This window comes from Arthrobacter sp. SDTb3-6 (genome assembly GCF_013376095.1).
Taxonomy (GTDB): domain Bacteria; phylum Actinomycetota; class Actinomycetes; order Actinomycetales; family Micrococcaceae; genus Specibacter.
This window is the reverse complement of record NZ_JAAMFN010000022.1, coordinates 1-55,985: the sequence shown is the minus strand read 5'-3', so window position 1 is coordinate 55,985 and position 55,985 is coordinate 1. Positions and strand designations below refer to the sequence as shown.

58 protein-coding genes (1 of these 58 running past the window's edge) are annotated in these 55,985 nt (G+C 68.9%); 12 read left to right on the top strand and 46 right to left on the bottom strand.

What is annotated here, in order from left to right:
• The 4 genes in view from G6035_RS12060 to argC are tightly spaced (at most 60 nt apart) and all read right to left on the bottom strand, a layout consistent with a single transcriptional unit that may run on beyond the window.
• On the bottom strand, window positions 1-432 hold the beginning of the coding sequence (locus tag G6035_RS12060; RefSeq protein WP_176617338.1) for an acetylornithine transaminase. It extends 915 nt beyond the left edge of the window; only the first 432 of its 1,347 coding nucleotides appear in the window; it begins with the start codon at window positions 430-432; the stop codon falls past the left edge of the window.
• A complete protein-coding gene (gene argB, locus G6035_RS12055) occupies window positions 429-1,328 on the bottom strand; it encodes an acetylglutamate kinase (RefSeq protein ID WP_176617359.1) in 900 nt (299 codons plus the stop codon). Before argB ends, G6035_RS12060 begins: the two co-directional genes overlap by 4 nt.
• 60 nt (window positions 1,329-1,388) lie before the next feature.
• Window positions 1,389-2,558 carry a bifunctional glutamate N-acetyltransferase/amino-acid acetyltransferase ArgJ gene (gene argJ / locus G6035_RS12050; RefSeq protein ID WP_176617337.1) on the bottom strand — a complete coding sequence of 390 codons (1,170 nt, stop codon included), beginning with the start codon at window positions 2,556-2,558 and terminating at the stop codon, window positions 1,389-1,391.
• Entirely contained in the window at window positions 2,555-3,610 is a 1,056-nt protein-coding gene (gene argC / locus G6035_RS12045; protein WP_176617336.1) for an N-acetyl-gamma-glutamyl-phosphate reductase, read from the bottom strand. Before argC ends, argJ begins: the two co-directional genes overlap by 4 nt.
• A 170-nt stretch (window positions 3,611-3,780) precedes the next feature.
• On the opposite strand from argC, the gene G6035_RS12040 reads away from it, so the two are divergent.
• Window positions 3,781-4,755, top strand: a complete 975-nt coding sequence (locus G6035_RS12040) for a quinone oxidoreductase (protein ID WP_176617335.1) — start codon at window positions 3,781-3,783, stop codon at window positions 4,753-4,755.
• 49 nt (window positions 4,756-4,804) lie between these two features.
• Here G6035_RS12040 and pheT read toward each other — a convergent pair whose 3' ends face one another.
• Together pheT and pheS are read right to left on the bottom strand one after the other, a co-directional pair.
• Window positions 4,805-7,348, bottom strand: a complete 2,544-nt coding sequence (pheT, locus tag G6035_RS12035; RefSeq protein WP_176617334.1) for a phenylalanine--tRNA ligase subunit beta — start codon at window positions 7,346-7,348, stop codon at window positions 4,805-4,807.
• 4 nt (window positions 7,349-7,352) lie between these two features.
• Window positions 7,353-8,444 (bottom strand): phenylalanine--tRNA ligase subunit alpha, encoded by a 1,092-nt coding sequence (gene pheS / locus G6035_RS12030; protein ID WP_176617333.1) that lies wholly within the window; start codon window positions 8,442-8,444, stop codon window positions 7,353-7,355.
• Between the two features lie 181 nt (window positions 8,445-8,625).
• Here pheS and G6035_RS12025 point away from each other — a divergent pair, with 181 nt between their 5' ends.
• The 3 genes from G6035_RS12025 to G6035_RS12015 all read left to right on the top strand — a co-directional run bounded on the left by G6035_RS12025 (window position 8,626) and on the right by G6035_RS12015 (window position 10,901).
• Window positions 8,626-9,732: a hypothetical protein gene (locus G6035_RS12025; RefSeq protein WP_176617332.1), complete on the top strand. Its 1,107-nt coding sequence runs from the start codon at window positions 8,626-8,628 to the stop codon at window positions 9,730-9,732.
• Complete coding sequence (locus G6035_RS12020) at window positions 9,729-10,178, top strand: hypothetical protein (protein WP_176617331.1); 450 nt, start codon at window positions 9,729-9,731, stop codon at window positions 10,176-10,178. Before G6035_RS12025 ends, G6035_RS12020 begins: the two co-directional genes overlap by 4 nt.
• Before the next feature lie 75 nt (window positions 10,179-10,253).
• The gene (locus G6035_RS12015) at window positions 10,254-10,901 is read left to right on the top strand and encodes an SIMPL domain-containing protein (RefSeq protein ID WP_176617330.1); all 648 of its coding nucleotides are present in this window, start codon (window positions 10,254-10,256) and stop codon (window positions 10,899-10,901) included.
• 37 nt (window positions 10,902-10,938) lie between these two features.
• On the opposite strand, the gene G6035_RS12010 is transcribed toward G6035_RS12015, so the two are convergent.
• Window positions 10,939-12,444, bottom strand: a complete 1,506-nt coding sequence (locus tag G6035_RS12010; RefSeq protein WP_176617329.1) for a long-chain fatty acid--CoA ligase — start codon at window positions 12,442-12,444, stop codon at window positions 10,939-10,941.
• A gap of 161 nt (window positions 12,445-12,605) precedes the next feature.
• Between G6035_RS12010 and G6035_RS12005 the strand changes: the two genes are divergently transcribed.
• On the top strand, window positions 12,606-13,790 hold the full coding sequence (locus G6035_RS12005) for an Rv2578c family radical SAM protein (RefSeq protein WP_176617328.1): 1,185 nt from the start codon (window positions 12,606-12,608) through the stop codon (window positions 13,788-13,790).
• Window positions 13,791-13,821: 31 nt separating this feature from the next.
• Here the strand turns inward: G6035_RS12005 and G6035_RS12000 are convergent, their stop codons facing one another.
• Together G6035_RS12000 and G6035_RS11995 are read right to left on the bottom strand one after the other, a co-directional pair.
• Complete coding sequence (locus tag G6035_RS12000; protein ID WP_256884200.1) at window positions 13,822-14,025, bottom strand: DUF5302 domain-containing protein; 204 nt, start codon at window positions 14,023-14,025, stop codon at window positions 13,822-13,824.
• A gap of 67 nt (window positions 14,026-14,092) precedes the next feature.
• Complete coding sequence (locus G6035_RS11995; protein ID WP_371130997.1) at window positions 14,093-14,536, bottom strand: (deoxy)nucleoside triphosphate pyrophosphohydrolase; 444 nt, start codon at window positions 14,534-14,536, stop codon at window positions 14,093-14,095.
• A 129-nt stretch (window positions 14,537-14,665) separates the two neighbouring features.
• Between G6035_RS11995 and G6035_RS11990 the strand changes: the two genes are divergently transcribed.
• On the top strand, window positions 14,666-15,913 hold the full coding sequence (locus tag G6035_RS11990; RefSeq protein ID WP_176617356.1) for an MFS transporter: 1,248 nt from the start codon (window positions 14,666-14,668) through the stop codon (window positions 15,911-15,913).
• Here the strand turns inward: G6035_RS11990 and G6035_RS11985 are convergent.
• From G6035_RS11985 to infC, 5 genes are all read right to left on the bottom strand, one after another.
• Entirely contained in the window at window positions 15,910-16,842 is a 933-nt protein-coding gene (locus G6035_RS11985; RefSeq protein ID WP_176617327.1) for a cation diffusion facilitator family transporter, read from the bottom strand. The two genes, G6035_RS11990 and G6035_RS11985, sit on opposite strands and share 4 nt — an antisense overlap.
• A gap of 77 nt (window positions 16,843-16,919) precedes the next feature.
• Entirely contained in the window at window positions 16,920-17,831 is a 912-nt protein-coding gene (locus G6035_RS11980; RefSeq protein WP_176617326.1) for an RNA methyltransferase, read from the bottom strand.
• A gap of 64 nt (window positions 17,832-17,895) precedes the next feature.
• Window positions 17,896-18,279, bottom strand: a complete 384-nt coding sequence (gene rplT, locus G6035_RS11975; protein WP_176617325.1) for a 50S ribosomal protein L20 — start codon at window positions 18,277-18,279, stop codon at window positions 17,896-17,898.
• A gap of 106 nt (window positions 18,280-18,385) precedes the next feature.
• The gene (gene rpmI / locus G6035_RS11970; protein ID WP_038467906.1) at window positions 18,386-18,580 is read right to left on the bottom strand and encodes a 50S ribosomal protein L35; all 195 of its coding nucleotides are present in this window, start codon (window positions 18,578-18,580) and stop codon (window positions 18,386-18,388) included.
• A gap of 106 nt (window positions 18,581-18,686) precedes the next feature.
• Window positions 18,687-19,748, bottom strand: coding sequence for a translation initiation factor IF-3 (gene infC / locus G6035_RS11965; RefSeq protein WP_371130996.1), 1,062 nt, complete (start codon window positions 19,746-19,748; stop codon window positions 18,687-18,689).
• Window positions 19,749-20,071: 323 nt separating this feature from the next.
• Between infC and G6035_RS11960 the strand changes: the two genes are divergently transcribed.
• Window positions 20,072-20,479 carry a DUF1844 domain-containing protein gene (locus G6035_RS11960; protein WP_176617324.1) on the top strand — a complete coding sequence of 136 codons (408 nt, stop codon included), beginning with the start codon at window positions 20,072-20,074 and terminating at the stop codon, window positions 20,477-20,479.
• Between the two features lie 79 nt (window positions 20,480-20,558).
• Here the strand turns inward: G6035_RS11960 and G6035_RS11955 are convergent, their stop codons facing one another.
• The 8 genes from G6035_RS11955 to G6035_RS11920 form a co-directional block, all read right to left on the bottom strand.
• Window positions 20,559-21,905: an MFS transporter gene (locus G6035_RS11955; RefSeq protein ID WP_176617323.1), complete on the bottom strand. Its 1,347-nt coding sequence runs from the start codon at window positions 21,903-21,905 to the stop codon at window positions 20,559-20,561.
• Window positions 21,906-21,967: 62 nt separating this feature from the next.
• Window positions 21,968-22,852, bottom strand: coding sequence for an SseB family protein (locus G6035_RS11950; RefSeq protein WP_371130995.1), 885 nt, complete (start codon window positions 22,850-22,852; stop codon window positions 21,968-21,970).
• Window positions 22,853-22,863: 11 nt separating this feature from the next.
• A complete protein-coding gene (gene priA / locus G6035_RS11945; RefSeq protein ID WP_176617321.1) occupies window positions 22,864-23,601 on the bottom strand; it encodes a bifunctional 1-(5-phosphoribosyl)-5-((5-phosphoribosylamino)methylideneamino)imidazole-4-carboxamide isomerase/phosphoribosylanthranilate isomerase PriA in 738 nt (245 codons plus the stop codon).
• Window positions 23,602-23,644: 43 nt separating this feature from the next.
• A complete protein-coding gene (locus tag G6035_RS11940) occupies window positions 23,645-23,800 on the bottom strand; it encodes a hypothetical protein (RefSeq protein WP_176617320.1) in 156 nt (51 codons plus the stop codon).
• Window positions 23,801-24,460, bottom strand: a complete 660-nt coding sequence (gene hisH / locus G6035_RS11935) for an imidazole glycerol phosphate synthase subunit HisH (RefSeq protein WP_176617319.1) — start codon at window positions 24,458-24,460, stop codon at window positions 23,801-23,803.
• Window positions 24,457-25,083, bottom strand: coding sequence for an imidazoleglycerol-phosphate dehydratase HisB (gene hisB, locus G6035_RS11930; protein WP_176617318.1), 627 nt, complete (start codon window positions 25,081-25,083; stop codon window positions 24,457-24,459). Before hisB ends, hisH begins: the two co-directional genes overlap by 4 nt.
• 145 nt (window positions 25,084-25,228) lie before the next feature.
• Window positions 25,229-26,326, bottom strand: a complete 1,098-nt coding sequence (locus tag G6035_RS11925; RefSeq protein ID WP_176617317.1) for a histidinol-phosphate transaminase — start codon at window positions 26,324-26,326, stop codon at window positions 25,229-25,231.
• Window positions 26,327-26,388: 62 nt separating this feature from the next.
• Window positions 26,389-26,805 (bottom strand): LysM peptidoglycan-binding domain-containing protein, encoded by a 417-nt coding sequence (locus G6035_RS11920; protein WP_176617316.1) that lies wholly within the window; start codon window positions 26,803-26,805, stop codon window positions 26,389-26,391.
• 294 nt (window positions 26,806-27,099) lie between these two features.
• On the opposite strand from G6035_RS11920, the gene lexA reads away from it, so the two are divergent.
• The gene (gene lexA / locus G6035_RS11915; RefSeq protein ID WP_218063152.1) at window positions 27,100-27,843 is read left to right on the top strand and encodes a transcriptional repressor LexA; all 744 of its coding nucleotides are present in this window, start codon (window positions 27,100-27,102) and stop codon (window positions 27,841-27,843) included.
• Between the two features lie 113 nt (window positions 27,844-27,956).
• Here lexA and G6035_RS11910 read toward each other — a convergent pair whose 3' ends face one another.
• Entirely contained in the window at window positions 27,957-29,999 is a 2,043-nt protein-coding gene (locus tag G6035_RS11910; RefSeq protein WP_176617314.1) for an ATP-dependent DNA helicase, read from the bottom strand.
• Complete coding sequence (gene hflX / locus G6035_RS11905; protein ID WP_256127937.1) at window positions 29,992-31,635, bottom strand: GTPase HflX; 1,644 nt, start codon at window positions 31,633-31,635, stop codon at window positions 29,992-29,994. The genes G6035_RS11910 and hflX overlap by 8 nt, the downstream gene beginning before the upstream one ends.
• A 163-nt stretch (window positions 31,636-31,798) precedes the next feature.
• Here hflX and G6035_RS11900 point away from each other — a divergent pair, with 163 nt between their 5' ends.
• Complete coding sequence (locus G6035_RS11900; protein ID WP_176617313.1) at window positions 31,799-32,440, top strand: class I SAM-dependent methyltransferase; 642 nt, start codon at window positions 31,799-31,801, stop codon at window positions 32,438-32,440.
• Here the strand turns inward: G6035_RS11900 and dapF are convergent.
• From dapF to G6035_RS11865, 7 genes are all read right to left on the bottom strand, one after another.
• Complete coding sequence (gene dapF, locus G6035_RS11895) at window positions 32,437-33,357, bottom strand: diaminopimelate epimerase (RefSeq protein ID WP_176617312.1); 921 nt, start codon at window positions 33,355-33,357, stop codon at window positions 32,437-32,439. The two genes, G6035_RS11900 and dapF, sit on opposite strands and share 4 nt — an antisense overlap.
• A gap of 9 nt (window positions 33,358-33,366) precedes the next feature.
• Complete coding sequence (miaA, locus tag G6035_RS11890) at window positions 33,367-34,317, bottom strand: tRNA (adenosine(37)-N6)-dimethylallyltransferase MiaA (protein ID WP_371130994.1); 951 nt, start codon at window positions 34,315-34,317, stop codon at window positions 33,367-33,369.
• A gap of 38 nt (window positions 34,318-34,355) precedes the next feature.
• Entirely contained in the window at window positions 34,356-35,924 is a 1,569-nt protein-coding gene (gene miaB, locus G6035_RS11885; protein WP_176617310.1) for a tRNA (N6-isopentenyl adenosine(37)-C2)-methylthiotransferase MiaB, read from the bottom strand.
• Between the two features lie 54 nt (window positions 35,925-35,978).
• Window positions 35,979-37,235, bottom strand: coding sequence for a hypothetical protein (locus G6035_RS11880; protein WP_371130993.1), 1,257 nt, complete (start codon window positions 37,233-37,235; stop codon window positions 35,979-35,981).
• Window positions 37,236-37,301: 66 nt separating this feature from the next.
• Complete coding sequence (locus G6035_RS11875; protein ID WP_371130992.1) at window positions 37,302-37,844, bottom strand: regulatory protein RecX; 543 nt, start codon at window positions 37,842-37,844, stop codon at window positions 37,302-37,304.
• A gap of 7 nt (window positions 37,845-37,851) precedes the next feature.
• Window positions 37,852-38,904 (bottom strand): recombinase RecA, encoded by a 1,053-nt coding sequence (recA, locus tag G6035_RS11870; protein WP_176617308.1) that lies wholly within the window; start codon window positions 38,902-38,904, stop codon window positions 37,852-37,854.
• Window positions 38,905-39,155: 251 nt separating this feature from the next.
• Window positions 39,156-39,377: a DUF3046 domain-containing protein gene (locus G6035_RS11865; RefSeq protein ID WP_176617307.1), complete on the bottom strand. Its 222-nt coding sequence runs from the start codon at window positions 39,375-39,377 to the stop codon at window positions 39,156-39,158.
• Window positions 39,378-39,435: 58 nt separating this feature from the next.
• On the opposite strand from G6035_RS11865, the gene G6035_RS11860 reads away from it, so the two are divergent.
• Window positions 39,436-39,921, top strand: a complete 486-nt coding sequence (locus G6035_RS11860) for a MarR family winged helix-turn-helix transcriptional regulator (protein ID WP_176617306.1) — start codon at window positions 39,436-39,438, stop codon at window positions 39,919-39,921.
• A gap of 171 nt (window positions 39,922-40,092) precedes the next feature.
• Here G6035_RS11860 and G6035_RS11855 read toward each other — a convergent pair whose 3' ends face one another.
• From G6035_RS11855 to G6035_RS11790, 14 genes are all read right to left on the bottom strand, one after another.
• Window positions 40,093-40,533, bottom strand: a complete 441-nt coding sequence (locus G6035_RS11855; RefSeq protein WP_176617305.1) for a helix-turn-helix domain-containing protein — start codon at window positions 40,531-40,533, stop codon at window positions 40,093-40,095.
• 129 nt (window positions 40,534-40,662) lie between these two features.
• Entirely contained in the window at window positions 40,663-41,160 is a 498-nt protein-coding gene (locus G6035_RS11850) for a CinA family protein (protein WP_309145236.1), read from the bottom strand.
• A gap of 2 nt (window positions 41,161-41,162) precedes the next feature.
• Window positions 41,163-41,762 carry a CDP-diacylglycerol--glycerol-3-phosphate 3-phosphatidyltransferase gene (pgsA, locus tag G6035_RS11845; protein ID WP_176617304.1) on the bottom strand — a complete coding sequence of 200 codons (600 nt, stop codon included), beginning with the start codon at window positions 41,760-41,762 and terminating at the stop codon, window positions 41,163-41,165.
• 43 nt (window positions 41,763-41,805) lie between these two features.
• Entirely contained in the window at window positions 41,806-44,673 is a 2,868-nt protein-coding gene (locus G6035_RS11840; RefSeq protein WP_176617303.1) for a DNA translocase FtsK, read from the bottom strand.
• A gap of 68 nt (window positions 44,674-44,741) precedes the next feature.
• On the bottom strand, window positions 44,742-46,433 hold the full coding sequence (locus tag G6035_RS11835) for a ribonuclease J (RefSeq protein WP_176617302.1): 1,692 nt from the start codon (window positions 46,431-46,433) through the stop codon (window positions 44,742-44,744).
• Window positions 46,434-46,435: 2 nt separating this feature from the next.
• Window positions 46,436-47,341 (bottom strand): 4-hydroxy-tetrahydrodipicolinate synthase, encoded by a 906-nt coding sequence (gene dapA, locus G6035_RS11830; protein WP_176617301.1) that lies wholly within the window; start codon window positions 47,339-47,341, stop codon window positions 46,436-46,438.
• A 49-nt stretch (window positions 47,342-47,390) separates the two neighbouring features.
• On the bottom strand, window positions 47,391-48,197 hold the full coding sequence (locus G6035_RS11825) for an alpha/beta hydrolase family protein (protein ID WP_176617300.1): 807 nt from the start codon (window positions 48,195-48,197) through the stop codon (window positions 47,391-47,393).
• Window positions 48,198-48,290: 93 nt separating this feature from the next.
• On the bottom strand, window positions 48,291-48,767 hold the full coding sequence (locus tag G6035_RS11820; protein ID WP_176617299.1) for a hypothetical protein: 477 nt from the start codon (window positions 48,765-48,767) through the stop codon (window positions 48,291-48,293).
• Between the two features lie 4 nt (window positions 48,768-48,771).
• On the bottom strand, window positions 48,772-49,530 hold the full coding sequence (dapB, locus tag G6035_RS11815; RefSeq protein ID WP_176617298.1) for a 4-hydroxy-tetrahydrodipicolinate reductase: 759 nt from the start codon (window positions 49,528-49,530) through the stop codon (window positions 48,772-48,774).
• Window positions 49,531-49,540: 10 nt separating this feature from the next.
• Window positions 49,541-50,041: a molybdenum cofactor biosynthesis protein MoaE gene (locus G6035_RS11810; protein WP_176617297.1), complete on the bottom strand. Its 501-nt coding sequence runs from the start codon at window positions 50,039-50,041 to the stop codon at window positions 49,541-49,543.
• A complete protein-coding gene (locus G6035_RS11805) occupies window positions 50,031-50,531 on the bottom strand; it encodes a MogA/MoaB family molybdenum cofactor biosynthesis protein (protein WP_176617296.1) in 501 nt (166 codons plus the stop codon). The genes G6035_RS11810 and G6035_RS11805 overlap by 11 nt, the downstream gene beginning before the upstream one ends.
• Entirely contained in the window at window positions 50,528-51,040 is a 513-nt protein-coding gene (gene moaC, locus G6035_RS11800; RefSeq protein WP_176617295.1) for a cyclic pyranopterin monophosphate synthase MoaC, read from the bottom strand. The genes G6035_RS11805 and moaC overlap by 4 nt, the downstream gene beginning before the upstream one ends.
• The gene (gene glp, locus G6035_RS11795) at window positions 51,028-52,305 is read right to left on the bottom strand and encodes a gephyrin-like molybdotransferase Glp (protein WP_176617294.1); all 1,278 of its coding nucleotides are present in this window, start codon (window positions 52,303-52,305) and stop codon (window positions 51,028-51,030) included. The genes moaC and glp overlap by 13 nt, the downstream gene beginning before the upstream one ends.
• Window positions 52,306-52,404: 99 nt before the next feature.
• Window positions 52,405-54,072: a molybdopterin-dependent oxidoreductase gene (locus G6035_RS11790; protein WP_256127936.1), complete on the bottom strand. Its 1,668-nt coding sequence runs from the start codon at window positions 54,070-54,072 to the stop codon at window positions 52,405-52,407.
• Between the two features lie 102 nt (window positions 54,073-54,174).
• Here G6035_RS11790 and moaA point away from each other — a divergent pair, with 102 nt between their 5' ends.
• Both moaA and G6035_RS11780 read left to right on the top strand, forming a co-directional pair.
• A complete protein-coding gene (gene moaA / locus G6035_RS11785; protein WP_256127935.1) occupies window positions 54,175-55,263 on the top strand; it encodes a GTP 3',8-cyclase MoaA in 1,089 nt (362 codons plus the stop codon).
• Window positions 55,264-55,265: 2 nt separating this feature from the next.
• The gene (locus tag G6035_RS11780) at window positions 55,266-55,547 is read left to right on the top strand and encodes a MoaD/ThiS family protein (RefSeq protein WP_176617292.1); all 282 of its coding nucleotides are present in this window, start codon (window positions 55,266-55,268) and stop codon (window positions 55,545-55,547) included.
• Window positions 55,548-55,701: 154 nt separating this feature from the next.
• Here G6035_RS11780 and G6035_RS11775 read toward each other — a convergent pair.
• Window positions 55,702-55,985: transposase (locus G6035_RS11775; protein ID WP_176617291.1), on the bottom strand; the 284-nt coding region annotated here is incomplete at its 5' end.

The window sequence follows — 55,985 nt, the reverse complement described above, 5'->3', positions numbered from 1 at the left end:
ATTGGCGAAGAACACCTTGGAGCCCTGGGGCGCGTTGCTCAGTTCCAGCAGCTTTTCGGCCAGCGCAATCTGGGTGGGGCTGGTGAAAAAGTTCGAAACGTGGCCCAGGGTGGCCAACTGGCTGGCGATCACGGAGGTGACAAAGGGGTGGGCGTGGCCCAGCGCGTTAACGGCGATCCCGCCCAACAGGTCCAGGTACTCCTTGCCGTCGGCGTCCCACACCACGGCACCGGCACCACGCACGAGGACGCGCTGCGGGCTGCCAAAGACACCCATCAGCGCATTGCCGTAGCGCGCCAGCCACTGCTCGCCGGTGCCCGTGCCTGTCACGGCGGCTGCCGTGGCGGGGAGCTGCACGGACTGGCCGTTGGCCGTCCGGAGCCCTTCGGCACTGGTGTTTTCCGGGCTGGCCCCGGCCGTTTCCTCACTCATGATGCGTCCTCTTCGTCGGGAAAAACCTGGGTGCCGTTGCCGGCGGTGGTCATCAGTTCCAGCAGCATTGAATGCGCGCTGCGCCCGTCGACGACGGCGGCGCGGGCCACCCCGCCGTCGACAGCGTTCAGGCAGGCGCCCATCTTGGGGATCATCCCCGATTCCAGCGACGGCAGCATGGCGCGCAGTTCGCCGGCGCCCAGGGAGGACAGCAGGGATGACTTGTCCGGCCAGTTGGCGTAGAGGCCTTCGACGTCGGTCAGGATGACCAGGCGCGAGGCGCCCAGGGCGACGGCCAGGGCCGAGGCCGCGGTGTCCGCGTTGACGTTCAGTACGGTGGAGGCGTCGCCCACCTCGGGCGCCACGGTGGAGATGACGGGGATGCGCCCGGCCTCCAGGAGGTCGATGATGGCGCCGGGGTTCACGCCCACCACCTCGCCGACCAGGCCCAGGTCCACGGGCAGCCCGTCCACGACGGTGCCGGTGCGTTCGGCCTGCAGCAGCGCCCCGTCCTCGCCGGACAGCCCCACGGCGTATGCGCCGTGGGAGTTGATCAGGCCCACCAGTTCGCGGCCCACCTGCCCGGTCAGGACCATGCGGACCACGTCCATGGCCTCGGGCGTGGTGACGCGCAGGCCGCCCTTGAACTCGCTCTTGATGTCCAGGCGCTTGAGCATCGCGTTGATCTGCGGACCGCCGCCGTGCACCACCACGGGCTTGATGCCCACGTGGTGCATGAACACGATGTCCTCGGCAAACGCCCGCCGGAGGTCGTCGTTGATCATGGCGTTGCCGCCGTACTTGACCACCACCACGGTGCCGGCAAATTGCTGGATCCACGGCAGCGCCTCAATCAGCGACGCTGCCTTGTCCTGCGCGGTTTCCACCGAATCCATCATTCTCTTCCTTCAATTCTTCGCCGTTGCCGGCCGCCGGGGCAGGCCCGGCCGCCGGACCTACGACGAGTAGGCGCTGTTTTCTTCGACGTAGTCATGGGTCAGGTCGTTCGTCCAGATGGTCGCGGAGGCCGCGCCGGCGCGCAGGTCGATCTCGACGGTGACTTCGCGCCCGGCCAGGTCCACGAGGTCGCGGGAGTCGCCAATGGCGCCCTTGCGGCAGATCTGGACGCCGTTGATGCTGACGTTGATCTCGTTCGGGTCGAACACGGCGTCGGTGGTTCCGACAGCGGAGAGCACGCGGCCCCAGTTGGGGTCGTTGCCGAAGATGGCGCACTTGAACAGGTTGGAGCGGGCCACGGCCCGGGAGGCGATCTCGGCGTCGCGTTCGCTGTCCGCGTTGACGGTGGTGATGGCGATGTCGTGCTTGGCGCCTTCGGCGTCGGCGATCAGGGCGCGGGCCAGGGTGGCGCAGACCGTGGTCAGGCCGGCGGTGAACTCGTCCATGTCGGGGATCACGGTCGAGGCGCCGGAGCCCAGCAGCAGCACTGTGTCGTTGGTGGACATGCAGCCGTCGGAGTCGGCACGGTTGAAGGTGGGGCGGACGGCGTCGCGCAGGGCCGCGTCAAGCCCTTCGGGGGCCACCTCGGCGTCGGTGGTGATGACCACCAGCATGGTGGCCAGCCCGGGGGCCAGCATGCCGGCGCCCTTGGCCATGCCGCCAATCGTGTAGCTGTTGCCGTTCGCGTCGGGGGCGGATGTCCAGGCCGTTTCCTTCGGGACGGTGTCGGTGGTCATGATCGCGGCGGCGGCACCGGCCCCGCCGTCGGCCGCCAGCGCTGCCGCGGCAGCCTCCACGCCCGGCAGGATCTTGTCCATGGGGAGCTGCTCGCCGATGAGGCCCGTGGAGCAGACGGCAACGTCCGTGGCGGAAATGCCCAGCACGTCGGCCACCTTCTCGGCGGTGGTGTGCGTGTTTTGGAAGCCCTCGGGCCCGGTACAGGCGTTGGCGCCGCCGGAGTTGAGCACCACGGCGTCCACGCGCCCGTCGCCCAGGACCGTCCGGGACCAGTGGACCGGCGCGGCGGCAACGCGGTTGGAGGTGAACACGGCGGCGGCGCTGCGCTGCGGGCCGTCGTTGACCACCAGGGCGAGGTCGGGGTTGCCGGATTTTTTCAGTCCGGCGGTGACGCCGGCGGCCCGGAAGCCCTGTGCAGTTGTGACGCTCATGGTGCTACTCCTTGGAAGGACAGGCCGGTGCTTTCCGCCAGGCCGAGGGCAATGTTCATTGACTGTACCGCCCCGCCGGCGGTCCCCTTGGTGAGGTTGTCGATGGCGCAGCAGGCCACCACCCGGTTGACGTTGGGGTCGTAGGCGATTTGCAGGGCCGCGTAGTTGGAGGCCTGCACCGACTTGGTGGAGGGCCACTGGCCCTCCGGAAGGACCTTCACGAACGGTTCGCCGGCGTAGGCGTCAACCCAGGTCCGGCGCAGGGCCGCGGCCAGGTCCTGCCCGCCCAGGCCGGCCGCAAATCCGGGTGCCACCTTGGCCGTGGCGGTCGCGAGGATGCCGCGGCTCATGGGGGCCAGGGTGGGCGTGAAGGACACCTTGACGTCGAGGCCGGACGCCTCGGAGAGGCCCTGCTGGATTTCCGGCGTGTGCCGGTGCCCGCCACCGACCCCGTACGGGCTCATGGAACCCATGACTTCGGAGCCGATCAGGTTGATCTTGGCGGCCTTCCCCGCGCCGGAGGTGCCCGAGGCCGCCACGATGACGACGTCGTCCGGCAGCAGGGCGCCGGCGCTAAAGCCGGGCATCAGGGCAAGCAGCGAGCTGGTGGGGTAGCATCCGGGGACCGCGATCCGCTTGGCACCCTGCAGCTTCGCCCGGGCGCCGGGCAGTTCGGGCAGGCCGTAGGGCCAGGTGCCGGCGTGCGGGGAGCCGTAAAACTTTTCCCAGGCCTCGGCCGACTGCAGGCGGTGGTCGGCACCGGCGTCGATCACGAGGGTGTCGGCCGGCAGCTGGGCCGCGATGGCGGCGGACTTGCCGTGCGGGAGGGCGAGGAAGACGACGTCGTGCCCGGCGAGGTTGTCCACCGTGGTGTCGACCAGGATGCGGTCGGCCAGTGCATGGAGGTGCGGCTGCAGTTCACCCAGGCGGGTGCCGGCGTTGCTGTGGGCGGTGATGGCCCCGATGGTCACGTCCGGGTGGCTGGCCAGGAGGCGGAGCACCTCTCCCCCGGCATATCCGCTGGCTCCGGAAACGGCTACTGAAATCGTCATAAAACGACTATACAGCAGAATTATTCATAGATGCCGATATTTATCCATGAAGTTCAGGCGACCGGGGAATTTTCGCACCTATGATGTAAACATCGCTTCCGCCTTTGGTGGCAGGCGCCGATCCAATGCAGTTGACGTCCCCGGGAATTTGAACAGAAGTGGAGTACACCATGACCTCGCGAAACCGTGCCATCGTTGCCGACGCCCCCGGCGGTCCCGAGGTCCTGGCACTGAAGGAAGTGCCGGTTCCCGAGGCCGGGCCAGGCCAGCTTCTGGTGCGCATCGCCGCCGTCGGCGTGAACTTCATTGAGACCTACCAGCGCGACGGCACCTACAACGTCCCGTTCCCCTTCACCCCGGGGGCCGAGGCGTCCGGGACAGTGGTGGCGCTCGGTCCCGGGGTCGAGGAATTTGCCGTGGGCGACCACGTGGCCACGGCCGAGGGCGTGGGCTGCTACGCCGAATATGCCATCTTCCCGGCGGACAAGGCGCTGCCGGTGCCCTCCGCGCTGCCCCTGGACGTCGCCGCGGCCCTGCCGCTGCAGGGCATGACGGCCCACTACCTGATGAATTCCACCTACCATGTGGAACCCGGCCAGACGGTGCTGCTGCACGCCGGCGCCGGAGGAGTGGGCCTGCTGCTGACCCAGATGCTCAAGGAGCGCGAGGCCCGGGTCATCACCACCGTGTCGACGGATGAAAAGGAGGAGCTTTCCCGCGTGGCCGGGGCCGACGACGTCCTGCGGTACGACGGTTTCGCCGAGGCCGTCCGTGAGCTCACCAACGGCGAAGGCGTCGACGTGGTGTACGACGGCGTCGGGAAGGACACCTTTGAAGGTTCCCTGGCGTCGTTGCGGATCAGGGGGACGCTCGTGCTCTTTGGCGGGGCGTCCGGGCAGGTGCCGCCGTTTGACCTGCAGCGCCTCAATTCCTCCGGATCCCTGTTTGTCACCCGTCCCACGCTGGCGCACTACCTGCGCAATCCGCAGGAGCGCCGCTGGCGTTCCGCCGACGTCTTCAACGCGGCGGCGGCCGGAAAGCTGACCGCCCGCATTGGCGCCCGCTTCCCGCTGGCCGAGGCCGGCGCCGCCCACTCGGCGCTCCAGGCCCGGCAGACTACGGGCAAGGTCATCCTGGTCCCGTAACCCCGTCCGGTCCGGGGCGGAGCCGCCCGGGGCGGCCCCGCCACGGACCCTACCGCTGGGTGGCCCCGAAGCGTTCGCCGGCCAGTTCGACGGCGGCCGCGCGGGCGGCGGAGGCCTCGTCGGCCGTCAGCGTGCGGTCCGCGGCCCGGAAGCGCAGCCCGAAGGCGAGCGACTTGCTCGCCTCCGGGATGCCCTTGCCGTGGTATTCGTCGAACAGTGCCACGTCCTCAAGCAGCTCCCCGGCTCCTTCGCGCAGGGTGGCCAGCACCTCGGCTGCCGGAATTTCCGCCGGCACCACCAGGGCCACGTCCTGGGTGGCCACCGGGAAGGTGGAGATCGGCCTGGCCACGATCACGTCCGGGGCGGCGTCAAAGACCATGCTGGCGTTGATCTCCATGGCCACGGTGCGCGCCGGCAGGTGCTGCTCGGCCAGCAGGCGTGGATGCAGCTCACCGGCATGGCCCACCACCTCGCCCGAGCGCAGCTTCAGCACGGCGGCGCGGCCGGGGTGGAAGGCCTGGTGCGAGCCCTGCTCCACCACCAGGTCCACGCCGGTCACATCGGCCACGAGGCGTGCGGCGTCGATGGCGTCGGCCCAGTCCCAGGCCCGCGGCGTGTGGCCGGGTGCGGCGGCGGTGTCCCTGCCGGTAAAGACGGCGCCGATCGTGAGCGGCTGGTAGGGGATGCCGTCGTACAAGGCGTCCAGGACGTCGTCGGACGGCTTGGCGCCGAGCGGCGGGATGGACGCCGTGCCAAAGGTGCCCGAGGGCAGGAACACGAGGCCGGATTCGAATAATGCCAGGTCGGTGAAGCCGCGCGAGTGGTTGCGCTTCGCCGTGTCAATCAGGCCCGGCAGCACCGAGGTGCGCAGGTAGCCGAACTCCTCGCTCAGCGGGTTGGCGAGCTTGACGGCCCCGCGGGGGGCGCCCGCCTCGGCCACGCCGAAGGTGTCGTTCGCGGCCTTGGACACGAACGGGTAGGCGAGGATTTCCGTCAGCCCGGAGTCCGCCAGGGCCTGGACGGCGCGCCGGCGCTGCTGCTGGGTGCGGGAGTAGCCCCGGCCCGGAGGGGCGATGGGCAAGGTGGCGGGAATCGCGTCGTAGCCCACCAGGCGGGCCACTTCCTCCGTGAGGTCCTCGGGGGTGGCCAGGTCGTGGCGCCAGCTCGGGGCCGTGACGTTCCAGCCGCCGTCGGCCTCCTCAACACCGGCTCCCAGGTCGGTCAGGGAGTCCACCACCTGCTCCGGAGTGAAGTCGATGCCGATGCGGGCGGAGGCGAATCCGGCCGGAAGGAACACGGTGACGGGCGCCGGCTCCGTGCCCACGTCGGTCGCCGTGGTGTCCTCGGTGCCGCCGGCCAGTTCCACGAGCAGGTTCACGGCGCGCTGGGCGGCCTCGTCGGCCACCTCCCAGTCCACGCCGCGCTCAAAGCGCTTGGATGCCTCGGAGGGCAGCTTGTGGCGGCGGCGCGAGCGGGCGATCGAGACTTCCTCGAAGTGGGCGGCCTCGATGAGGACGGAGGTGGTCGCCGGGGTGACCTCGGTGGCGGCCCCGCCCATGACGCCGGCCACGCCGATGGCGCCGGAGGCGTCCGTGATGAGCAGGTCCTCGGTGTCCAGCTTGCGCACCTTCCCATCCAGGGTCTGCAGGGTTTCCCCGGCGGCGGCGCGGCGCACCACGATGTCGCCGGAGAGCTTGTCGGCGTCGTAGAAGTGCAGCGGCTGGCCCAGCTCCAACATGACGTAGTTGGAGATGTCCACGGGCAGCGAGATGGAGCGGATGCCGGCCAGGCGCAGGCGGGAGGACATCCAGGTGGGGGTTGGCGCGGCCGCGTTGATGCCGTGCACGGTACGGGCCACGAAGCGGTCGCAGCCGGGCAGCCCGTAGATGGGTGCCTGGTCCTCGAGGCGGACGGGGTACCCCGGACCCGACGCGGGCGTGACGGAAACCAAGGACGCCGGATCCATAAAGGGCGTGCCCGTCGCGTGGGCATACTCTCGGGCGGCGCCGCGGATGCTGAACACGTAGCCGCGGTCCGGGGTCACGTTGATTTCGGCGGCCTCGTCCCGCAGGCCCAGCAGTTCCAGCGCGTCGGTGCCCGGCTCCGGGTCCAGGCCCAGGGTGGAGAGCACCAGGATGCCGTCGTGCTCCTCGCCCATGCCCAGCTCGCGCACGGAGGCGATCATGCCTGCCGAGACGTGGCCGTAGGTCTTGCGCGGGGAAATGCGGAAGTCGCCGGGCAGCACGGCGCCGGGCAGGGTGACCACCACCTTGTCCCCCACCTCAAAGTTGTGGGCACCGCACACGATGCCCTGCACGCCGGAGGGGTCAATGCCGTCCCCTTCGAGGGCCTGCGTGGCGCCTTCGGGAACCACACGGACGGAACACCAGTTGATGGTCTTGCCGTTGCTCTGCGGCTCGGGTTCCTTGGACAGCACCCGGCCCACCACCACGGGGCCGCTGATGGAGTCCAGGGGCCGGTGGACGGCCTCTTCCTCAAAGCCAACCTTGACCAGCTCAGTCATGACGTCTTCTGCAGTTGCTCCTGCCGGCACCTGCGCATACTCGCGCAGCCAAGTCAGTGGAATACGCACGGGCCTAGATCTCCATCCCAAAGTGTTCGCTGAATCGTATGTCGCCCTCGATCATGTCGTGCATGTCGGTGACCTCGTTGCGGAACATCAGGGTCCGCTCGATCCCCATGCCGAAGGCAAAGCCTGAATACTCGTCCGGGTCGATCCCGGCCGCGCGCAGCACGTTCGGGTTGACCATGCCGCAGCCGCCCCACTCAATCCAGCGCGGGCCGCCCTTGGCACCGGGGTGCCAGATGTCCAGTTCGGCGGAGGGCTCGGTGAAGGGGAAGTAGTTCGGGCGCAGGCGGATGCTGGCCTCGTCGCCGAACATGAGCCGGGCAAAGTGCTCCAGGGTGCCGCGCAGGTCCGCCATGGACAGCTTTTTGTCGATGGCCAGGCCCTCAAACTGGTGGAACACGGGGGTGTGCGTCGCGTCGAGCTCGTCGGTGCGGAACACCTTGCCGGGGCACAGCACGTAGACGGGCAGCTCACGTTCCAGCAGGGAGCGGACCTGCACCGGGGAGGTGTGGGTGCGCAGGAGCAGGTGGGCCTCGGGCGGCTCCACGAAGAAGGTGTCCTGCATTTCGCGGGCCGGGTGGTCCGGCTTGAAGTTCAGGGCGTCAAAGTTGAACCACTCGGATTCCAGCTCCGGGCCTTCGGCAATTTCCCAGCCCATGCCCACGAAGATGTCGCACACGCGGTCCTGAAGGGTGGACAGCGGATGGCGGGCGCCGGCACGGCGGCGGCGCGGGGCGGCGGTGACGTCGACCGTTTCCTCCACCAGGATGCGGGCGGCGTCCTCGGCCTCGAGCACCTCGGTGCGGGCTGCGAGCGCCTTGGCAACACGGCCCCGGGAGGCCCCCATGAGCTTGCCGGCGGCGGCCTTGAATTCCTTGGACAGCCCGCCGATCCCCCGGTTGGCCAGGCTCAGCGGCGACTTTTCGCCGGTGTGCGCGAGGCGGGCGGCCTTGAGCTCCTCCAGGGTGGCGGCGGCCGCGATGGCTGCGAGCGCCTGCTCGACGGCGGCGCCGACGGCGGCCTCGTCCAGCGGGTCCGGGACGGCGGGGGTGGTGGTCGATTCGGGCGCGGCGGCCGTCTTCTGGGGCGTGTCAGACATCTGCAGTTTTTACCTAAGCTCGTGTGCGGGTAAGCGGCGGTCAGCGCGGGCCGCCACACCCAGTCTAAATGACGGCCCGCACGGTTTTTGAATGGCGGCCGGGCCTTCCGCCGCCCCCACGGCAGTGACTCGTTGCCCATTCGCCATCCCCTTCCTGCGCGCGCGTTGCTAGGCTCAGGGCATGGGCGCCCGTTCATTCCAGCTGCCAAGGCGTACGACGCCGGCCTTCCTCCTGTCGCTTTCGGCCGTCCTCGCACTCTTCCTGTCCGGGTGCGGCGCCCCCTTCGCAGCCCGCCCCACGCACTACACGCCGGCACCGGCCGCCCTGCAGGACAAGGTGGATTGCCTGGCCACCCCATATTGGAATGAGCCCCTCATGACGGCGCCTCCTGCGGTGGCGGACAAGATGGGCAGTGTGCCCCGGGGCTTTGTGCCGGTGGACGTCGTCGTGTGCCCGCCGGGGCAGCGCATCGTCCCCCAGGCCGGCCCGGAGCCGGCCCGGGCCACCATCCTGGAAGAGCACCACGCGGGGAACTACGGGCCCCTGCTGGCGGCATTGGCACAACCCAGCGACCGGGAGGAGGGCGGCGCGTGTTTCTCCATGGCGGAAACCATTCCGGACCTGTGGCTGGTTGATGCCCGTGGCAAGGCCGTCCACGTCCAGTGGCCGCGCACCGGCTGCGGATTCCCCAAGCCCGGGACCCGGGAGGCCCTGGCGGCCCTGCCGGTGTCATCGTCGAAGACCATCGACACGCGGCCGTCCGGCGCCGTCGAGCAGTTCACTCCCCCGCCTGCACGGGTCCTCGCCGGCGCTGACTGCCTGACGACGGCCCGCTGGTATGAAGGCAACGGCACGGCCGACCCGTCCGCCAAGGACATGGGCAGTATTCCGGCGGGCTTCGAGCCTGCCGCGGCAGTGGAATGCACTGCCTTCGGCCCCAACGCCACGGACGCCCGGGGCACGTGGCGGACCATAACGCAGAAGAGGTTCACGGGGGATCTGGCGCCCCTCGTGAAGGTCCTGCGCTCCCCCAGTGACCGGGCCCCGGGAAAGCTGGTGTGCGAGGCAAACCTGGAAATCATCGCGGACCTTTGGCTGGTGGACGCCGGGGGCCGGGCGGTCCATGTGCAGTGGCCGCTGACAGCGTGCGGGAAGGCCAAGGAGGGTCCCAAGGAGGCGCTGGCCCGGCTGACAGTTGTGCAGACCACGGTTTTGAAGGCCGTGCGCCTACCGGCCCCGCAGCCCAAGGACCTGCCCGCGCCCCCGGCCACGGCAACGGCACCGTGAGGGCCGCCCTGCGGGCCCGGCAGTGGGCCAACATGCTGAACCTTTCCACCCCTGCGGGCCTGCTCCTTGCTGCACTGGCGCGCACCCGGGTTGAGCCGGGCCCGCAGGGACTGCTGCTGGGCACCGGCTACCGGCCCACACTGCCGCTCGCCGGGGCGTTTACGGTGGGCAGTGTCGTTTTCTACCGGGCGGACCGGGCCTTCATCGACTCCCGCCCGGAGCTGCTGGCACACGAGGCGGGCCATGCCACGCAATATGCCTGGTGCCTGGGGCTGCCGTTCCTGCCCCTCTACGCCGCCTGCGCCGGGTATTCGTGGTGGCGCACGGGGGATCCCGGGAGCCGGAACTTCTTTGAACGCAATGCGGGCCTGGCGGCCGGCGGCTACCGGCAGCTGCCCACCATCGCCCGGCTGCCGGCCTTGCGCCGCGCCCTGCGCCGGACGTAGCTTGGCAACAACACAGCTTCGGCACCAGCGACAGGCGGGGCGGCCGCCGTCGGCCGGCAGCAGGGAGGCATCAGCATGGGTGAGACCACCACACCGGACACCGTGACGCTCACTGGACAGGGCACCGTCCCCGCGGCGCCGGACCAGTTCCACATCAACGTCGGCATCGAGGCCCAGCGCGGCACCGTCCGCGCTGCGTACGCGGCTGCCACGGAGGCGCTCAACGCCGTGCAGGCCCGGCTCCTCGCCCTGCAGGTGCCCCGCGGGGCCGTCAGCTCCACGGCACTGGACGTCCGGGTGGACACGCGCTGGCAGGACCGCGCCGCCCCCGTCGTCACCGGCTACACGGTCTCCTCAACCCTGAATGTTCTCCTGCGCTACGACGACGGCGCTGAGGACGTCATTGCCGCGGTGGTGGATTCGGGCAACGACAGCGTCCGGCTCAACGGGCTGACCCCCGCCCTGTCCGATGCCACGGCCGCCCAGGATGCGGCCCGCACCCTGGCCTGGGCCGACGCCAGGCGGGCCGCCGAGCTCTACGCGGACATGGCCGGGCGCAGGCTCGGCGCAGTGCGCTCCATCGCCGAAGCCGGGCCCGCCCTGCCCGGCCCCAGGCCCCTGTTTGCCCGGGCCGCAGCCATGTCCGCGGACGCGTCCATGAAGATTGAACCGGGCCAAGGCAATGTCTGGGCGTCCGTCACCGTGACGTGGGAGCTGCTCTAGGGCTCCGGCGCGGCCCTGCACCGCGGGCCTGCCGGATTCAGGCCTGCGGAATCGTGATCTCGCGCTTGAGGATCTTTCCCGTGGGGCCCTTGGGCAGCGCGTCCATGATGACCACGCGGCGCGGGTACTTGTAGGCGGCCACCCGGTCCTTGACAAAGCCGCGGATGTTCTCTGCGAGCGCTGCCGGGTCATCGGCGCCGTCGGCCCCGGCCTTGAGCGCCACCGCCGCATAGATTTCCTCGCCGTGGACGTCGTCGGGGCGGCCCACGACGGCGGCCTCGGCCACGGCCGGGTGTTCGTAGAGCACCTCCTCGACTTCGCGCGGGTAGACGTTGTAGCCGCCGCGCAGGATCATGTCCTTCTTCCGGTCAACGATGAAGAAGACACCGTCCCCGTCCCGGCGGCCGAGGTCCCCGGTGCGGAACCAGCCATCCGGAATGGCCGCCGCGGTGGCCTCCGGATTGTTCCAGTAGCCCTTCATCACGTACGGGCCCGCCACGGCGATCTCCCCCACCGCGCCGGGTTCGACGTCGTTCCCCGCCTCATCGACCACCCGCAGCTGCGCACCGGTCACCGCCGTTCCCACGGACCCCGGCTTGCGGATGCCGTCCACCTGGTTGAAGGTGACCACCGGCGACGTCTCGGACAATCCGTAGCCTTCGAGCATGGTGGCGCCAAAGGTGCTTTCAAACTCGTGCAGGATTTCCAGCGGCAGCGGCGAGCCGCCGGACGCTGCCAGGCGCAGGCTGGAGAGGTCGTAGTTATCGCGCCCGGGCGTGCGTAAAAGGGCAATGTACATGGTGGGGACGCCCTCGAAGATGGTGACCTTGTCCCGCTGGATGATCTCCAGTGCCTTGACGGGGTCGAACTTGGGCAGGATGGTCACGGTGGCACCGGCCAGTACGGCCGAGTTCAGGGCGCAGGTCTGGCCGAAGATGTGGAAAAACGGCAGGCCGCCAAAAATGACGTCCCCGTCGCGGCTGCTGAACAGGCTGACGGACACTTCGGCATTGCTGCGCAGGTTTTCATGCGTCAGCTCCGCCCCCTTGGGCTTGCCCGTGGTGCCCGAGGTGTAGAGAATGACGGCGGTATCGCCGGCCTCCGCCGGGGCCACCCCGGCGATGGGGTCCAGGGGCCCGAGCAGGGCCATGAAGCCGGCGTCGATGGGGATGATGGCGGTGCCGGTTTCAGCGGCGGCGGGTGCCACCTCCGCCATGACCCCCTCCCAGGCAAACGCGAGCGACGCGCCGGAATCCCTCAGGTGGTAGGCCACCTCGCGCGCCTTCAACAGCGGGTTCAGGGGCACCACGATGGCCCCGTACCGCAGGATCCCGTAATAGATGGGCGGCATCTGCGGCAGGTTCGGCGAAATCAGGGCCACCCGGTCCCCCGGCTTGATGCCCCGGTCCGCCAGCAGCGCGGCCACCTTGCCGCTGAGCACTTCCAGGGCGGCGAAGGAAATCTCAATGTCGTCCATCTTGATCGCGGTGCCTGACGGGTTTCTTTGTGCGGACACGCCCACCATGGTGGCCAGGTTCGTCATGACGGCTCCTTCTACCTCTGCAGGGAGGCATCGTCGCCTCCTGCCCACAGCCTAGCGCGCCATGATGTGATGTGGACCATATTCCGGCCCCGCCGGCAGGGAGGGCTCCGCGGCCTTTGCCGTCATTGACGAAAGCTAGAAAATATGTTCGAATAATTTCCATGAGGTGGAACGCACAGCAACTCAACCAGCCGCCCCTGGCCCTTGAGGGCGTGCCGGCGGCAGCCCCGCTGCTCCCCCTGGCCGGCCTGGTCAAGAGCGTACAGACGCCCGGGTTTGCCGGCATCACCTTCCACGAGGTGCTGTCAAAGAGCGCCCTGAACAAGGTGCCCGCCACCTCGTCGATGCCGTTTGAGTGGACCGTCAACCCCTACCGCGGGTGTTCCCACGCGTGCGTTTACTGTTTTGCCCGGAAGACCCACACCTACCTGGACCTCGACGCCGGGGCTGACTTTGACTCACAGGTGGTGGTCAAGGTCAACGTGGCCGAGGTGCTGCGCAGGGAGGTGCACAAGCCCTCCTGGTGCCGTGCGCATGTGGCACTGGGCACCAACACGGATCCGTACCAGCGCGCCGAGGGCAGGTACCGGCTCATGCCCGGCATCATCTCCGCCCTGGCCGATTCCGGCACCCCGTTTTCGATCCTCACCAAGGGAACACTCCTGTCCCGGGACATCCCCCTGCTGCAGGCGGCGGGCCGCCAGGTCAGTGTGGGCATGGGCATTTCGCTGGCCCTGCTCGATGAAGGGCTCGCCGCGGCCATCGAACCGGGCACGCCGGCACCCAGGTCCCGGCTGGCCCTCATCGGCAAGCTGCGCGACGCCGGCCTGCCGTGCGGGGTGATGTCGATGCCGATCCTGCCGTGGCTGACGGACTCCGAGGAGTCCCTTGACGCCTTGTTTGCCGCCCTGGCCCATGCGGGGGCCACCGGGGTCAGCGCCGGCGCGCTGTACCTGCGCCCGGGCACGCGCGAGTGGTTCATGCAGTGGCTGGCCCGGGAGCATCCGGCGCTGGTGGGCCGCTACCGGCGGCTCTACAGCCAGGGCTCCTACGCACCCAGGGACTACCGGCAGTGGCTGGCCGCACGCGTCAATGCGGCCAAGCGCCGCCACGGCTTCGGCGGCACGGCCGGCTTCATGCATGATCCCCGCCAGGAAGAGGCCGCCTACCCGGCCGGCAGCCTGCCCATCGGCGGGTCCGGCCACCGGACGCCCGGCGGCGGCACGGCCCGCCAGGGCAGCGCCAAGCAGGACAGCACCAAGCAGGACAGCAACCGGGCACGGCGAAGGGCAGGGGCCGCCGTGCCTGCCCCTGCCCTTTTTGATGCTGCGCCGATGCTGTTCTAGCCCTCGGGCTGCGCCCGTTTCTCCGCCACGGCTATCCGCTCTTGCGGCGGAATTCGCGCTTGTGCTGCGCGGCCCCGTGCTGGGCGCTGATCTTGGCGCCGTTCGCCGCCTCCACGGACCCGTGGTGCTGGTTCTTCTTGTTTTCCAGCGCCTGGCGGAATTTTTCCTTCATTTCCTCGCTGGCGCTGCCAGCCTCAGCCGGTGCTGATTCGTTGTGGTTCTCGGACGGTGTCACTGCACAACCTCCTTGCGCTTTAGGGCTAAACCCCAGTGTGGCACAGGGGCAGGGGAATTAGACACCCTCAGGCAGGCGTGTCCAGCTCCTGAAGGGCCCGCACGATGGGCAGGTCCGCCGGAATCCACGGCAGCTCCAGGACTTCCGTGCCGTGCAGGGGCACCCAGCGCAGTTCGTCGTGGTCTTCCAGGGGTGCCGGGGCTCCCTCCGTCACCTCTGCCAGCCAGACGCGCATGGCCGCCGGGGCGGCGAGGGGCCAGCCTTCCGGCATCGGGCCGGCCAGCTCGGCGCCCAGGCGGACCGTGATGCCCAGTTCCTCCGCCAGTTCGCGGTGCAGTGCTTCCCGGGCGCTTTCGCCGGGTTCCACCTTGCCGCCGGGGAATTCCCACATGCCGGCAAATTCCGGCGGCGCCGTCCGCCGGGCGGCGAGCAGGCGCGTGGGCCGGGCCAGCGAATCCACAAGGGCTCCGCCCACAATTTGTTTGGTTGGGGTTTGTTTGGTTGGGGTCACGGACCCAGCATAGGCGCAAGTAGACTGGGGATGGACAGCGCCGTCCTGTCCACCTATTTTGCGGCCCGTCGCGCCGCCCGCCCCAAGCCGACCGGCGGGGGCGAAACCGCCCCGCTGGGAGACCCCGCCATGACCACCACCGGCACCCTGCCCCAAACCAGGGCGGCCTCGCCCAATGCCGCCGCCTGGGCCATCTTTGCCCTGGCCATCGGCGGGTTTGGCATTGGCACCACCGAATTTGCCATGATGGGCCTGCTGCCCAATGTGGCCGCAGGAGTGGGTGTGTCGGTGCCGGAGGCCGGACATGTCATCTCCGCCTACGCCCTCGGGGTCGTGGTGGGCGCCCCGCTGCTGGTGGCCGTCAGTGCCCGATGGCGGCGCAAGACGCTGGCGCTGGCGCTGATGGCCCTGTTTACGCTGGGCAACCTGTCCTCGTTCTTCGCCCAGGACTACACCACGCTGATGGTGACCCGCTTTGTGGCCGGCCTGCCCCACGGTGCCTACTTTGGCGTGGCGGCGGTGCTGGCCGCCTCCCTCGTGGCCCCCACCAAGCGGGGCCGGGCCATCGCCATGGTCATGATGGGGCTGGCCGTGGCCAATGTCGTGGGCGTGCCGCTGGCCACGCTCGTGGGCCAGCAGTTCGGCTGGCGGCTCATGTTCGTCCTGGTCGCTTTCATCGGCGTGGTGACCATCGTGTTCATTGCCGTGATCATCCCGTCGCAGAAGGCCCACCCGGATGCCAGCCTGCGCCGTGAGCTGGGCGCCTTGAAGCGCGGCCAGGTATGGCTGACGCTGTTGGTGGGCGTGGTGGGGTTCGGCGGCTTCTTCGCCGTCTACACCTATGTTGCCAACACAATGACGGACGTCGCCGGGTTCCCGGCGGACTTCCTGCCGGTAATTGTGGGCCTGTACGGCCTGGGCATGGTGGCGGGCAGCTTCGTCGGCGGCAAGCTGGCGGACTGGTCCGTGCTGGGCAGCATCTACCTCATGATGGCCTTCATCGCCACGATGCTGGTCCTTTATGCGTTTACCGTGCACATCCAGTGGCTGGCACTCGTGATGATCTTCGTGATCGGCGCCTCCGGGTCCATGCTGATCCCGTCGCTGCAGACCCGGCTGCTGGACGTCTCCCCCGGGGCCCCCACCCTGGCCTCGTCGCTGAACCACTCCGCGCTCAACCTGGCCAACGCACTGGGGGCCTTCGCCGGCGGTCTGGTCATTTCCTGGGGCTGGGGGTTTACCGCGCCCGCGCTTGTGGGCGCCGTCCTGGCCGTGCTGGGGCTGGGCATCGCCCTGGCCAGCGGGCTGCTCGACAAGCGCACGAAGGAAGCGAAGGCGGCCCAGGCCACCGCCCTCCGCCAGGCGCCCCCCTGCTAGGGCAGGGACTGCTTCGGCACCGAGGGGATGTCCGGTTCCAGGTAGATGACCTTGGCAATGGGAACCGCGGCGCGCACCCGCTTTTCCGCGGCGTCAATGGCCTGGGCGATCTGGGCCCCGGTCTCCGACTCCGCCACGGCGATCTTGGCCGCCACCAGCAGTTCCTCGGGCCCCAGGTGCAGGGTCTTGAGGTGGATGATGCTGCTCACGCCGGGTCCCACGAGGGACGCCTCGATGGCCCGGATGTCCTCCTCCGTGGCGGATTCGCCCAACAGCAGCGACTTTGTTTCCACGGCCAGGACCACGGCCACCGTGACGAGCAGCAGGCCGATGAGTCCGGTGCCGGCCGCATCCCAGTGCCCGTTGCCGGTAACAAGGGTCAGGCTCACCCCGAAAAGGGCAAAGATCAGGCCAAGCAATGCCGCTGAGTCCTCAAGCAGCACGGCGGGCAGCTCCGGCGCCTTGGCGGTCCGGATGAACTCCACCCAACTCTTGGAGCCGCGGGTGTGGTTGGATTCCTTAATGGCAGTCCGGAAGGAATTCCCCTCCAGCACGATCGAGCCCACCAGCACCACCAAGGGCACCCATGCCCACTGCACATCCATCGCGTGGGGGTGCTGCCATTTTGAATATGCTTCATAGAGCGCGAAGACGCCGCCGACGCTAAAGAGGATGATGGAGACCAGGAACGCGTACACGTAGCGTTCACGGCCGTAGCCAAAGGGATGCTCCGGGCTTGCCTGCCGCTTGGCCCGGCGTCCCCCAAGCAGCAGCAGGAGCTGGTTGCCCGAATCCGCAAGCGAGTGGACGGATTCCGCCAGCATGGATGAGGACTGCGTCAGCAGGTACGCCAAAAACTTCAGCACCGCGATGGACAGGTTTGCCGCCAGCGCGGCGATGATCGCCTTGTTGCCGCCGCCATGGGCCATGATGGATTCCCCTCATGAAAGCCCAGGCCGGGCCGGACCCGGATTGAGCGTGTGGTTGTAGTGGTTGGGCGCGCGTCTCAGTCCGCGCGGCGCTGGGCACGCGCGCTGGCGTACAGGCAGACGGTGGCGGCCGTGCCAAGGTTCAACGACTCCGCCTCGCCGTAGACCGGCACGGCCACGCGATGCTCGGCCAGGGCCTTTTCCTCCCCGGCCAGGCCCTGGGCCTCGTTGCCGAACAGCCACAGGGTGGGCGTCTCCAGCTCATATTGTGAGTCGGGGATCTGTTGTTCAAAGGCGCGGGCGGCGCTTTCATCCTGCAGCAGGTCCAGGTTCAGTGAACCATAGCCGTCCGCGGCCAGGATGCCGATGCCGGCCGCCTTCGCCGCGTCCACCACCTCGGACAGCTCGACGCCGCGCACCACGGGCAGGTGGAAGAGCGAGCCGGCCGTGGAACGCACAGCCTTCGGATTGTAGATGTCCACGCTGGAACTGGTGAAAATGACCGCGTCGGCCCCTGCCGCGTCGGCGGCACGCAGCACGGTCCCGGCGTTGCCGGGGTCCTGGACGCGGCACAGCATGGCGATCAGCTTCGGCTTGGCTGCCAGCACTTCCGCCAGCGGCACGTCGACAAAGTTGCACACGGCCACGATCCCCTGCGGGGTGACGGTGTCCGTCATGGCCTGCAGGACCAGGTCGCTGGCGATGCGCACCTGCAGCCGGGAGCCGGGGTTGGCTGCCAGTTCCAGCAGCTCGTCGTGGCGTTTGAGGCATTCCACGGTGGCGTAGACGGCCTCCACCACGGCGCTGCCGCCGGCCTCCAGGCACTCCCGGTGGGCCTGCAGCGCCTCCCGGACGCCCTGCGGGCCTTCCACAAAAAACTGCCGGCGTTTTAAACGGCCCGAGCGCCCTGCCAGCTTCGCAACGTCCCTCACTCGATCTGCTCGAGGATTGGTCATTGCATCAGCTGGCGGGCGCCCGGGTTCACTCATGTTTAGGACTTTAGCAGTCCCCCTGCGGGATTACGGAACACCGGGTTCCGCTCCATCAGTGCAGTTACTTTGCCGCCGCGGCGGAGGTGTCAGACGGCAGTGCGGCCTTGGCCAGCTTCACCAGCGCGGCGAACGCACCGGCGTCGTTGACGGCCAGGTCGGCCAGCATGCGGCGGTCAACCTCGATCTCGGCAGCCTTCAGGCCCTGGATCAGGCGGTTGTAGGTCAGGCCGTTGGCGCGGGCCGCAGCATTGATGCGCTGGATCCACAGGCGGCGGAAGTCGCCCTTGCGCTTGCGGCGGTCGCCGTAGCTGTACACGAACGAGTGCAGCAGCTGCTCCTTGGCCTTGCGGTACAGGCGCGAACGCTGTCCGCGGTAACCCTTTGCGCGCTCAAGAACAACCCGACGCTTTTTGTGGGCGTTTACCGCCCGCTTCACACGTGCCACGTGCGTACTCCTTCAAGTTTTGTATCCCAAGCCAATCATGCCAGGGAAGGCGTTTATGGAAGGGTGCCGGGCCCGGAACGGGACCCACACCCATTGACTTGCGAAATTAGATGCCGAGCATCTTCTTGATGTTGCGGACGTCGGCCTTGGCAACCAGGAGGTCACCCTTCAGGCGGCGCTTCAGGCTGGAGGGCTTGTGCTCCAGGTAGTGGCGGCGGTTGGCCTGCTGGCGGCGCAGCTTGCCGGAACCGGTCAGCTTGAATCGCTTCTTGGCACCACTGTGTGTCTTCATTTTAGGCATGAGGACCTGTCTCCTTACGTATCCACCGGCGCTGCCTGTGGTTCTCTTGCAGCGACCGGTTGGGTCACTGTCGGGGTGTGTGTTCACCGCCGAACCGGGTTATCCCCTATTCGGCTGGGTTCTTGGTGTCGGCGGCTGCCGCGCCCTTTGCAGGGGCGGGCTTGGCCGCCGGCTTCGCTGCTGCCTTCGCAGCAGGCCGGGCTGCCGGCTTGACGGCCGGCTTTGCCATGGGCTTGGGCATCGGGACCGGCTTGGCAGCCACGGGCTTGGGTGCGGCCACGGGCTTCGGCGCGGCGGCCGGCACCTTGGCTGCAGGTGCCTTGGCTGCAGGTGCCTTGGCTGCCGGCTGGGCCGGGGCCTTGGCTGCGGGCTGGGCCTTGGACTCCGCAGCCCTGGTCTCGGGAGCCTTGGCTGCCGGGGCCTTTGCTGCGGGGGCCGCCGGTGCGGCGACGGGTGCCTCCTCGGCTGCCGGGGCGCTGGCCGCGGGTGCGTCCTGGGCTGCGGGAGCCGGGGCGGCTGCCGCGCCGGCGCCTTCGTTCAGGTGCAGGCCCTGGGGAAGCAGGTCCGCGAGGGACTGCGTCATCGGCGCCTTGTTGTTCCGGTCCACGTCAACGCGGGCGGTGCCGTTGGCCACGGCCTCGTTGTGTGCCTTGGCATCGGCCCGCTGCTGCTGGCGGCGCGCTTCAGCCTTGGCCTCGGCCTTGTTCTTCAAGGGGCCGATCACCATGACCATGTTGCGTCCGTCGATCCGTGGGCTCGACTCGATGACGCCAACCTCGGCCACATCCTCGGCAAACTTCTGGAGCAGGCGGATGCCCATTTCCGGACGCTGCTGCTCGCGGCCGCGGAACTGGATCATGGCCTTGACCTTGTCTCCGGTGCCGAGGAAGCGGAGGGCGTGCCCGCGCTTGGTCTCATAGTCGTGCTTGTCAATTTTGAGGCGGAAGCGGATTTCCTTCAGAACGGTGTTCGTCTGGTTCTTCCGGGCTTCGCGTGCCTTGACGGCCGCCTCGTACTTGTACTTGCCGAAGTCCATCAGTTTGCACACCGGCGGCTTCGCCGTCGGTGCTACCTCAACCAGATCCAAGTCCGACTCGGCAGCCAAACGGAGGGCGTCTTCAATGCGGACGATCCCTACTTGTTCGCCTGCCGGCCCAACCAACCGCACCTCGGGGACGCGGATACGATCATTGATGCGTGGCTCGCTAATGTGTAACTCCTGTTGACTAAAAGGAAGGTGAGCGCCATCAGCAAAGAAGAAGGCCTCCCATCGCTGATGCAATCGGAGGCCTCGATGATTGGTGCCGCGACGTCCTGTCAGGACAGCGGCCCGCCTTCGTGTCCGAAGGCGCCAACCGGAACCAGACAACGCCATCACTGGGTCGAAAGGTGGGAGAGGACTCCACTTGCAAACCGGACACAGCCTTCGTGGCGGGGTTTTGGCCCCGCTGAAGTAACAGCACCCAGTCGGTCTGTGACAAGCTTAGCAGTATGAACACCCCAGAGAATAATTCGGACACCAGCCACCGCAACAGCTTCGCACCCGAGGAAACACTCGGCGACGCCGAGGCCGCCTCGGTGGTGCGGGACATAGCCGAGGTTCCGGCGGTGGAAGTCATCACCACGGCTGCCGTCCACCTCATGAGTGCCGCCGCGGTCAAGTGCGGGCTGGCCGCCGGCCCCGACGCCGAGGAGCTGAAGGACCTGGACGAGGCCCGCAAGTTGATCACTGCCCTCGCCGGCTTCGTCACGGCGGCAGCACCGGAGATCGGCAGCCAGCACGCCGGTCCCTTGCGCGACGGCCTGCGTTCACTGCAGCTGGCCTTCCGTGAGGCCTCCGAATTCCCGGACGCGCCCGGCAAGGGCCCGGGGGAAAAGTACACCGGAGCCGTGAACTAGCAAGCCGCCCTGAGGGGGCCGGCTGCCACACCAACAGGGGTGGCAGCCGGCCCCCAAACGTTTTTAGACCGGGTCCGGTTTAAACCGGGTCGGGTTCTTCCAGCAGGCCGTCAAGCCCGGCACGCTGCGCCCCGGCGGGCGCTGCAGCGGTTCCGGCCCGCCGCCGTCGGGCGTACTGGGCCGCCAGGCCCGCCAGCGCCAACACCCCGGCCAGGATGCCGATGACGGCGAACCCCGCCCACGGTCCGACGGCATCGATCATGGCACCGGCGAACGGGGCGCCCATGGCGCTGCCGAGCGTCATCGACGAGCCGTACCAGCCCATGGCCTCACCGCGGCGGCGCTCCTCCACCAGGTCCGCAATGTGCTCGGCACTGGAGGTCAGCACCGGGGCGCACAGGAATCCGGGCAGGATCGAGAGCAGCCCCAGCGTCCACGCATTGCCGGCGAAACCCATCGGAATGGTGAGCAGGGCCATGGCGCCCAGCAGCCAGAGCGGGTTGATGGACCGTTTCAGCGAGCCGTAGACCAGCCCGCCCACCAGGGAGGCGCCGCACCAGAAGAAGAACACCACGCCCAGCTCGCCCACCTGGCCGTTGGCGCGCAGCATCGCGACCATGCCAACGTCGGTGCCGGACAGCACCAGGCCGGCACCGAGTGAGGCACCCAGCACGGCCAATACCGCCAGGTTCACCCACACCAGGTTGCTGCGGGCGCCGCCCCACAGGCGTCCCAGCCGGCTGGTCCGGGCCTGGACGTTCCCGGCGGCAATCCTCGCCGGCCCCTTCGGCCCGGCTTCGGGCGCCGGCACGGCCCCGGCCGGATCCACCCAGGCCCCCTTGTGGCCTGAGCGCGTGGGCGGATTGGTCCACATCAGCAAAAGGCCGGCAAGGGCCGCGGAGACGCCAATGATGACCAGCCCCACCACGGTATGGATCGTGGTGGCCAGCACCACGCCCGCGGCCGGGCCCACCATGAAGGTGATCTCTGCGCCCATCGAGTCCAGTGCGTAGGCGGTCCGCCGCTGTCCCGGCGGGACCATGACCCCGAGGGCCTGGCGGACCACGGAAAAGATTGGCACGGCAAACAGCCCCCCGATGACGGCCGCCACCACCAGCAGCTGGTAGTTCAGGAAGGGCGCCACGGACCACACGGCCACTTCGGCGATCACGGACGGAACCAGCGCCCGGCGCAAACCCAGGATGTCCACCTGCCGTCCACGCCAGGGCGCGCCCAACGCGATCCCGACGGTGACGGCGGCAGCCACGGAACCGGCCGCGGCATAGCTGAGGTTCATGGTCTGGACCACGTGGAGCGTCAGCAGCACGCCGGCGGCCGCATGCGGAATCCGGGCGATCATGGCGATCACGAGCAGCCGCCGGACCGGCGCAATCGCGAGCAGCTGCCGGTAGTTGGCAAAGTTCACTTCGTTTTTCTTTTCTCTTGCAGTCCACCGCAAGAGGGCGCCGGGGCAGCCTTGCCGGGGAACTAAGGGGTAGGTCCGGGATGGTGCAACCGCACCTGCATGGAGTCAACGGCCTGCGCGAAGTGTTCATTCCCCGCCCAGTATCCCTGCAGGGCGTGGAGGAGTGCGTTGAGCGCGGACTGGTCGAGGCCGGGCGCCAGGGTGATGGAGACGGCCAGTTCGGGACCTGCCCCGCCGCCGGCCACCATGTGGCCGGCCGGGGAGCTGCCGCTGTCCCACAGGGATTCCACGCCCGGGCCGGCCTCGGCGGCAATGCGCAGGACGGCCGGGTTGCCGACGGCAGCCACCGAATCTTCCAGCACCTGCCGCACGGCGGGGTCCACATAGCTGGGCAGCCACTCCCGCTGTTGCGCCAGGGCCCACATGGCCGGCCGCCGCACCACGAACGGCCGCGCCGAACCGGGGTCCAGCACCATCAGCTGCGCATCCTCCGACACGGCGGACAGGGCGGCCCGGGCCGCATAGACTGCCACTGGCCGCGCCTCCGGGTGCCAGCGGGTGAGTGCGTCGGCCCTGGTGAAGGCCGGCAGTGCCCGGCGCCCGTCAGGAGCCTGGAGGGTGACCAGGGCCATGTCCGATTCCTTGTCGGACACCAGCCCGTTTTCCCCCACGGTTTGTTCGGCGAGCTGGGCCACGATGGGAATGAAGACCCGGGCCTGCGCCAGCGCGGCCACCACCTCCTCTTCCGCACCGGTTCCCGCCAGCAGCCGCTCGACGGCGCCGGTGTAGGAGGGGTCGGCGGTGCCGTCGTCGGCGTCGAAATTGTGGTACGTCCCACCGTCCGGCAGCGTCCGGCCGTGCCATGGCTGGCCGGCGGAGTCCGTGCTGCCGCCGGCGCCGGCAAGGGCGGAAGCGATGTGTCCGGGCAGCTGTTTCCTGGGCGACACTTCCATGGCGTTTAGCGGCGTCCGGCGACGTCCAGTGCCTGGGGCAGCGTGAATTTCCCCGCATACAGTGCCTTGCCCACGATGGCGCCTTCGACGCCCTCACCCACCAGGCCGCGCAGCACACGCAGGTCCTCCAGGCTGGAAATTCCGCCGGACGCCACCACGGGCTTGGCGGTGCGCGTGCACATTTCACGCAGCAGTTCCACGTTGGGGCCGCGCAGCGTGCCGTCCTTCGTGACGTCGGTGACCACGTAACGGGCGCAGCCGGCGTCCTCGAGGCGCGCCAGGACGTCCCAGAGCTCCCCGCCTTCCTTGGTCCAGCCGCGGCCGGCGAGGGTGGTGCCCCGCACGTCCAGGCCGACGGCGATCTTGTCGCCAAAGCGTGCGATGGCGCGGGCGGTCCATTCGGGGTTTTCCAGGGCGGCGGTGCCGAGGTTGACGCGCGCAGCGCCCAGTTCCAGCGCCCCTTCCAGGGAGGCGTCGTCGCGGATGCCGCCGGACAGTTCCACCTTCACGTCCAGGGCCTGGACCACCTCGCGGAGCAGTCCCTGGTTGGAGCCGCGGCCGAACGCAGCGTCCAAGTCCACGAGGTGGACCCATTCGGCGCCGTCGTTCTGCCAGTTCAGGGCCGCCTCCAACGGTGAGCCGTAGCCGGTTTCGGAGCCGGCTTCGCCTTGGACGAGCCGGACGGCCTGGCCGTCGGCAACGTCGACGGCGGGCAGCAGTTCCAGGATGGGGTTGGTGGTCATCGGGTCCTCAAGGTGTTGGTGGCGGGCGGGCGGCACGGGCCGCTCAACCCTTTAGGGTGAGCAGGTACGCGGCCACGAGAGACATGGCAGCGAGAATGACGAAGCAGATGGGGAGCCAGCGCGGCGTCTTTTGCTGGTAGAAGGTGTAGGCGCCGCCAATCAGGAGGCCGCCCAGGGCCATCAGGAGCAGCGAGTACATCTAGGCGGCCGCCTTCAGCGACTGCACCCAGTTGCGCAGCAGGCGGGCCCCGGCGTCGCCGGACTTTTCCGGGTGGAACTGGGTGGCGCACAGCGGGCCGTTCTCCACGGCGGCAATGAACGGCGCACCGTGCTCGGACCAGGTGACGGCCGGCGGCTTCATCTTTGGCTGGATGACGTCAAAGTCCCAGGACTGGACGCCGTAGGAGTGGACGAAGTAGAACCGTTCGTCCTCGACGCCGGCGAAGAGCATGGACCCAACGGGTGCCTTCACCGTGTTCCAGCCCATGTGCGGCACCACGGCGGCCGGCAGGAGTTCCACCGTGCCCGGCCACTCCCCGATGCCTGCTTCCCGCACACCGTGTTCCACGCCGGCCTCGAACAGGACCTGCAGGCCCACGCAGATGCCCAGCACGGGGCGGCCGCCGGCCACCCGCCGGCCAATCATCCTGATGGCATCCACGGCCTTCAGTTCTGCCATGACGGAGCCAAAGGCGCCCACGCCGGGCACCACGAGTCCGTCGGCGCCGAGCACGTCGTCGGGGCGCGCGCTCAGGGTCACCCGGGCGCCCGCGCGCTCCAGGGCCCGGACGGCGGAGCGGACGTTGCCGGAGCCGTAGTCCAGGACCGTGACGGTGGGTTGCGGTGCCGGCGCGCTCACAAAAGTCCCTTGGTGGACGGGATCCCGGTGACGCGCGGGTCCTTTTCAACGGCCGAGCGCAGGGCCCTGGCAAACGCCTTGAACTGGGCTTCGACGATGTGGTGCGGGTCCCGGCCGGCGATGAGGGTCATGTGGAGGCAGATCTGTGCGTGCAGGGTGATGGCCTCAAACACGTGGCGGGTCAGCGAGCCGGTGAAGTGCCCGCCGATCAGGTGGTATTCCTGCCCCGCGGGTTCGCCGCTGTGGACCAGGTAGGGCCGCCCGGAAACGTCCACCACGGCGTTGGCCAGGGCCTCGTCAAGCGGAATGGTGGCCTCGCCGAAGCGGCGGATCCCGGCCTTGTTGCCGAGCGCCTCGCGCAGCACCTCGCCCAGGGAGATGGCGACGTCCTCCACCGTGTGGTGTGCGTCGATGTGGGTGTCGCCGGTGGCCTTGACCTTCATGTCGATCAGCGAGTGCTTGGAGAGCGCCGTCAGCATGTGGTCGTAGAACGGCACGGAAGTGTCAATGTCCGAAACCCCGGTGCCGTCCAGGTTGATCTCGACGAGCACGCTGGATTCGCTCGTGGCGCGTTCAAGGCGTGCCGTGCGTCCCTGGCCGGACTGCGGGCCGTTTTCGGTCATTGTTCTTGGGGTCCTTTGCTTCCTGGGGCGCCCGATGACGGGCATGGCATGGCACGTGCAACGTTCGTGTTGGTGTACCACCAGTTTAGACGCAAGGGCGCTGGTGTCCCGCCCCGGCGGCGGCACGACGCCGGGCGCCGCTGCGCTATTTCGCCAGGATGGCGCGCAGCCCGTCCAGGAACGCGGTGGTCTCGGCCTCCGTGCCGGCGGTGACGCGCAGGTGGCCGGGGATGCCGACGTCGCGGATCAGCACGCCGGCGGCCAGCAGTCCGGCCCACACGGCCGCGGGGTCGGCCAGGCCGCCGAAGAAGACAAAGTTGGAGTCCGACGGCGCCGGCGCCAGCCCCATCGCCAGCAGTTCAGCCACGATGCGGTCGCGCTGGACCTTGATGGCCTCGACGTTGGCCAGCAGGGCGTCTGAATTGCGCAGGGCGGCAACGGCCGTGGCCTGGGTGATGGCCGAGAGATGGTAGGGCAGGCGGACCAGCCGGATGGCATCGGCAACTTCCGGGGCGGATGCCAGGTAGCCCACCCGGGCCCCGGCCAGGGCGAAGGCCTTGCTCATGGTGCGTGAGACCACCAGGCGCGGCCGGCCCTCAAGCAGGGACAGGGCACTGGGGGTGCCGGCGTGGGCAAACTCCGCATAGGCCTCGTCAACGATCACGATGGCTTGGGAGGCCTCCCCCGCCGCATAGACCGCTTCGACCACATCCAGCCCGATCGCCGTGCCGGTGGGGTTGTTGGGCGAGCAGAGGAAGACAATGTTGGGGGCCTGCGCCCGCACCTGTCCGGCGGCGGATTCGGCCGTGAGGCTGTAGTCATCCCCGCGGACGCCTGCCACGTAGGCGGTGCCGGTGCCGCTGGCCAGCAACGGGTACATCGAATATGTGGGGGGGAATCCCATGGCGCTGCGGCCCGGGCCGCCGAAGGCCTGGAGCAGCTGCTGCAGGACCTCATTGGAACCGTTCGCGGCCCAGATGTTTTCTTCGACCAGGCCGTGGCCCAGGTAGGCGGCCAGCGCCCGGCGCAGTTCGGTAAATTCGCGGTCCGGGTAGCGGTTCAGCCCGTCCAGCTCGTCAGAGACGGCCTTGAGGATCGCTTCCTTGGCATCCAACGGCACCCCGAAGGTGTTTTCATTGACATTGAGCAGGATCGGAACGTCCAGCTGCGGCGCGCCATAGGGATGCTGGCCGCGCAAATCGTCACGAAGGGGCAACTGGCTGAGACGTTCAAACTGGTCCATCCCACCAGTTTAAGGCGGCAGGAGGCCTGACACGAACTTGTGACGCCCGGGGACCCTGTGGCCTACTCCGGGAGTGGGACGTACAGGCGCTGTCCGGCCTGAAGGACATTGCTGCCGAGATTGTTCAGGGACACAATGTCAGCCACGACGTCACGTACGTCACGCGTGCCGGCGCTGGCGGCCGCGATCGACCACAGGCTGTCGCCCTGCAGGACGGTGACGGCCGCAGGGCCGCCCAGGCCGGCGCCGGCATCCCGGGTCGACGCCTTGGCCGGGCTGGCCAGGGAACCGAGCAGGACGGCCAGCAGGGAAAAGACCAGCACGGACGTCACCGCGAGTGCCGGCAGGCCAAGCAGCAGCATGCGTCCGCGCCGGGTCAGGCGCAGCCCCGTGGCGGCCGTCGGACGGTCCGTTCCCGCCCGACGCGGCGTGGAGGCGGCCAGGGCCGGACCCGGGCGGGAAATCACCAATGCACTCATGACTTCATTCCTTTCGCAGGGACCCCGCCACCTTGGCGGCCACCCCTCGGGGAGGACCGCAAACACCTGACTGGAGACGACTTCCATGCACAATATGTTCGATAGAACGTATGTTCTATCCTTGCTCTCTTAGTTTTAGCATCTATTGACGACGCTTGCCAAGACTCGATAGAACAAATGTTTGAAATTCGTCGATATCGGGCTTAATCTTGAGGGAAAGGATTCGCCAACAAGAGCAGTCCACCAGCAGGCACTGACATTATTGGCTGCATCCCCAGAAAGGATCGAAGGACCATGGCGCTACCGGAACCTCCGCATCGAATCCCGCAGGCCCCCAGCAGGGCAGGAATGAAGGGGCTTACGGTGCGGCAGAAGAAGATTCTCGAATGCATCCAGCGCTCCATTGCCGACAAGGGATACCCGCCGTCCATGCGGGAAATTGGCGACAACGTGGGCCTGGCCAGCCTGTCCAGCGTGACCCACCAGCTGATCCAGCTCGAACGGCACGGATACCTGCGCCGCGACCCCAAGCGCCCCCGCGCCATGGAGGTGCTCATCCCGCTGGTCATTGACAACGGCACCGTGTCCATTGAGGGCGTCAACGACCCGGACCAGGTCCGCAGCTCGAACGGGCTGAACTTTGCCCAACTGAGCAGTGCCTCGGACACCGCCTTTGTTCCCCTCGTGGGACGGATTGCGGCCGGCGGGCCCATCCTGGCGGACCAGATGGTCGATGACATCATGCCGCTCCCCCGCCAGATCGTGGGCAGCGGCGAACTGTTCATGCTGAAGGTAGCCGGCGACTCCATGATTGATGCGGCCATCTGTGACGGCGACTGGGTGGTGGTCCGGCGCCAGAACATGGCCGACAACGGCGACATCGTTGCGGCGCTGTTGGACGACGAGGCGACGGTCAAGACGTTCCGCCAGCGCGACGGCCACACGTGGCTGCTGCCGCAGAACACGCGCTACGAGCCCATCCTCGGCGACGAAGCCACCGTCATGGGCAAGGTCGTCTCCGTCCTCCGCAGCCTGTAGGCAAGCCCGGAGCCGACATTTTTTGTCGGAGGCGTAAAGGAGGCGCCAAGGCCGCCCGCGGCCGCGGCGTCGAAGGGCCGACGGAAAAATGCCGGGCCGGCTGGCGCCGGCGGCTACTTGCCGGAAAGCCTCTGCAGCGCGGCGAGGGCCACGGCGCGGTCCTTGGTGGACCAGAAGGGCGGCAGCGCGGCACGGAGGAAGCCGCCATAGCCGGCGTTCGCCAGGCGGGAGTCCAGGACGGCAACCACGCCGCGGTCGCTGCTGGAACGGATCAGCCGCCCCACGCCCTGTGCCAGCCGGATGGCAGCGTGCGTGGCGGAGATGGCAATGAACCCGTCACCGCCGCTTTGGGCCACGGCCCTGGCCCGTGCCATGACAAGGGGGTCGTCCGGTCGTGGAAACGGAATCCTGTCGATGACCACGAGCCGGCACGAGGCGCCTTGGACGTCCACGCCCTGCCAGAGGGACATGGTGCCAAACAGGCAGGTGTCCGGCTCGTCCGAAAATTCCTTGATCAGTCCGGCCATGGACGAGTCGCCCTGGCAGAGGATCTTGACCTTGAGCTTTTTCCGCAGCTTTTCCGCCGCGTCCTCCGCAGCCCGCCGCGAGGAGAACAAGGCCAGCGTGCCGCCGCCCGCGGCGGTGATGAGGGCCTCCAACTCGGACAGCTGTTCGGGGGAATTGCCAAAGCCCGGCTTGGCCAGGTGCGAAGCCACGTACAGCATGCCCTGCTTGGGGTAGTCAAAGGGCGAGCCGACGTCGGCGCCGGCCCAGGACGGTGCATTGGCGCCCAGCAGCCCCAGCCCCCCGGCCGTGGCTTGGAACGATGAACCGATGGCCAGCGTGGCGGAGGTCAGCACGACCGTGTGGTCCGCGAACAGGCCCTCGCGGAGCTTGCCGGCCACGCTGAGGGGGGCAATGTTGATAACGGGGGGTTCGCTCTCGTCGGCCTTCTGGTAGCCCTTGCCGGGAGCGAAGGTCCCGGTGCGGGAGGTCCACACCACTTCGCGGGAATCCCTGGCGGTGAGCAGCCGTTCGCACAGGTCAAAGATCAGGTTGAGCCGGGACCTGGCGATCGACCGCCCGCCGTCGGCTGCCGCGTTGCCGTCCGGCTTGGAGTCGGACAGCGCCACGCGGGCCGCGTCACGCAACTGTTCAATGGCTGCGGCGTGTTCGTCGTTGAGTCCATTGGGCAGCAGCCCGCTGGGCGTGCCCGAAAATGCCATGTCCAGGGCCGTGGCCGCACCATGGAGCGCCTCCACCGACACACCGGTGTGCTTGCGCGTGCTGGACGCGGCGGCCTGCACCATTTGCAGGGACAGCTGGCCGGTCACGGCGCCCGTGACACGGTCCTGGAGCTCATGGGCCTCGTCCACCACCACGACGTCGTAGTCGGGCAGCACGGCAATGCCCTCGAAGGCGCTGATGGCGAGCATGGCGTGGTTGGTGACCACGATGTCCGCTTCGCCGCCCTTGGCCCGGGCCAGCTCGGAAAAGCACACTTCGGCCAGCGGGCATTTCTGTGCCCCGAGGCATTCCATTGACGTGACCGAGACCTGTCGCCAGGCCTTGTCCGTGACGCCGGGCACGAGTTCGTCGCGGTCGCCGGTTTCCGTAGTCCCGGCCCATTCCCGCAGCCGCACCACTTCGCGGCCCAGGGGCGATGACGGGCCGGACTTGGCACCGGGCAGGTGCACCACGCTGGAGTCTTCCCCCAGGCTGAAGAGGGCGCCCTCGGCGGAATCCTCGGACGGGAACCCCCCTTCGAGCTTGTGCTTGCACACGTAATTGCTGCGTCCCTTGACGAGCGCCACATCGATGGGCCGTGGCAGCAGCGGCTCCAGCGCAGCGAGCAGCCGGGGCACGTCGCGGCCCACAATCTGGGCCTGCAGGGCCAGCGTTGCCGTCGCCACAACCGAGGGTTTGTCGCTGGTCAGCGAATGCACAATCAGCGGGATCAGGTAGGCCAGGGACTTCCCGGTCCCCGTGCCGGCCTGGACCAGCAGGTGCTCGCCACTTTCCAGCGCTGTCACGACCCGGCGGACCATCTCATGCTGGCCCTCACGGCGCTGGCCGCCCATGGCTGCCACGGCGCTGTCCAGCAGTTCCAGCGCCTGGGCCGCGAGCGGCCCCGCGGTGGTTGCGGCCTCACCCATGCTGGACAAACGGCTCGACTTCACTGGCCAGGCCTTCGCGGACCCGGACATGGGCAATGGTGCCGTGCTCGCCGTGCTCGATGCTGATGATCTCGGCGTCGCTGCGGTGGAGCCGGTTCAGGACGTCGCCGCGGTCGTAGGGAATGAGCAGTGTCAACTCGACGCTGGGCCGGGGAATGGCCGCACTGATCGCTGCCAGCAGCTCCTCGATCCCCGCCCCCGTGCGGGCGGAAACCACCACGGTGCGCGGTTCGCGCTGCCGCAGCCGCTCCACCACGAAGGGGTCGGCGATGTCCGCCTTGTTCAGGACAATGATTTCAGGAATTTTCTGCGCCCCGACTTCGGTGAACACCGTGCGCACGGCGGCAATCTGGCCTTCCGGGTCCGGATGGGAGGCATCCACGATGTGCAGGATCAGGTCGGCGTCGGCCACCTCTTCGAGGGTGGAGCGAAACGCCTCCACCAGCTGGGTGGGCAGGGAACGGACAAAGCCGACCGTGTCCACCAGGGTGTAGCCTAGGCCGTCGGCCGTTTCGGTCTTCCGGACGGTCGGGTCCAGCGTGGCGAACAAGGCGTTTTCCACCAGCACCCCGGCATCGGTGAGCCGGTTGAGCAGGGACGACTTGCCGGCATTCGTGTACCCGGCAATTGCCACGGACGGCACGGCGTTGCGCTTTCGGTTGGCCCGCTTGGTTTCCCGGGCCGGCTTCATGGCGGCGATTTCCCGGCGCAGCTTGGCCATGCGGGTGCGGATCTTCCGCCGGTCCAGTTCCATCTTGGTCTCACCGGGTCCGCGCGAGCCGATGCCGCCGCCGGCGGCGCCGACCCGGCCGCCTGCCTGCCTGGACATGGATTCACCCCAGCCGCGCAGGCGCGGGAGCAGGTATTCCATCTGGGCCAGTTCCACCTGTGCCCGGCCCTCCCGGGACTGCGCGTGCTGGGCGAAAATGTCCAGGATCAGGGCCGTGCGGTCAATGACCTTGACCTTGACGACTTCCTCGAGCGTGCGCCGCTGGGAGGGGGCAAGGTCGCCGTCGACAATTACGGTGTCCGCGCCGGTGGCGTGCACGATGTCCTTCAGTTCCTGGGCCTTGCCCTGTCCCAGGTAGGTGGCGGGGTCCGGCTTGGCGCGGCGCTGCACCAGCCCGTCCAGCACCTCGGAGCCGGCAGTTTCAGCCAGGGCGGCCAATTCGCGCAGCGAGTTTTCGGCGTCGGCCATGGTGCCTTCACTCCACAGCCCCGCCAGGACCACCCGCTCCAGGCGGAGCTGGCGGTACTCAACCTCGGTGACATCTTCAAGTTCCGTGGACAGACCGGCGGTGCGGCGCAAGGCGTTGCGGGCGGCCAGTTCGGACTGGTCCCCGTCGAAGCTGCTGTGCTGGAAGTCCAGCCGGGAAAGTGCCTGGGCCCGTCCAATGATGGGGTGGGACGTCCCGGCCGCTGAATCGGGATCTTCGGAGTCGAGCCGGGCGTCCTCGCGGGCGGCCCGCCCGACGGCGGCATCCTTGGCCAGGATGCGGTCAATCACGGCTTCAATCTCCGTGACCGAGGGGTCCGAGCCGGCAGGGCCTGCAGCGGATGTGCCGCGGGGGCCGTGGTCGTCGGCGGCACCGCGGGGTGCAGATGGGTTGGACATGTTCTCCTTAACGGGGGCGATACCTCAATCGTAGTCCCGGGCACCGACAGCCACACCTTCGCCGGGACGGCCCTGTGGACAAGCCGGCGGCCAGGCCCCGGGGCACCGGCCCGGGAGTGCCCAAATACCGTTGGCCCGCAATTGCCACTAATCTGGCAGGACTATGGGTACTCAGGGAGCAGATCATTACTTCAGTCCACAGCCGTCCACGCCGCTGAAGCGGCGGCCGCTGACGGTGTTCCTGGCCGGTGCCGAACGCCGCCTGCAGACGGCCGGCGGCATTTTCAGCCCGGACGGCGTGGACAAGGGCACCACCGTGCTCCTCAACGGGGCGCCGCCGCCGTCCCCGGAGGGACACCTGCTCGACATTGGCTGCGGCTGGGGGCCCGTGGCCCTGACCCTGGCGCTGCGCTCCCCCGGTGCCACCGTCCATGCCGTGGACGTCAACCAGCGCTCCATCGACTTGACGAACGACAACGCCGCCGCCTTGGGCCTGGCCAATGTGCGCGCGTCCACGCCCGACGCCGTGGACCCGGCCGTGCGTTTCAACACCATCTGGTCCAATCCCCCCATCCGGGTGGGCAAGTCGGAGCTGCATTCGATCCTGCTGATGTGGCTGCCCCGCCTGGCCGCCGGCGGCACGGCCTACCTGGTGGTGCAAAAGAACCTGGGCTCGGATTCGCTCCAGCGCTGGCTCGCCGGGGAGCTTGCCGAACGGTACCCGGATGCCGGGTTCACGGTTTCCCGCGATTCAACGCACAAGGCGTTCCGGATCCTGAAGGTCCTGCGCCCCGCCGCCGTCTAGGCGAGCACCCCGTCGGCGACAATCACTGCCGGCCCGCTCAGTTCCACGTGTTCGCGGCCGTCGGGGGCGGCGAAGAACCGTACGCCCACGGTGCCGCCGGGCACCGCCACGGCCCAGGTGTCCGGGGCGTCGGCACCGGCCCAGAAACGGGTCGCGGCCGCTGCGGCACACGCCCCGGTGCCGCAGGACATGGTCTCCCCCACGCCACGTTCGTGGACACGCATGGTGATGTTGCCGACGTCGCCGGTCACCAGCGGCTCGGCGGGCACGGCAAACTCCACGTTGGTGCCGTGGGGCGGAAGCGGGGTCACGGACGGCGCATCCACCAGGACCGTGCGCGCAAGTTCTCCGCGGTCGGCCAGCGCCACCACGGTGTGCGGGTTGCCCATGTCCACCGACAGGGCGGGGCGGGCCACCTCCAGGCCGGCGGCCTCCACCAGCGAATCCGTGCCGTGCTCGCGGGCCTGCTGCGGGAAGATGAACTCCCACGGCCCCATGTCCACGCGGTAGCCGCCGGCGGTGCGGGACACCACCTTGGGGCCGCCCCGGGTGCCGATGGTCAGCGCCTCGCCCTCGGCCAGGACGGCCAGGCCCTGGTTGATGAGGAAGTGCACAAAGACGCGCACGCCGTTGCCGCACATCTCCGACAGCGAGCCGTCGCCATTGCGGTAGTCCATGAACCATTCGGCGTCCGGGTTTTGCCCCAGCAGCGCCGCGCCCTCCGGCAGGTGCACGGAACGGACGGCGCGGATGAGCCCGTCGGCGCCGATGCCCAGGTGCCGGTCGCACAACTGGGCGACCTGCTCCGGGGCGAGTTCGCGTTCGCCGTCGGGATCGGCCACCAGGACGAAATCGTTGCCGGTGCCGTGCCCCTTGGCGAAGCGGAGTCCGGTCAGGGTGCCAAGCGTGTCAGTCATGGTTTAAGACTAAGGCACCTCGGGTTCGACGCCGGACTCCCCGCCTGCCGCTGCCGTGCCGCCCCAGACGCGGTCCACGAGCGCCGCGGCAGCCGCGCCGAGGTCCGGTTGTGACCAATCGAGCCACTGGACGCGGGGGTCGGCGCGGAACCAGGTCAGCTGGCGGCGCGCAAACTGCCGCGTGGCCGTGACGGTGTCCCCGGCCGCCTGCTCCACCGTGGAAGTGCCGTCGATGACGCGCAGGAACTGCTGGTAGCCCAGCGCCTTGCGCGCGGTCCGGCCTTCCCGCAGGCCCTGCGGGATGAGGGCCCGCACCTCCTCTTCCAGCCCGGCGGCGACCATGGCGTCGACGCGGGCCGCCAGCCGTTGGTGCAAGGCGGCCCTGTCGCCGTTGAGCCCGATCTGCAGCGTCGGCTGGACGTACTGCCGCTCCGGCATGAAGGAGCTGAACGGGCGGCCCGTCAGTTCGTGGACTTCCAGGGCGCGGACCAGCCGCCTGCCGTCGCGGATGCGGGCCGCCGACACCGGATCCACGCGGGCCAGGCGGGCGGCCAGCGCGTCCGGCCCGCCGGCGTCGAGCTCCGCTTCCAGGCGGGCACGCACGCCCGGATCCGTGCCGGGGAATTCCAGCACGTCCACGGCGGCGCGCACGTACAGCCCGGAGCCGCCCACAAGGATGGGCAGCTTCCCGCGGGACTGGATGTCCGCGACGGCAGCGCGGGCCATCGCCTGGAACCCGGCCACCGTGGTGTCTTCCCGGACGCCGAGAAAATCCATCAGGTGGTGCGGGATGCCGCGGCGTTCGGCCGGCGGCAGCTTGGCGGTGCCGATGTCCATGCCGCGGTAGAACTGCATGGAGTCGGCGTTGACGGCCTCACCGTTGAACCGTTCGGCCAGCTGCAGGGCCAGCTCCGACTTGCCCGAACCCGTGGGCCCGACGACGGCGACAACGGGCGGCACCGCGTCCCTGCGGCCGGCCCGCGGCGCGCCGGCTGGGCTCACGCGCTGCGCACGGGCAGCGCAGGCATGCCCAGGGACACTGCCTGCCGGCCCCCGGCGGACGTGCCGGCGCCCGGGGCCGGTGCGCCGCAGGAATCGGCCTGGGCCAGGTCCCAGGCGTCGCCGGCCCGGGTGCGGCGCAGCCGGTAGTCCGCCGGTGACGGGTCCGCCACCAGGTGGAAGGCCGCAGCCCCGGTGATGGTGACGGTGACGACGTCGCCCGGGCGCGGCGCCGTGGCGCCCTCGGGGACGCTGAAGTGGACCAGGCGCTGGTCCTGGGCGCGGCCGGACAGCCGGTGCGTTTCGGTGGCCTTGCGGCCGGACTGCGCCGTGACCATGACCTCCACGGTGCGGCCCACCTGCCGGGCGTTTTCCTCGGCGGCGATCCTGTCCTGCAGCGCGGTCAGGCGTAGGAAACGTTCCTGCACCACTTCCTTGGGCAGCTGGTCCGGCAGATCCGCTGCGGGGGTGCCGGGGCGCTTGGAGTACTGGAAGGTGAAGGCGGTGGCGAAGCGTGACTTTTCGACGACGTCGAGCGTGGCCTGGAAATCCTCCTCGGTTTCCCCGGGGAAGCCGACGATGATGTCGGTGGAGATGGCCGCGTCCGGCATCTTTTCGCGCACCTTCTCCAGGATGCCCAGGAATTTCGCCGAGCGGTACGAACGACGCATATCCTTGAGGACCTTGTCCGAGCCGGACTGCAGCGGCATGTGCAGCTGGGGCATGACGTTGGGGGTTTCGGCCATGGCGGCGATGACGTCGTCGGTGAACGCGGCCGGGTGCGGGCTGGTGAAGCGCACGCGCTCCAGCCCCTTGATCCCGCCGCAGGCGCGCAGCAGCTTGCCAAAGGCCAGCCGGTCGCCAAACTCCACGCCGTACGAGTTCACGTTCTGGCCCAGCAGCGTGACCTCGATGGCGCCGTCGTCCACGAGGGCCTGGATCTCGGCCAGGATTTCCCCGGGGCGGCGGTCGCGTTCCTTGCCGCGCAGGGAAGGCACGATGCAAAAGGTGCACGTGTTGTTGCAGCCCACCGAGATGCTGACCCAGCCGGAGTAGACGGCGTCGCGGCGGGTGGGCAGCGTGGAAGGGAACACGTCCAGGGATTCCAGGATTTCCATCTGGGCGTCGGCGTTGTGGCGGGCGCGTTCCAGCAGGACCGGCAGGGCTCCGACGTTGTGCGTGCCAAAGACCACATCCACCCAGGGGGCGCGCTTTTGGATGGTGTCGCGGTCCTTCTGCGCCAGGCAGCCGCCGACGGCAATTTGCATGCCGGGGTTGGTTTCCTTGATGTGGGCGAGCATCCCGAGATTGCCGTAGAGCTTGTTGTCCGCGTTTTCGCGCACGGCACAGGTGTTGAACACCACCACGTCGGGCACGGGCCCGCCGTGGCCGTCGCGCACCGGCGCGTCGCCGGCGTCGGCCAGGGACACCAGGCCGGCTGCCTCGAGCAGGCCGGCCATGCGTTCGGAATCATGGACGTTCATTTGGCAGCCGTAGGTGCGCACCTGGTAGGTGCGGGGGCGGCTGGAGGTGGCGGAAGAATCAACGCTGTCTAGGGTCAGGCTCACCCATCAAGCTTAAGTCCTGCCGGGGAAAGGCGCTAAATGCCTGCCCGGGGTCCGTCAGTACCAGTTGTTGGACACCTCGTGGGCCCAGGCGCCGCACGGGGAACCGTAGCGGTTGCTGATGTAGCCCAGGCCCCAGTCGATCTGGGTGCGGTAGTTGGTGAGCCAGTCGGCGCCGGTGTCGGAGTACTTGCCGGGAGGCAGTGCCTGGGCGACGCCATAGGCCCCGCTGCTCTGGTTGGTGGCGTTGGTCAGCCAGCCGGACTCCTGGTTCCAGAGCTGGAGCAGGCACTGGAACTGGCTTTGCGGCCAGCCGTAGCCACCCAGACGGGACGCGGCGTAGGCCTGTGCCCCGGCGGGGTCGTTGACGGCGCCGCCGGGGATGTTCGGCAGCAGGACCGCCACCGGGATGAAACCGGAGGTGGCCGGGGCGGCCTGCGGTGCCGGCGCTGCCTGGTTGGCCTGCTGCTGCGCGGCTGCCGCAGCTGCCGCAGCCTGGGCGGCGGCGGCCTCCCGTGCCGCCTCAGCCGCGGCGGCCCGGCGCTTGGCTTCCTGTGCGGCCTCGTAGGCTGCCAGCGCCTCCTGGCCCTGGCGGTACTTCTTTTCGACGGCGGCCGTGGTGTGGTTCAGCGACGCCAGCTGCGCATTCAGGGTGACGCTGTCCTTTTTCCGGGCAGCCAGTTGGTTGGCGACGGCCTGCTGGGCCGCAACGGCGGCTGCCAGCGCGGATTTCGATGCCGCCGTCAGGGTGGCCTGCTCAGCTTCTGCCGACTGGCGCGACTTGGTGAGCGCGTCCGCCACGGCCGTGGCATCCTTGGCCCTGACGGCACGGTCAGCGGTCTGTTCCCCCACCTGTGCCAGCAGGCCCAGGCCCTGCAGCGCATTGCTGGAGCCCAGGGTGGCCAGGGTGTCGAAGATGCCGAGGTTGGCCCCGCCGGACTTGTAGCTTTGCACGGCCACGGCCGCCACGTCCTGCTGGTAGCCGCGGGCCTGCTTTTCCGCCCGGCCGGCCTGGGCCCGCAGGACGTTCACCTGGCCGGTGACCGTGTCCAGTTTCGCCTGGGTGGCGGCGTAGACGGCGCCGGCCTGGACGGCGGCGGTGCCGAGGGTGTCGGATTCGGCGGACAGGCTGGCCAGCAGCCCGTTGATTTTCACCACTTCCGCCTGCGTGGCGGCGGCGTTTCCCTTCGCCTTTTGCACGTCGGACCAGGTGGGGTATCCGCTGGGCGGTCCGTCGTCGGCCTGGACGGGGCTGGCGGAAACTCCGGAAACCACGATCAACCCGGCAGCTGCTGCGGCTGCCAGGACACTCACTCCTCGACGCGGAAAACTAATCATAGGTGGCCAGCATAACTGCGGCCGGCCCGGATTTGGCGGCAATTACTGCGGTGATTCGCCATCCAGGTGTTCATCGATGAGCCGGCCCACCACGGCAAAGCCCGCCGACGGGCTGAAACCCTTGCGCGCAAGCATGGCCACCCAGCGGCGCGTGTACTTCTCGCGCTCGTCCCGGTCGGCCAGGTCCATGGACCCGCGCAGCTTCCGGCGCACCAAGGCTTCGGCGTTGTCCGCCTCGTCTTCGTCGCTGACCTGGGCCAGCGCTTCCTCGGCCAGCTCCGGGGCGATCCCCTTCTCGGCCAGTTCACGCTTAAGTGCCTCACGGGCCATCGACTTGTTGCGGGCCCGGCTGCGCACCCAGAGCTGGGCGAATTCGGCGTCGTCGACAAGCTTGACTTCCTCGAAGCGGTCCAGTACCGCCTCCGCAACGTCCTCGGGGACATGCCGTTCGGCCAGTTTCCGGGCCAGCTGGTACCGGCTCTTGGGCGAGTTGGTCAGCTGGCGCAGGATGACGGACCGGGCCACCGACGCCGGGTTGGCGTCGGGGTCCTGTTCCGGTTCCGGGCCGGGGCATCTGGTGTTCACGGGGTGCCTAGAAGCCGTCGACGGCCTTCAGCTTCGGTGCTGCCTCCGCTTCAGGTTCAGCGGCGACGCCCACACCCAGCTTCTCCTTGATCAGGCGCTCGAGTTCCGCGGCGAGTTCCGGGTTGTCGCGCAGGAAACGGCGGGAATTCTCCATGCCCTGCCCCAGCTGGTCCCCGTCATAGGTAAACCATGATCCCGACTTGCGGATGATGCCGTGCTCCACGCCCATGTCGATAATCCCGCCTTCGCGGGAAATGCCCTGGCCGTAGATGATGTCGAACTCGGCAATCTTGAAGGGCGGGGCCATCTTGTTCTTGACGACCTTGGCCTTGGTACGGTTTCCGACGGCGTCGGACCCTTCCTTCAGGGTCTGGATGCGGCGGACGTCGATGCGGATGGAGGCGTAGAACTTCAACGCCTTTCCGCCCGTGGTGGTCTCCGGGCTGCCGAAGAACACGCCGATCTTTTCGCGCAGCTGGTTGATGAAGATGGCGGTGGTCTTGGTCTGGCTCAGGCGCCCGGTGATCTTGCGCAGCGCCTGGCTCATGAGCCGGGCCTGCAGGCCGACGTGGCTGTCGCCCATGTCGCCTTCAATTTCGGCGCGCGGGACCAGTGCTGCCACGGAGTCGATGACGATGACGTCCAGGGAGCCGGAGCCGATCAGCATGTCCATGATTTCCAGGGCCTGCTCGCCCGTGTCCGGCTGCGACACCAGAAGGGCGTCGGTGTCCACGCCGAGCTTGGCGGCATAGTCCGGGTCCAGGGCGTGCTCGGCGTCGATGAACGCCGCAATGCCGCCGTTCTTCTGCGCGTTCGCCACGGCGTGCAGGGCCACGGTGGTCTTACCCGACGATTCCGGGCCGTAGATCTCCACGACGCGGCCACGGGGCAGCCCGCCAATGCCCAGGGCGACGTCCAGGGCAATGGAGCCGGTGGGGATGACTTCAATTGGGGCCCTGACGTCGTCGCCCAGCCGCATGACCGAACCCTTGCCGTACTGCTTGTCGATCTGGGCCAGTGCTGCGGCCAGCGCCTTTTCACGGTCTGCAGGAGCAGCCATGGTTCACCTCGGTCTTTCATCTGTGCCGATTCATCGGCCCCGTCCGGGCTGCTCGTGGTGCGCAGCCGGCGGGTGTTGGTTTAATTACTTAAAACGCTAGTTCAAGGCTCTGACATTGTCCGGTCCGGTCCGGCCCTGCGGCCGAATATGTGGAAAACTTGTTCGTCCCCGCCATACCCGCCGGTTCAATTGTAGGCGTGCTCGAATAGATCTTCGAGTCCCGGTGCGGCGTGTCGCCGTCGGGGGTGCTGCTATTTCTTCACGGGGATGTCGCGCCCCAGCCTCCGCGACTGCGGCACGTCCTGCATCTGGCACACTTCCAGCCAGACCTCCCGGGGATCGTACCCGGCCGAGAGGGCATCCAGGGCCGTCTTCCCGCCCACTCCCGTCAGGTGCAGTTCCCTGGCCAGCACCCGGGAATACCCCGGGGTGAACTCGTCGTCCATCAATCGCCAAAATTCGCTTACTCGCACAGTTCCATTCTCGCACGGCCGGGCCTGCCGGCAGGCGGCGAATAGCTAGACTTGGGCCATGACCACAGAAGCTGCGCCGGACGGCAACGCCAGTCCGCCCCTCCCCGCCGAGACCCAGTCGGCCATTGAGGTACTGGAAGTTGAGCTGAGCCTCTTGTGGCGCCGTGCCCGCGCCACGAGCCACTCCCTGTCCCGCAGCGTGCACCCCGACCTTGAGCCGGCCGCCTACGGGCTGCTGTCCGTCCTCCTGAAACAGGGCGGCATGCGCCTGACGGAGCTGGCCCGGTGCATTGGTGTGGGGAAGCCGTCGGTGAGCCGGCAGATCAGCTTTCTGGAAAGCGTGGGGCTCGTCCGCAAGGAAGCGGACCCCCGCGATGGGCGGGCCCAGCTGATTGAGCTCACGCCCCAGGGCCTGGCCAAGATGCGCGAGGTCCATGACGGCCGGCAGCGGGCCTTCCACAGCCTGCTGGCCCATTGGGACCCCAAGGACCTCACCACCCTGGCGGAGCTTATCGCCAGGCTCAACGATGACGCCGCCCGCTGAGCAGTTGCCCTGACGCAGCAAAGCGGCCCCCGCCCAGGGGGCGGGGGCCGCTTTTCGTCTCAAGCCCACACACCGCGGGGCTTGACTAAAACTAAATTCGGGGCCGCGTTCCGGTTGGGGGCCGGGGCGGCAGCCTTATTCGGCAAGTGCCGGTCCAGGCGCCGTGGGCGCCTAGTAGGCGTTGGACATGAGTCCCTTGCGCAGTTCGTCGGAGAGTTCCTCGTTGAGGTCGCGGCCATAGCGGGCCGCGAACTCCTGCGGAACGGTGTCCGGGACGGCCACGCCTTCGGCGATGGCCAAACGGTCGCTCACTTCACGGAGCATGAGTGAGAGGGGCACATCCAAGGCAGAGCAGATTGAGGACAGCAGCTCGGACGAAGCTTCCTTCTGCCCGCGCTCCACCTCGCTCAGGTAGCCGAGTGAGACGCGTGCGTTGTGTGAGACTTCGCGGAGTGTGCGGCCTTGACGCTGGCGTACATCCCGAAGGACGTCTCCAATCTCGTGGCGTAGAACCACCATTTTGCGCTCCTTCTGCTGATGCTTTGCCTCATCCGCCAAACCCACATCCCGCCAGCGCACCACGCCGTTTACGGATACGGGTTGTTTCACCATCGTTATCGCCTTGCTCCTCGCAATTTATATTTATCCTCTTCGGCTGTTCCGAAAAGGCCACACCCCAGTTGGTCATCCCATCCTAGGGGCATACACCAACCAATGCGTTCACTATCACTAACTATTCGGTCACAACTTTTGTTCCCGGGCCGCGGCGACCACCTGGTGGAGCAGCGCAAGTGCCTCGTCGACAGCCTGCTGGCGGACCATGGCCCGGTCACCGCCAAAGTGGTATTCGTAGGCCTGCACCTCCCCGTCGATGGCCACGCCGATGAACACATGCCCCACGGCCTTGCCCTGGTGCGGCTCGGGGCCGGCCACCCCGGTGGTGGACAGGCCCACCCGGGCGCCCGCCACATGGCAGGCGCCCAGGGCCATGGCGCAGGCCACCCGGGCATCGACCGCGCCGTGTTCGGCCAAAAGTTCGGAGGGGACGCCCAGCGCGCGCACCTTGACCTCGTTTTGGTAGGCGACCACGCCGCCGTTGAGCATGCCGGACGCGCCCGGCACGTCGACCAGGGTGGCGGCCAGCAGCCCGCCTGTCAGGGACTCCGCAGTCGCCACGCTCAGGCCCGCCGCCGTGGCGTCGGCCACCAGGGCGGCCAGGTCCATGCCCGGAACCGCCACGGCTACTTAGCCCCGCGGCCGGCGTTGCGCAGCTGCACGGCCTTAATCAGGTAGTCGGCCCCCGTGACCACGGTGACGGCCAGCGCGGCCAGCATGATGACCAGCGCGACGACGGACAGCCACGGCGTGGCCGGGGTGACCGGCAGCAGGTAGACAAATATGGCCACCGTCTGCAGCACGGTCTTGAGCTTGCCGCCCTTGGACGCGGCCATGACGCCGTAGCGGATCACCACGAACCGCAGGGCCGTGATGCCGACTTCCCGGACCAGCATCACAATGGTGACCCACCACCACAGCTCCCCCGTGGCGGACAGCATGATGAGGGCCGAGCCAATCAGCAGCTTGTCCGCGATCGGGTCCGCGATCTTGCCAAAGCTCGTGATGAGCCCGCGTGCCCGGGCGATGTCGCCGTCGAGCTTGTCGGTGTAGATGGCAACCAGGAACACCACCACGGCCGCCCAGCGCCACCAGCCGTAGCGGCCGTCGTCGGCCAGGAAGAACCAGATGAAGAACGGCACCAGCACGATGCGCAGCAGGGTCAGGGCGTTGGGCAGGTTCCAGTTTGAAGGGCTGGCAGGCACGGGCGCGGCGTTATCGGTCACGGTGCAAGGCTATCGCCATTCCGTGCCGGGCAGCTAGGCGGGCCTACCGGCCCGTCAGCGACCAGGCGTCCTCGCCGTCGTCGTCGGAGTCGTCCCCGTCGTAGTAGTCCACGGCTTCGGGACGGCCGGCCAGGTCCTCGGCCACCAGGTCGGTGCCCCAGCCATGGTTGGCGTTCGCGTTCTCCGCCAGGGCCGCGGTCATCGGGTCGACGGCGGGCGCCTCGCCGCCGTCGGGCTCCCCGTCGCCGCCCGGACCGGCCGGCACGGGGCCGTCGCCGCGGATGGCGGCGAGGGTGGCGGCAAGGTCGTCGGGCTTGACGAGGACGTCGCGGGCCTTGGAGCCTTCGGACGGGCCCACCACACCCCGGGACTCCAGCAGGTCCATGAGGCGCCCGGCCTTGGCGAAACCGACGCGCAGCTTGCGCTGGAGCATCGAGGTGGAACCGAACTGCGTGGTGACCACCAGTTCGGTGGCCTGCAGCAGCACCTCCAGATCGTCCCCGATGTCGTCGTCGATCTGCTTCTTGGGCGCTTCCACGGCCACGTCGTCGCGGTAGTGGACGGTGAGCTGGCCCTTGACGTGGTCCACGACGCGCTTGATTTCCGCTTCCGTGACCCAGGCGCCCTGGACGCGCATGGGCTTGGACTTGCCCATGGGCAGGAACAGGGCGTCACCCTGGCCCAGCAGCTTCTCGGCGCCGGGCTGGTCCAGGACCACGCGGGAGTCGGTGACGGAGGAGGTGGCAAACGCCATGCGGGACGGGACGTTGGCCTTGATCAGGCCGGTCACCACGTCCACGGACGGACGCTGGGTGGCCAGCACCAGGTGGATGCCGGCGGCACGGGCCAGCTGGGTGATGCGGACAATGGAATCCTCCACGTCGCGGGGGGCCACCATCATCAGGTCGGCGAGCTCGTCCACGATCACCAGCAGGTACGGGTACGGGCGGATGACGCGCTTGGAGTCCACGGGCGGGTGGACCTTGCCGGCCTTGACGGCCTTGTTGAACTCATCAATGTGCTTGAAGCCGTAGTTGGCGAGGTCGTCGTAGCGCTGGTCCATCTCCCGCACCACCCACTGGAGCGCCTCGGCGGCCTTCTTCGGGTTCGTGATGATGGGGGTGATCAGGTGCGGCACGCCTTCGTAGGCGGTCAGTTCCACCCGTTTGGGGTCCACCATGACCATGCGGACCTCGTCGGGCGTGGCCCGCATAAGGATGGAGGTGATCATGGAGTTGACGAAGGAGGACTTTCCGGCGCCGGTGGCGCCGGCCACGAGCAGGTGGGGCATCTTTGCCAGGTTCGCCACGACGAAGCCGCCCTCGACGTCCTTTCCGACGCCCATCACCATGGGGTGGTCGGTGCGGCGGGCGTTGGCGGAGCGGAGCACGTCGCCGAGCACCACGATTTCCTTGTCCGCGTTGGGGATTTCAATGCCGATGGCGCTCTTGCCGGGGATGGGGCTGAGGATGCGCACGTCCGAGGACGCCACCGCGTAGGAGATGTTCTTGCTCAGGGCGGTGACCCGCTCCACCTTGGTGCCCGGGGCCAGCTCAATTTCGTACCGCGTGACGGTGGGGCCGCGGCTGAAGCCGGTGACGGCCGCGTCCACGTTGAACTGGTTCAGGGTGTCGGTCAGCGCGGCCACGACGGCGTCGTTCGCCTCCGTGGCTTCCTTCCCTGGCGGACCGGCCGGCAGGAACTCCGATTCCGGCAGGGTGTAGGTGACGTCGCCGGAGAGCTGCAGTTGTTCCGACCGTGCCGGAATGGGCGCGGGCAAGGTGGTGGGAGCGGCCGGGATGGCGTGGGTTGCGGCGTTGGCGGCGACGATCCCGATGGCCTCGGTGACCGCTTCGGGGCCGTGGCCGTCAGCGGCCCCACGGCCGCCGGCCGTGGTGGGCAGCCCCTGGCGTGCCTTGATCTTGTCCGCGGCCAGCTCGTCACGCGTGGGGCGCCGGACGCCCGGTGGCAGGGAAGGCGCGGCCGGCGCCGTGGGCAGGGCATCGTCGTCGTCCGCGTCCACCAGCGCGGTCTCGAACGCACCGTCGGTGTCACGGCCGGCTTCCAGGGCCTCGGCGGCGGCCTTCTTGCGGCCGCGCAGGGCCCGGGACTTCTTCTCCTTGGGGAGGCCGTCACGGTCGTACAGGTAGCTCTGGTCGTGGCCGTTGTCCGCGGGATCGTACTGCGGGCCCGCACCCACCAGCTGCGTGTAGAGCGCCCGCAGCCGGTCCGGGATGTGGCGCAGGGGCGTGGCCGTGAGGATCAGGACGCTGAAGAAGGCCAGGATGGAGAACACGGCGATGGCCAGCACGGGGCTGGCCGCGGCGACCAGGCCGCCGGCGATCATGCCGACCATGCCTCCGGCCCGGCTGACGCCGGCAAAGCCGCTGGCGGCGTCCGGCATGCCGCCGGCCACGTGGGCCAGGGCGCAGCCGGAAATGATCATGAGGGAAAACCCGATGGCCACCCGGTTGTTGGCGCGGACATTGCCCGGCTGGCGGAAGACCAGGATGGCAAAGATCAGCAACATGGGCGGCAACATGGCCGCGAACCAGCCGAAGGTCCCCTGGAAGACGCCGTGGACGGCGTCGGCCAGGCCGCCGGCCAGGCCCCACCACTCGAAGGTGGCGATCAGGGCCGCGAGCAGGATGAAGAACAGCCCGCTGCCGTCGCGCCGCTCCTCGTGGGCGATGCCGCTGACGTCGGCGCCCATGCGGCGCACCGCCCCGCCGACGAGGTGTCCGAGCCCCTGCCAGATGCCGACGGCAAAGCGCACCGGCCAGACATGCTGCGGTTCGGGAACGGATTGCCTGCTGCGGGCGCTCGGCATTTTGGCGGTCTTCGCAGGGCGCGTGGAACTGCCACCTTGCTTGCCGGCGGACGCGCGAGCGGGGGAAGAACGAGTCGCCATAACCTTAAAGCTACCTTGTTTGGCGCAACTTTCCGCGGATTTCCGCTCCCGGCGGCAGTGGTGGCGGGCTAGGCCTCCAGGACCACCGGGATGATCATGGGGCGGCGGCGGAGCCTGCGGTTGACCCAGGTGCCGATCACCCGGCGCACCACCTGCTGGAGCTGGTGGGTGGTGTGGTCCGTGCTGGCCGTGACGGCTTCCTCGAGTGCGGCGGCGATCCTGGGCTTGATCTCGTCAAAGACGGCGTCGTCCTCGGCCATGCCCCGCGCGTGGATGTCCGGGCCGGAGACGATCTTGCCCGTGGAGCGGTTGACGACGGTGATAATGGAGATGAATCCTTCATCGCCAAGGATGCGCCGGTCCTTGAGGTCCTCGTCGGTGATTTCGCCCACGCTCTGGCCATCGACGTACACGAAGCCGCATTCGACCTGGCCGACGATCCTCGCCCGGCCCGCGGCCAGGTCGATCACCGCGCCGTCGCCGGTCAACAGCACATTCGAGGCCGGCACGCCGGAGGACTGCGCGATCCTGCCGTTGGCAATCAGGTGGCGGGTTTCCCCGTGCACCGGCATGACATTCCTGGGCTCCACGAGGTTGTAGCAGTACAGCAGCTCCCCGGCCGCTGCGTGCCCGGAGACGTGCACCTTGGCCGTGCCCTTGTGGATGACGTCGGCGCCGCGCTTGAGCAGGCCGTTGATGATCCGGAACACGGCGTTTTCGTTGCCGGGGATCAGCGAGGACGCCAGGATGACGGTGTCGCCCTGGCCCACCGCGATCTTGTGGTCCCCGTTGGCCATGCGGGACAGGGCGGCCATGGGTTCGCCCTGGGACCCGGTGGACATGAGCACCACCTGGCTGTCCGGCAGCTGGTTGACGTTTTTCAGGTCCACGAGCACGTTGTCCGGCACGGACAGATAGCCCAGCTTCGCGGCAATGGCCATGTTGCGGACCATGGAGCGGCCCACGAAGGCCACCTTGCGGTCGTGCTGCACGGCGGCGTTGAGGACCTGCTGGACCCGGTGGACGTGGGAGGAGAAGCTGGCCACGATGATGCGCTTGTCGGCCTGGCCGAACAGCGCCTCCAGCGTCGGTCCGATCTCCGCCTCGCTGGTGGTGAAGCCGGGTACGTCGGCGTTCGTGGAATCCACCAGGAAAAGGTCCACGCCTTCCTCGCCCAGGCGGGCCAGGTGGCGCAGGTCGGTGCGCCGGCCGTCCAGCGGCAGCTGGTCCATCTTGAAGTCGCCGGTGTGCAGCACGGTGCCCCCGCCCGTGCGGATGAACACGGCCAGGGCGTCCGGGATGGAGTGGTTGACGGCGACGAATTCGCACTGGAACGGGCCGAACTGCTCCACCTGGCCTTCCATGACCGTCAGCGTCCAGGGCTTGAGGCGGTGCTCGGTGAGCTTGGCTTCAACGAAGGCCAGCGTCAGCTGCGAACCGATCAGGGGAATGTCGTTGCGCAGGCGCAGCAGGTAGGGCACGGCGCCGATGTGGTCCTCGTGGCCGTGGGTGAGCACCACGCCCACCACGTCCTCCAGACGGTCCTCAATGTAGGAAAAGTCCGGCAGGATCAGGTCCACGCCCGGCTGGTCCTCCTCGGGGAAGAGCACCCCGCAGTCCACAATGAGCAGCTTGCCGTCAATTTCAAAGACGGTCATGTTGCGACCGATCTCGCCGATGCCGCCGAGTGGGACAATGCGCAGCGTGTCCGGCGCCAGTGCGGGCGGGGCGAGCAGACCGGGCTCGGTCATTTGGGTCATGTCTACAATTCCATTCCAGCTTCCGCAAGGTCAGCCTTGATCAGGGCAATCTCGGCCGCACCCGGTTCCACGAGGGGAAGGCGGACCACCGAGGTGGGCAGGATTCCCTGCCACTTGAGAATCTGCTTGACCGACACGGCACCCTGGATGTGGCCCATGGTGGCACGCACCACCGGGTCCAGCTCAAAATGGAGGCGGCGGGCCGTGGCGAAGTCGCCGGCGGCAGCGGCGTCGACGAGGGCACGGAACTTTTGCGGCGCCACGTGGGCGCTGACGCTGACCAGGCCGACGGCGCCGGCGGCCATGAGCGGCAGGGTCAGTCCGTCGTCGCCCGAGTAGACGTCGAGGTCGGTGTTGGCGAGCACGCGGGTGGTGGCGCTGAAGTCGGCCTTGGCATCCTTGAGGGCGGTGATGCGCGGGTGGTCGGCCAGCTTGATGATGGTTTCGGTGGCAATGGGCACGCCGGCCCGGCCGGGGATGTCATAGAGCATGACGGGCAGATCGGTGGAGTCGGCAATGGCCGTGAAGTGCGCCTGGATGCCGGCCTGGCTGGGCTTGTTGTAGTAGGGGGTGACGATCAGCAGGCCGTGGACGCCCAGGGCCGCGGCGCGCCGGGACAGGCTGATGGAGTGGCGGGTGTCATTGGTGCCGGTGCCGGCGATGACGCGGGCCCGGTCCCCCACGGCGTCCAGGACGGCCTGGAACATGCCCAGGTTTTCCTCGTCCGTCAGGGTGGAGGTTTCGCCCGTGGTGCCGGTGACCAGGATGCCGTCGCAGCCGTCGTCGACCAGCTTGTTGGCCAGCGCCGCTGCCTGTTTGTAGTCGACGGCCCCGTCCTCGGTGAAGGGGGTGACCATGGCGGGCACCAGTGTTCCAAAGGGGCGGGTGGCAATAGCAGACTCAGACATGGGTAAAACGTTACCTGCTACCGGGCCGATTCGTTCAACGTGCGCCACGTTATGGACGGTCTGCCGACCGGCCGTCCTGCAGGAACGGCAGCCATTCGTCAAGGACCGGCTGGGCGGGAAACAGCGTGGTGCCGTGGTTGCGCCCGGGCAGTTCCACGAGCCGCGCATGGGGCATGAGGCCGGCCGCGCGCCGGGAGTCCGCCAGCCGGTCCCTGTCCGCCGTGCCGGCCAGCAGCAGGGCGGGCATGGCCAGGGCGGCCACGTCGGCCTCGGCGATGGCGGGTTCGGCCTCCGTCTGGCGGAAGTAGGCCTGCAGGGCCGCCGCGTCATTGGCCAGGAAGGCTGCCTTGGTCTGCGGGTCGAGCGGGCCGCCTATCTGTGCCTCCCAGCCGGCAACGAAGGCGGGCATGCCGCCGGAGCCGAGGGCGGCGTCATACCCGGGGAAAAACAGCCTGCCCACGCTTCCGGGCTGGATGCGGTAGGTCCCGCCCAGGGTGGTCAGCGAAAGCAGCCGCTCCGGGGCGGCCACGGCCAGGGAGTAGCCGATGCGTGAGCCCACCGAATAGCCGCCGATGTGGGCCCGTGGCGCACCCGCGGCGTCCAGCACGGCCAGGGCGTCCGCCACGAGCACGTCCATGGCGTACGCCGCCTGGGTGTGCGGCTTGCCGGAGCGGCCGTGCCCGCGCAGGTCCATCGTGATGACGGTGTGGTTTTCGCGCAATGCCTTGGTGTAGCCAAAGCCACGCCAGATGGCGCGGCTGAGCGCGCTGCCGTGGAGCAGCAGGATGGGGTCGCCCTCCCCCACCACATCGTAGGAAAGTTCGACGCCGTCGTCCGGGTTGTGGGTGCTGGTCACCTTGGTCCTGCCTCTTGCATGGGTCGGGTAGTGCGGCCGTGGCCCGGGGATCTGCCGGCGAGGAGGCCGCGTCCGGCAGCCCGGAGTGCTGCGTCAGCCGGCGCGGTACAGGGTGAAGGCGTCGCGCATGGCCTTGCGGGCGCGCTTGCGGTCCCCGGCGGCGTCGTAGGCGCAGGAGAGCCGGAACCAGGAGCGCCAGTCGCCGGGCGCGGCCTCAGCCTCCAGCCGGTATTTTTCAAATTCGGCGTCGGCGGCGGCGCGGACGATCCGGCCGCCGGGCGTGCGCGGGAGGTTGTCCACCGGCAGGCCGCCCTCGGCCTCAAGGATGTTGGCCAGCTTCTCGGTGCGGGCGCCAAAGAGCACTTCCTTGATGAGCGCCCACGCGGCCACGAGCGGGATGAGGAAGTAGCCGGCGCCCATGGCCTTGGCCTGCCACTCCGGGGAGACGAACATCAGCGTGAAGGAGCGCTGGAACATGACCACCAGGTAAAACACCAGCAGCAGGCAGATCAGCGCCACCCAGACCTTCGTCTTCGAGATGCGGATCCCGGGCCTTGTTGTCTTTGACATGGGGTCAGCCTTCAAGGTCGAGGTAGCCGTCGAGGCCCACGGTCAGTCCGGGGCGTGTCCCCACGGTGCGCACGCCCAGCAGCACGCCGGGCATGAAGGAGGCGTGGTTGAAGGAGTCGTGGCGGATGGTCAGCGCTTCCCCCGGGCTGCCCAGCAGCACCTCCTGGTGTGCCACGAGGCCGGCGAGCCGGACGCTGTGCACGGGGATGCCGTCCACCGAGGCGCCGCGGGCGCCGTCGAGTTCGGTCTCCGTGGCGTCTGGTGCGGCCGGGACGCCGGCGTCGCTGCGGGCCTTGGCCACGAGCGCGGCGGTGCGCAGCGCGGTGCCGGAGGGTGCGTCCACCTTGCGCGGGTGGTGCAGCTCGATGATCTCCACCGAGTCGAAGTATTTTGCGGCCTTGGCGGCAAAGTGGGTGGCCAGCACCGAGCCCAGGGCAAAGTTGGGGGCGATCAGCACCCCGGTTGCGGGATGGAAGGCCAGCAGGTCCGCCAGGGAAGCCAGGCGTGCGGCATCCCAGCCGGTGGTGCCCACCACGGCGTGGATCCCGTGTTCCACGGCGAAGCGGACGTTGGCCTCCGTGGAGGTGGGGACGGTCAGGTCCACCACCACCTGCACGCCCTTTTCCACCAGCCTGTCCAGGGGATCGTTGCGGCCCAGCGCGGCCACCAGCTCCATGCCCTCGGCTTCCCCGACGGCCGCAACGGCAGCTGCCCCCATTCGTCCCTTGGCACCGAGCACGGCCACCCTCAGCATTTCACTCATGCTTTTAAGACTACTGGCTTTCAGCCCCCGGATTGTCCGCCGTCCCAGCGCCGGCGTCGGGCAGCGCCCCGGCGCCCACCCACTCCGCCGTGCCGTCGGTGAAGAACTGTTCCTTCCAGATCGGCACCTCGGCCTTGATCCGTTCCACGAGTTCCGAGCACACCGCGAAGGCCTCGGCCCGGTGCGATGAGGCGACGGCGGCAACCAGCGCGGGCTCGCCGATTTCCAGCGGGCCCACGCGGTGGGCCACCCAGACGCGCACCGGGTGCCCGTCGGGGTCGGCGGCGCCCTCGGCCACGGAGGCCACCACGGAATCGAGCACGCCCTGGGCGAGCGGATGGGCGCTGTAGGACAGCCGCGCCACCTGCTTTCCGGCGTCGTGGTTGCGGACAATGCCGCTAAAACTGACCACGGCACCGGCCGTGTCCGATTCCACGGCGGCCATGGCGGCGTCCACCGAGATCGGCGCGGAGCTCAGCAGCGCGGCGACCACCTCAAGGTTAGTGTCCATGCCCGCCTCCCACCTGTTCGCAGATGTGCCCGATGAGGGGATCAAGCACGGCCAGCCCGTCCATGACGCCGGACGGCGAGCCCGGCAGGTTCACCACGAACGTCCGCCCCGCCAGGCCCGCGTGCCCGCGGCTGAGGGCGGCCATGGGCGTCTTGGCCAGGCCCGCTGCGCGGATGGCCTCCATGATGCCCGGGACCTCGCGGTCCAGCAGCGGCAGGGTCATTTCCGGGGTTTCGTCGGTGGGGCTCAGTCCGGTGCCGCCGCTGGTCAGCACGACGGCGGGCCGTTGCGCCAGCAGGGCGCGCAGGGCCGCGCCGACGGGGGCGCCGTCGGGCACCACCACGGGCTCGGCGACGTCGAATCCGTGTTCCCGCAGCCAGCCGGTGATGACGGGCCCGGTCTTGTCCGCGTAGACGCCCAGGGCGGCCCGGGTGGAGGCGATGACCACCCCGGCCCGGCCCGGCCCGGCAGCGGGTTCGCAGGCACTCACTGCGCCACCTCCGCGGGCCCGGCGGTCCAGTCCCCGCTCTTGCCGCCGCTCTTGGCCAGCACCTGGATGCCGGAGATGACGGCGTGCTTGTCCACGGCCTTGACCATGTCGTACACGCTCAGCGCCGCAACGGAGACGGCCGTCAGCGCCTCCATCTCCACGCCCGTGACGCCACGGGTCTTGACGGTGGCCGTGATGGTGACGGCGGCGGCGCCGAGCCCAAAGTCGACCGTGACCTTGGAAATTGGCAGCGGGTGGCACAGGGGAATGAGTTCCGGCGTCTTTTTGGCGCCCATGATGCCGGCCACGCGGGCCACGGCCAGGGCGTCGCCCTTCGGCAGCTCGCCCGCGCCCAGCAGCGCCATGACCGCCGGGGTCGTGTGCACCGTGCCGGTGGCGGTGGCCTCCCGGACGGTGGCGGCCTTGGCGGAGACGTCCACCATGTGGGCCGTGCCGTCGTGGCGCAGGTGGGTTAATTCAGGGGTCTGGGGATCAGTCACAACAGCCATACTTCCACCTTTGACCCGGCGTGCAATTCCGTGACCCCCGCCGGGATGTGAATGAGCGCGTTGGCCTGGGCCAAGGCCCCCAGCAAGTGCGACGACGGGCCGCCCACCTCGCGCACGGAGGCCGCGGATTCAAACCCCGGGCCCTGGTACACGCCGCGGCGGACCTGGTACTTGCCGGCCGGCGAGTCCAGCGCGTTCTCCAGGGCTGCCAGGACCCGCCGGCGCGGTGCCGGGGCGCCCAGCAGCGCCGTCAGCGCCGGGCGCAGGAACAGTTCAAAGGAGACCACGCCGCTGACGGGGTTGCCGGGGAAACCGATGAACGGCACGCCCTTGTACGTGCCCAGCGCCTGGGGCCCGCCCGGCTGCAGGGCCAGGGAGACAAAGTCCACGTCGAGCCCGGACAGGGCCTGCTTCACAACTTCAAAGGCGCCGGCGCTGATGCCGCCGGTGGACAGGATCAGGTCCACACTGTCCACATACCCGTCCAGCACCTCCAGCAGCGCGTGGGGCTCGTCCCGGACCACGGGCGCCAGGACCACCTCAACCCCGGCCTGCACCAGGTTGGCGCGCAGCAGCGCCATGTTGGCGTCGAAGATCCTCCCCTCCGGCAGGCCGTCCGCGGCCCGGGGGTCCCCCGGCAGCAACACTTCGTCGCCCGTGGTCACCAGGAGCACGCGCGGTTCCGGGCGCACCGGCAGGGAACTGCAGCCCAAGGCGGAAGCCAGGCCGATGTGGGCGGCGTTCAGCAGCGTACCTTCGGCGATGGCAACGCTGCCGGCGGCGAGGTCGCTGCCCTTCGCGCGGACAAAGGTGCCGGGCCGGGTGGCCGGCAGCTTCACCGTGCCGCCTGCCGCCGGAAAGGCGGCCGGGCGGGCCTGCTCCACGGGCACCACGGCGTTGGCCCCCGCCGGGAGCATTGCCCCGGTCATGATCGGGGCGGCGGTGCCCGGTTCCAGGGGCGGGGGCAGGATCCCGGCCGGGATCGTTTTCGCCACACGGTAGATGGTTGATTTTCTGGAATCAATGTTATGGGGTTGTTTCGCTGACGGGTCCACCCGGATGGCGAAGCCGTCCATCTGGGAGTTGGCAAACGGCGGCAGGTCGATGGGCGCCAGCAGTTCGGCAGCCAGCACACGCCCGGGCAGCCCGGTCAGCGGAACCCGGGTTGCGGCGTCGTGCAACAACGGGACACCGCCGGTGCCCTGCCAGGCGCGGCCCAGCATTTCAAGCACGGCCTGTTGGTGTTCTGCAACTGTTCTACGCATCGGTTTTCCTCCCGGAACAACATGCGGCGGCGGACGTTAGACCCATCCTAGGTGACGTCCGGGGCTCCCCCGGCGGGGTGGCGCGCCCGCGGATGCCCGTCACCGTGCGGTGAATTCAACCGTGTGCCAGCCCGTGGCCCCGTTTGGCGCGGGCGGGGCAATGTCGCCTGTCTGGACGGCCCCGGTCCCGTCGACGGCGCGGACCTTCAGCTGGTGGTGCCCCGCCGTGAGGTCCAGGGGTGCCTGCCACTGGACCCAGGTGTCCTTGTTCAGCGCGGCCGCCAGCGTGGCACCCTGCCAGGGCCCGCCGTCGAGCTGGACCTGCACGGCCGCGATGCCGCGCTCCGGCGACCACGCCACGCCGGCTGCCACATACCGGCCGGCCGCGGGCGTCGCACCGGCGTTCGGGACGTCGATGCGCGACGCCGTCTTGATCGGCCCGAGCGCGCTCCATCCCAGCGGCGTCCAGTAGCCCTGGTCGGCGGTGAAGGTGGTGACCTTCAGCTCGGCCAGCCATTTCGTGGCGGAGACGTAGCCATACAGGCCCGGCACTATGAGCCGTGCCGGGTAGCCGTGCACCAACGGCAGCGGCGCGCCGTCCATGCCCACGGCGATCATGGCGTTCCTGGCATCCGTCATGGCCGCCAGCGGGGTGCCGGCGGTGAATCCGTCGGTGCTGCGCGAGAGGACCATGTCCGCCCCGGGTTTCACCCCGGCCTCGGCCAGCAGCTCCCGCACCGGCCAGCCGAGCCAGCGGGCGTTGCCCACCAGGTTCCCGCCGACGTCGTTGGAGACGCAGCCGATGGTCACATAGCTTTCCACCATCGGCTTGGCCAGGAGCTGGGCAAAGTCCATGGTGATTTCATGCTCCACCAGCCCGGTCACGGTCAGCTTCCACGTATCGGAGTTCACGGCCGGGACCACCAGCGCCGTGTCGATGCGGTAAAAATTGTTGGGGTCCGTGACCAGCGGGGTGATGCCGGCAATGTCCAGGACTGCGGCGGCGGGGACCGGCGGCGCGGGCCGGAGGGCGCGGGGCAGCACGACCTTCGCGCGCAGCCCCGCCACCGCAACCGACGCCCTGCGCAGCATGACCGCGGCACCGCCGGCGAGCACTGCCACGGCCGCGCCGGCGCCCATGTATCCGAGGAAGCTGCGGCGGGTGGTGCCCTGCCCGGCGCCCGCGGCCGGGTCGGTTGGTTCGGGGGCCGTATCTGCGGGGGCCGGCACGGGAGGCGGGCCGGGAACCCGGGCCCGCCTCCGGGCGTCGTACTCCGCCTTCAGCACCCGGGCCAGCGACGGCGCGAGGAACCTGCTGCGGACCCAGGCCAGCAGCACCATCGCGAGTCCGGCTGCAACCACGGGGGCCACGAACGCCATGCCGGAGATGTCCGGCCGGGCGGCCACCGCGACGATCCCGGCGACACCAAACACCGCAATGAGGGCCAGGCCAAGACCCCGGCGGGTGCGTTCGAGCAGCCCGGCGACGGCGGCCAGCACGGCCATGATCACCACCATGGTGGCAAGGAAGACGGTTTTGTCCGAGGTTCCGAAGAGGTGGATGGCCCATTCCTTGGTGCCCCCGGGCAGTGCGCCGATGACACCCTGCCCCACGGCGCTCACGGGCGACGCCGACGGGCTCACCACGGCGGCGATGAGTTCACCGGCCGCCACGCCCACGCCCGTGCACACCACTCCGGCCAAGCCCCAGTTGCGACGCGCCTCCATGGCTTCCCTTCCGTTGGGGGCAAGGTCCGGCAGCCCCATGTCACAATTCTAGTTTCGCGGGCGGGGCAAAGCTCCGCCTGCCCCCAAATGGCGCCGATGGCGTAGCGTGGTGGCATGGATACGGGACGCACACTATTGGGCATGCCGGCGGTTCCCGGCGCAGCCCCCGCACGCCCCGCAGCATGGGCGCCGGGGCCGGCAGCCGGGCTGCTTGACCAGTTTGGCCGGACGGCCACGGACATGCGCCTGTCGCTGACGGACAAATGCAACCTGCGCTGCCTATACTGCATGCCCGAGAACGGGCTGGAGTGGCTGAAGAAGGACAAGCTGTTGACTGCCGCCGAGATTGTGCGGCTGGTGGGGCTGGGCGTGGACCGCCTCGGTGTGCGCGAGCTGCGGCTGACGGGCGGCGAACCGCTGGTGCGCGCAGATCTCGTGGACATCATTGCCGCGCTGCGCGCCAACCATCCTGAGCTGCCCATTTCGCTGACCACCAACGGCGTGGGGCTGGCCCGCAAGGCCCAGGCCCTGGCCGACGCCGGGTTGACGCGGCTGAATGTCTCCATGGACACCCTGCACCACGACGCCTTCCTCCAGCTCACGCGACGGCCGTTCCTGGACCAGGTGCTGGCCGGCATTGACGCCGCCGCTGCCGCGGGCCTGCCCCCGGTCAAGGTCAATGCCGTGCTAATGCGTGGCGTCAATGACCACCATGCGGTGGAGCTGCTGGACTGGTGCCTGGAACGCGGCTGCGAGCTGCGGTTCATCGAACAGATGCCGCTGGACGCCGACCACGGCTGGACCCGCGAGGGCATGATCACCGCCGCCGAAATCCGCGCCCTGCTTGGCCGCGGCTTCGCCCTCTCGCCCGACCCCCGCGCACGCGACGGCGCCCCCGCCGAACGCTTTGAGGTCCGGCGCCCCGGCACCGGGGAGCTCCTGGGCACCGTGGGCATCATCGCGTCGGTGACCGAACCGTTTTGCGCCGACTGCCGCCGCACCCGCATCACCGCCGAAGGCAAGGTGATGAGCTGCCTGTTTTCCCGCACCGAAGTAGACCTGCTGGTGCTGCTGCGTGCCGGGGCGTCCCCGGCCGACGACGATGCTGTCACCGCCCGCTGGCAGGACGCCATGTGGGCGAAGCCGAAGGCCCACGGCATGGGCCATCCGGGCCTGGGCGACGCTGATTTTGTCCAGCCCGACCGCAGCATGAGCGCCATAGGAGGCTGAGAATGGACGTACGATTTTTTGCCGCCGCCGCGGCGGCGACGGGTGTTGAAGAGCAGGCGGTGGACCTGGCGGCGTTGGCCGGGACGGCGCCCTTCACGCTCGGCGACCTCTCGAAGTTCCTGGTCGAGTCGTTTCCGGTGTCTGCTTCATCGAGCACTCCCCCACTCTCCGAGCTGCTGACACGGTGCAGCTTCCTGGTCAACGAGGTTTCCCAGCGCAACCTGGCCACCGCGCTGGCCCCGGACGACGTCGTCGACGTCCTCCCGCCGTTCGCCGGCGGGTAACCGGCTGACCTTTTCCCCCGCCTGACGGTCGGCATCATGTGGGGTGTTGCCTGGCGGGGCCGGGCAGTGGCGGTGCGGTGGTGATGTAGTGGTGGCCGGTGGGGGTGGTGACGGTGGTGCGGGGCGGGACTGCCAACTTAACGGTGTATCTCGGTTAGTGGCTGTGGGCGGACAGCCGGCCGTTGAATGCGATGTCGAAGGCGTTCAGCGCGCCCTTCCATCGTTGGGTCCACCGGGCCCTGCCACGTCCGGTGGGGTCAAGGGCCATCACGGCGAGGTAGACGCATTTAAGTGCGGCTTGCTCGTTCGGGAAGTGGCCGCGGGCACGGACGGCCTTGCGGATCCGGGCGTTCACGGACTCGATCGCGTTGGTCGTGCACACGATCCGGCGGATCTCCCGGTCGAACTGCAGGAACGGGACGAACTCGGCCCACGCGT

Coding starts and splice junctions, on each gene's coding strand:
- hflX (WP_256127937.1), bottom strand. CDS start 31,635: ATGTCCAACCCATCTGCACCCCGCGGTGCCGCCGACGACCACGGCCCC.
- lexA (WP_218063152.1), top strand. CDS start 27,100: ATGGCGCTACCGGAACCTCCGCATCGAATCCCGCAGGCCCCCAGCAGG.
- G6035_RS11960 (WP_176617324.1), top strand. CDS start 20,072: ATGAACACCCCAGAGAATAATTCGGACACCAGCCACCGCAACAGCTTC.
- G6035_RS11840 (WP_176617303.1), bottom strand. CDS start 44,673: ATGGCGACTCGTTCTTCCCCCGCTCGCGCGTCCGCCGGCAAGCAAGGT.
- G6035_RS11790 (WP_256127936.1), bottom strand. CDS start 54,072: ATGGGGCTGCCGGACCTTGCCCCCAACGGAAGGGAAGCCATGGAGGCG.
- dapA (WP_176617301.1), bottom strand. CDS start 47,341: ATGTCTGAGTCTGCTATTGCCACCCGCCCCTTTGGAACACTGGTGCCC.
- argB (WP_176617359.1), bottom strand. CDS start 1,328: ATGGATTCGGTGGAAACCGCGCAGGACAAGGCAGCGTCGCTGATTGAG.
- pheS (WP_176617333.1), bottom strand. CDS start 8,444: ATGTCTGACACGCCCCAGAAGACGGCCGCCGCGCCCGAATCGACCACC.
- glp (WP_176617294.1), bottom strand. CDS start 52,305: ATGCGTAGAACAGTTGCAGAACACCAACAGGCCGTGCTTGAAATGCTG.
- G6035_RS12025 (WP_176617332.1), top strand. CDS start 8,626: ATGGGCGCCCGTTCATTCCAGCTGCCAAGGCGTACGACGCCGGCCTTC.
- G6035_RS11990 (WP_176617356.1), top strand. CDS start 14,666: ATGACCACCACCGGCACCCTGCCCCAAACCAGGGCGGCCTCGCCCAAT.
- G6035_RS12040 (WP_176617335.1), top strand. CDS start 3,781: ATGACCTCGCGAAACCGTGCCATCGTTGCCGACGCCCCCGGCGGTCCC.
- G6035_RS12015 (WP_176617330.1), top strand. CDS start 10,254: ATGGGTGAGACCACCACACCGGACACCGTGACGCTCACTGGACAGGGC.
- G6035_RS11910 (WP_176617314.1), bottom strand. CDS start 29,999: ATGGGTGAGGCCGCAACCACCGCGGGGCCGCTCGCGGCCCAGGCGCTG.
- G6035_RS12005 (WP_176617328.1), top strand. CDS start 12,606: ATGAGGTGGAACGCACAGCAACTCAACCAGCCGCCCCTGGCCCTTGAG.
- rpmI (WP_038467906.1), bottom strand. CDS start 18,580: ATGCCTAAAATGAAGACACACAGTGGTGCCAAGAAGCGATTCAAGCTG.
- priA (WP_176617321.1), bottom strand. CDS start 23,601: ATGACCACCAACCCCATCCTGGAACTGCTGCCCGCCGTCGACGTTGCC.
- G6035_RS11940 (WP_176617320.1), bottom strand. CDS start 23,800: ATGTACTCGCTGCTCCTGATGGCCCTGGGCGGCCTCCTGATTGGCGGC.
- G6035_RS11920 (WP_176617316.1), bottom strand. CDS start 26,805: ATGAGTGCATTGGTGATTTCCCGCCCGGGTCCGGCCCTGGCCGCCTCC.
- G6035_RS11780 (WP_176617292.1), top strand. CDS start 55,266: ATGGACGTACGATTTTTTGCCGCCGCCGCGGCGGCGACGGGTGTTGAA.
- argJ (WP_176617337.1), bottom strand. CDS start 2,558: ATGAGCGTCACAACTGCACAGGGCTTCCGGGCCGCCGGCGTCACCGCC.
- G6035_RS11820 (WP_176617299.1), bottom strand. CDS start 48,767: ATGTCAAAGACAACAAGGCCCGGGATCCGCATCTCGAAGACGAAGGTC.
- G6035_RS12010 (WP_176617329.1), bottom strand. CDS start 12,444: ATGACGAACCTGGCCACCATGGTGGGCGTGTCCGCACAAAGAAACCCG.
- moaC (WP_176617295.1), bottom strand. CDS start 51,040: ATGGCTGTTGTGACTGATCCCCAGACCCCTGAATTAACCCACCTGCGC.
- G6035_RS11810 (WP_176617297.1), bottom strand. CDS start 50,041: ATGGACACTAACCTTGAGGTGGTCGCCGCGCTGCTGAGCTCCGCGCCG.
- dapF (WP_176617312.1), bottom strand. CDS start 33,357: ATGACTGACACGCTTGGCACCCTGACCGGACTCCGCTTCGCCAAGGGG.
- G6035_RS11925 (WP_176617317.1), bottom strand. CDS start 26,326: ATGGACCAGTTTGAACGTCTCAGCCAGTTGCCCCTTCGTGACGATTTG.
- argC (WP_176617336.1), bottom strand. CDS start 3,610: ATGACGATTTCAGTAGCCGTTTCCGGAGCCAGCGGATATGCCGGGGGA.
- G6035_RS11835 (WP_176617302.1), bottom strand. CDS start 46,433: ATGACCCAAATGACCGAGCCCGGTCTGCTCGCCCCGCCCGCACTGGCG.
- G6035_RS11855 (WP_176617305.1), bottom strand. CDS start 40,533: ATGGTGAAACAACCCGTATCCGTAAACGGCGTGGTGCGCTGGCGGGAT.
- G6035_RS11985 (WP_176617327.1), bottom strand. CDS start 16,842: ATGGCCCATGGCGGCGGCAACAAGGCGATCATCGCCGCGCTGGCGGCA.
- dapB (WP_176617298.1), bottom strand. CDS start 49,530: ATGAGTGAAATGCTGAGGGTGGCCGTGCTCGGTGCCAAGGGACGAATG.
- G6035_RS11900 (WP_176617313.1), top strand. CDS start 31,799: ATGGGTACTCAGGGAGCAGATCATTACTTCAGTCCACAGCCGTCCACG.
- hisB (WP_176617318.1), bottom strand. CDS start 25,083: ATGACCGAAAACGGCCCGCAGTCCGGCCAGGGACGCACGGCACGCCTT.
- G6035_RS11980 (WP_176617326.1), bottom strand. CDS start 17,831: ATGAGTGAACCCGGGCGCCCGCCAGCTGATGCAATGACCAATCCTCGA.
- moaA (WP_256127935.1), top strand. CDS start 54,175: ATGCCGGCGGTTCCCGGCGCAGCCCCCGCACGCCCCGCAGCATGGGCG.
- G6035_RS11860 (WP_176617306.1), top strand. CDS start 39,436: ATGACCACAGAAGCTGCGCCGGACGGCAACGCCAGTCCGCCCCTCCCC.
- recA (WP_176617308.1), bottom strand. CDS start 38,904: ATGGCTGCTCCTGCAGACCGTGAAAAGGCGCTGGCCGCAGCACTGGCC.